Origin of the sequence: Streptomyces europaeiscabiei, assembly GCF_036346855.1 — a bacterium.
Lineage (GTDB): Bacteria > Actinomycetota > Actinomycetes > Streptomycetales > Streptomycetaceae > Streptomyces > Streptomyces europaeiscabiei.
Map to the genome: position 1 here is coordinate 911212 of NZ_CP107841.1, position 56249 is coordinate 967460.

Consider the following 56249-nt stretch of genomic DNA (forward strand, 5'->3'; position numbering starts at 1 on the left):
GGGCTCGCCTGGCTGCTGATGGCGGCGACGTACGTGCCGATGCTCCGCTACTACGGCCGGCCGCTGTGGCTCGCTCCGCTGCTGCCGTTCACCGCGTTCCTGTATCTGCTGATGACGGTCGACTCCGCGGTGCAGCACTACCGGGGGCGCGGTGCGGCCTGGAAGGGCCGCACCTACGCGCGCCCGGACTCGGTCCTGGACGAGGGCTAGCTCCGAGCCGGCCCGAACCACAGCCCCTCTTGTACAGCAGGGGCTTGTCCGGGGGCGGCTATTTCCTGCCCGGGGTCCAGTTCATCCCCCACCCGTAGGCGTAGTCGACCGTACGCTGCGGGCTCACTCCGCGTTCGGGGACGAGGTAGCGGGCCTCGCGCTGGACGATGAGGTCGCCGCCCTGGTTGGTGATGAGGGCGAGCGCGCAGACGGTGGAGGGGACGGTGCACTCGTCGAGTGAGAAGTCGATGGGGGCACCGTGCTGCGGCTGGAGGGTGACCGTCGCGTGCAGGTCGGCGAAGGAGCGGGCGCCCTCGTAGATGGTGACGAAGATGAGGATGCGCCGGAAGTGCTGCTTGTGGTCGAGGTTGACGGTGAGGTTCTCGCCGCTGCTGACGGCGCCGGTGCGGTCGTCGCCGTCGAGATGGATGAAGGGCGGCTGGCGCAGGGATCCGAAGGCGTTGCCGAGCGCCTGGACGACGCCCTTGCTGCCGTCGGACAGTTCGAACAGGGCGCACAGGTCGAGGTCGAGGTCCGCGTGCATGGCGACGGCCCGGCCCAGTTTGCTGCCCCACCCCTTGAACTGCTTGCGCACCTCCCAGTTGAGGTTCACGCGCAGCGCGCCGGAGGTCCCGCCCTGCTTGGACAGGGAGACCGCCGGGGCCTCCTTGGTCAGCGTCACCTTGGAGAGACGGACCGGGGCCGGTGGCGCCACGGGAGGGGCGGGCGGCGGGGGCGGTGCGGGTGTCACCGGGGGCGGCACGGTGACGGGGGGAGCGACGGGCGTGGACGCGGCCGTGGGGGCGGGGGCGGGCGCCGCCGCAGCCGTGTGCTGCGGCTCGTCCACGGTGATACCGAAGTCGGTGGCGAGGCCCTCCAGGCCGCTGCTGTAGCCCTGGCCGACGGCGCGGAACTTCCAGGCGCCCTGCCGCCGGTAGAACTCCCCGAGCACGAAAGCGGTTTCGGCGCCGGCGTCCGCGGGGTCGAAGCGCGCGATCTCGGTGCCGGCCCGCTCGTCGAGCACCCGGATGTGCAGTCCGGGCACCTGCCCGAAGGTTCCGCCGTCCGCCGAGGCGGCCACCACCACGGTCTCGACGGCGGGCTCCACGCGCGCGAGGTCGACGAGGAGCGACTCGGTCACCTGGCCCCCGGCGTCCCGCTTGCCCTCGTGCCGGACCGCGCCTGAGGAGTGCGCGGGCTGGTTGTAGAAGACGAAATCGGCGTCCGAGCGCACCCTTCCGCCGACGAGCAACAGCGCCGAGGCGTCCGTGAGGGGCGCGCCCGGTGTGGAGCGCCGGCCCAGTTCCACGCGCAGCGCGGCCGTCGGCACCGCGGTGTTCGATCCTTTCGGCATTGACATGTCCGCCCCCATCAGAAGGTCATCCAAAGGTCGTCCCCAGGCCGCGTCCCACGCGGACCGTCGGATCCGGCCGGATCCGTTGTCGGCGCCAAACCTATTCCCCCGGGGCCCGGAACCCCCAGAACCCGTACCGAAAGATCCGTGGCCAACCGCCGGTAACCCGCCAGGAACTCGGCCTTTACACGATCAGTACGCACTTCGCTGCCCTTTTTCGCCGAGTTCGCTCGCATTGGGGATCCAGCGTCACTGCCGACACGGAAAACAACCCTCTTATCGGTCTCCCCAACCAGCACATCGTGGGCTTAACTTATGTGCCATGACCTCCCCCCGCTCCACCTACGGCGGCGGTTACTACTCCGCCTCGTCCTTCGCGGACACCCCGATCTACGACTCTCTCGTCGCCGAGCGGGGAACTCCTCAGATCGCCCCGATCCGGGTACCCGCCCAGTACGACACCCCGGGCAGCAACCTGCCCGCGCTCCCGTCGGCGCTCCCCGCGCTGCCGGCCGGCCCCTCCCAACAGTCCCCCGTCTACGGCTATCCGCAGGCCCAGCAGCCCTCGCCGCTGCAGCAGGCACCCAACGCGTACATCCCGCAGCAGGTCGCGGGCCCACGTGGCTACCCGGGCGCCCAGCCGCAACAGCAGCAACGCCCCATGGCCGGTTACGAGGCCATGCGCCCGGCGGCTCCGCGCCCGGCCCAGGCGGCCCCCTACCAGCAGGACCCGTACAACGGACAGCAGTACCGCGGGTACTGACGTACTTGGAATATTTCGTGTGGGGTTGTCACGGTCTGCTGGCAGGATGACCCCATGGGGAATCCGTCGCTGCACTCGATCCACGTCCACCCGCTGAAAGCGGCCCGGGGCTTCGCCCCCGACGAGGCCGTCGTGGAGCCCTGGGGGCTGGCGGGCGACCGTCGTTGGGTGCTGGTCGACGGCTCGGGCAAGGTCATCACTCAACGTCCGCATCCGCGTATGGCGTTGGCCGCCGCCGGGCTGCTGCCCGGCGGCGGTCTCTTGCTGTCCGCGTCCGGCCGCGCACCGCTCTCCGTCCCCGTGCCGGAGCCCACCGGCACGGTCACCGTGGAGATCTGGCGGGACAAGGTGGAGGGGGTCCCCGCCGACGCCGCGGCGCATGCCTGGTTCAGCGACTACCTGGGCATCCCCGTGCGGCTCGTGCACCTCGACGACCCCGCGACCCGCCGCCCGCTCGACCCCGAGTACGCCCGCCCCGGCGAAACCGTCAGCTTCGCCGACGGCTACCCGCTGCTGCTCACCACGCTCGCCTCGCTCGACGCGCTCAACGCGCTGGTCGCACAGGGTGGCCACCCCGAAGAGGGCCCGCTCCCCATGAGCCGCTTCCGGCCGAACGTGGTCGTCGACGGCACGGACTCCTGGGCCGAGGACGACTGGCGGCGCGTCGCGATCGGCGAGGTCACCTTCCGGGTCGCCAAGATGTGCGGCCGGTGCGTGGTGACCACCACCGACCAGGACACCGCCGAGCGTGGCCGCGAGCCACTGCGCACTCTCGCCCGCCACCGCCGTTTCGGCGACAAGTTGGTCTTCGGGCAGAACCTCGTTCCGGAATCCGGGGGCACGGTACGGATCGGCGATCCGGTGCGGGTGCTCGAATAGGGAGTTCGATCTCGACGAGATCTGCGTGGTCCTGAGGGAACCCCCTTCCCCACTTGAAAATTCAATCTCCTACGATTCGGTTCGCGTGCAGGGAACACACGCCTCGGGGCCGACCGTTGGGTCTTTGTGAGAAGTTCATGAGAAGGCCGGTGGGAGGGTGATTTCGCTCTCTCTTGACCGCGACCGCGCGTGGACGGCTCCGCCCCGGGTTATCACGGACGCGGAAGGGGGTGTGGGGCAGTGCGGGCAATCGGTGGGCTACGGGCGTTCGGCGGGCTGTGGCGTTGGCGCCACAATCCACTGCGGCGGACGACCGATCTGGTCGAGGCCTGGCTGGCGTTCGCGGCCCTGCTGCTGATCATCGTCGCCGCGCCCCTGATCGGCGCCGTCGCCGGCACCACCGCCCAAGGGGCCCTGCAGCAGTCCGTGCGCGACCAGCAGCAGGCCCGGCACCGGGTGACGGCCACCGTCGTCAAGAAGGTCGACGGCTCCCCCCTGGACCCGGACCCGGAGACCGCCACGACCCGCGACCGTCAGAGCCGTGTGGTCGCCGACTGGACCGGCCCGGACGGCACCGACCACCACGGCACGGTCATGGCGAACCTCAAGACCCCGCAGCCCGGCGACCACTTCACCCTGTGGACGGACGGCCGGGGCCGCATCGTGGGCCGCCCCCTGGACACCACCACCGCGACGACCCATGCGGTGCTGGCCGGATTCGGCGCCACCGCGCTCGCCGCGGGGCTCGTCGAGGGCGCCAGACGACTGATCGTCTGGCGCATGGTCCGCCGCCGCTACGCCCATTGGGACCAGGCCTGGGACAAGGCGGGGCCGGACTGGGGCAGGACGGGCACGGGCAGCTAGTACCACGCCCCGCGACCGAGGCATGATCCAAAGGGCAGGCCCCAGCCGCCTTCCCACTCCGGTCAACTCCCCCTGCCCGCGCACGCTACGGTGGACCGACCAGCCGAACTGTTCGGCATCGACCCGCGTTCCACGAGGTGGGGGCACAGCAACGCCATGGCACAGGGCACGGTCCAGGTGACGCACACCGGTACATCGCGGTGGCGGCGCCGCACGGGTGAGTACGCATCGCTCGCCGCAGCCCTGGAGGCCGCGAGTGACGGCGATGTCCTCATCGTCGCTCCCGGCACGTACCGGGAGAACCTCGTCGTGCAGCGGGGGGTCACGCTGCGCGGTCCTGAGGGCTCGCCCGGCTCGGTCCGCATCGCGCCCGTGGACGGGGTGCCGCTGACCGTGTCCGCCTCGGCCGTGGTGCAGGACCTGCATGTGGAGGGCCAGGACGCGGCGGCGCCCGCGCTGCTGGTCGAGGACGGCACCCCCGAGCTCCTGGACCTGCGGATCGTGACACGTTCCGCGGCCGGCATCGAGGTGCGCGGCGGCGCCCGCCCGACGGTCCGCCGCTGCACGGTCGACAACCCGGCCGGCATCGGCATCGCCGTGGTCGACGGCGGCGGTGGCGTGTTCGAGGAGTGCGAGGTCGTCTCGGCGGGCCAGGCCGGTGTCGCGGTGCGCGGAGGCGGCCATCCGAGGCTGGAGCGCTGCCGGGTGCACCACACCTCGGGCTCGGGCCTGACGGCGACCGGGGAGAACTCCGCGCTGGAGGCCGTCGGTTGCGAGATCTACGAGGTCCGCGGCAGCGGCGTACAGATCACCGGGCGGGCCACGGCCCATCTCACCGACTGCGATGTGCACCGCACGACGGCCGACGGGGTCACTCTCGACACGGACGCCGTGGTCACCCTCGCGGACTGCCGTATCCACGACATCCCGGAGAACGCGGTGGACCTCCGCTCGCGTTCCGTCCTCACCCTGACCCGCACGTCGGTGCGGCAGTTCGGGCGCAACGGACTGTCGGTGTGGGACCCGGGCACGCGCGTGGACGCCAACCAGTGCGAGATCTTCGACAGCACCGGCGACTACCCGGCCGTCTGGATCAGTGACGGCGCGACAGCGGTCCTGGAGTCCTGCCGGGTGCACGACGTACCGGACGCGCTGTTCGTGCTGGACCGGGGTTCACGCGCGGACGTCGTCGACAGCGACCTCTCACAGGTGCGGAACACCGCTGTGTCGGTGAGCGACGGGGCGACCGCGCAGCTCGACGACTGCCGTATCCGGGACGCCGCCACGGGCGCCTGGTTCCGCGACCACGGCAGCGGCGGCACCCTCAACGGCTGCACCGTCGACGGCACCCAGACCGGCGTGATCGTCACCAAGGGCGCCGACCCCACCATCGAGCGCTGCACGGTGACCTCACCCGCCGAGGCGGGCTTCTACGTCTCGGCCGGGGGGCGCGGCAGCTTCCTCAACTGCCGGGTGACGGGCAGCGGCGGCTACGGCTTCCACATCATCGACGGCTGCCGGGCCACGCTGCGCAAGTGCCGTACGGAGCGCTGCGCGCGCGGTGGTTACGAGTTCGCCGACGGCGGCCCCGGATCCGCGGGCGGCGGTCCGGTGGTCGAGGACTGCACCAGCGACGAGAGCGCGGGGGTCCGGCCCCCGGCCCCGCAGGAGACCGCCACGCAGACCACGGCGCAGTCGCCCGGCCTGCTGGGCTCGATCCCGGGCCAGCGCACCACCGATCAGCCATCGGCCACCGTGCCCGCCGTGGAGCCCGAGACACCGGCGCGGGCCTCGAAGGCCGTCCTCGGTGAACTCGACGCGCTGGTGGGCCTGGACAGCGTCAAGCGCGAGGTCCGCGCCCTCACCGACATGATCGAGGTGGGCCGCCGCCGCCAGCAGGCCGGCCTCAAGGCGGCTTCCGTCAAACGACACTTGGTGTTCACGGGCTCCCCCGGCACCGGCAAGACCACGGTCGCCCGCCTCTACGGCGAGATCCTGGCCTCGCTCGGCGTCCTGGAGAAGGGGCATCTCGTCGAGGTGTCCCGCGTGGACCTGGTGGGCGAGCACATCGGCTCCACGGCGATCCGCACCCAGGAGGCCTTCGAACGGGCCCGTGGCGGTGTGCTGTTCATCGACGAGGCGTACGCGCTGTCACCGGAGGACTCAGGGAGGGACTTCGGCAAGGAGGCCATCGACACCCTGGTGAAGCTGATGGAGGACCACCGGGACGCGGTCGTGGTGATCGTCGCGGGCTACACGGCCGAGATGGAGCGCTTCCTCACCGTCAACCCCGGTGTGGCGTCCCGCTTCTCCCGGACCATCACCTTCGACGACTACGTCCCCGACGAGCTGCTGCGCATCGTGGAACAGCAGGCCGAGGAGCACGAGTACCGGCTGGCACCGGGCGCGGGCGAGGCCCTGATGGACTACTTCACCGCGCTCCCCAAGGGCCCGGCCTTCGGCAACGGCCGTACCGCGCGGCAGACCTTCGAGGCGATGGTGGAGCGGCACGCGAGCCGGGTGGCCCAGGTCGCCGAACCTGACACCGACGACCTGACGTTGCTCTACGCGGAGGACCTGCCGAAGCTGTCGTGACGGACGTGCCGGGGGGGGTACCCCCCGGGGGAGAACCCCACCACAGGTGGGCTGTCGGCCGGATGGGGCCGGAGCGATCCGGCCGACAGCATGATTCCCATGACGATTCGCACCCGACGAGCCCTGGTCCTGGCCCTCGCCGTCTCGGCCACCGCCACCGCGCTGACCACCGTCACCGGCCCGGCGGCCGCCGAGGCGACCCCCTCCTCCCCCACCCTCACCTGGCGTCCGTGCGCCTCACCCACAGGTTCCGCCGGTCAGGAGTGCGCGGAGCTGCCCGTACCGCTCGACCACCGCAACCCGGACGGCCCGCAGCTCACCCTCGCCGTCTCCCGGCTGCGCAGCGAGAACTCCGAGGCGCGGCGCGGCACACTGCTGGTCATCCCTGGCGGACCGGGCGGCTCCGGCGTGAAGCAGCTGACCCAGCAGGGCAACGCGCTGCGGCGGGAACTCGGCGACGCGTACGACATCGTCAGCCTCGACCCGCGCGGCACGGGCGGCAGTACGCGGGCGAGCTGTGGGCTGCCCGCCGCCGACCGGCATCTGGTGACGCTACGGTCCTGGCCCTCGCCCGACGGTGACATCACCGAGAACGCGGCACGGTCCCGGCGTACCGCACAGGCCTGCGCGAGGAACGGTGGTGCGGTGCTGCGCAGCCTCACCACCGCCAACGAGGTGCGGGACATCGACCGCTTCCGGCAGGCCCTGGGCGAGGAGCGGCTGTCGGCGTACGGGGTGTCGTACGGGACCTATGTGGGAGCCGTCTACGCGCAGAAGTACCCGGAGCGGACCGACCGTTGGGTGCTGGACAGCAATGACGACCCGAACCCCCGGCTGGTCGCGCGCGGCTGGCTGGCGAACATGGCGCGGGGCGCGGAGGAGCGATTCCCGGACTTCGCGGCCTGGGCCGCGGACCCGGCACAGGAGACGAGGGGTCTGCGTCTGGCCGAACGGCCGCAGGACGTACGGCCGTTGTTCCTGTCCCTGGCGGCCGAACTGGACCGTGCGCCGCGGGCGACGACCACCGGAGGGGTCCCCCTGACCGGGAACCGACTGCGGCAGTCGATGCAGAACGCCCTGTACGACGACGACTCGTTCGACGAACTGGCTCTGTTGATGAGGCAGGCCATGGACCCGAAGGCGACACCGGTCCTGACCCCCGACGTGGCCGGACCGATGAGCGACACGGAGGCGGCATCGGTCATGGCGGTGGTCTGCAACGACGTGCGCTGGCCCGCGTCGGTCGGCGCGCACGAGCGGGCCGTGGCCGACAGCCGGGGGCGGTATCCGCTCACGGCCGGGATGCCGGTGAACATCACGCCGTGTTCCTTCTGGAAGAACGAGCAGGCGGAGAAGCCGACCCGGATCACCGACGACGGTCCGTCCAACATCCTCATGATCCAGAATCGGCGGGACCCGGCCACCCCGTACTCCGGCGCGCTGAACCTCCGGGCCGCGCTGGGCGACCGGGCCCGGCTCGTCACGCTGGAGAGCGGCGGGCACGGCGCGTATCTCGGGACGGGGAACGCGTGCGGCGACCGTACGGTGACGAACTTCCTCCTCACAGGACAGCGGCCGGAGCGGGACACCACCTGCCCGGACGCGTGACCGGGGTGCCGGCGGCCATGGTCTAGGGCTGCCGGGGGCCCGGCAGCTCCGGGCCGATGCGCGCCAGCAGTTGTTGTCGCTCATGGGCGAAGGCCGGGTCCGCCTGGTAGTCGGAATGGCCGAGGATCGGGGAGGGCAGCGGGTGGGCGCCGGTGCGGCCGTAGGCGAGCGGGTCCGTGAAGGGCTCGGCGTCGACCTGCGGCCCGCACCGGCTCGTCACACGCACGGGGCCGCCTATGGGGTCGGTGAGGCGGTAGAGGTTGCGCCAACAGTCGACCTCACGGTGCAGGGAGGCGAGCGCCTCGGGGCCGAAGTGGGCGGGGAACCAGCGTCCGTACAGCCGCTCCAGCGGGGAGCCGTAGGTGAGCAGCGCGACCCGTTTGCGGACCGACGGGGGCAGTTGCCAGGCGGCGGCAGCCGCGAGAACGCTGCCCTGGGAGTGTCCGGAGATGACGAGCCGGCCGCCCGTGGCGCGGGTCCAGGTCGCCATGCGCCAGGTCAGATCCGGTACGGCCCGCTCGGCATAACAGGGCGGTGCGAACGGGTGCGCGGCGCGCGGCCAGAACGTGCCCACGTCCCAGAGGATGCCGATCGTGCGGCGCGCGGAGGCGTCCTTGTAGGCCCGGCGCCCCCAGGTGACGAACAGCAGGAAACCAACGCCGATCAGCCAGGATCCCAGCGCCTGCGCGGTCTGGGCGGCGCCCGCGAGGAAGTCGTACGAGCCGCGCGCCGCCCGCGCCGGAGTCTCGCGTGTCGCCAGGGCGCCGGACAGGGCTCCGGCGCCGAGCAGCAGGGTCACGGTGGAGGTGACGGCGATGATGCGGGGCGCACGGTCGGTGAGGGCCGCCATGGCCCGGGTGCGGGCGATGCGGCGGGTGCGGCCGGCGTCCTGGGACTCGTGCTCCTCGTTCGGTCGCTCCCGAGCCAGGTCGTACTCACTTTCCACGGCCGCCGTCTCCGCTCGCCGCAGGACCCAGGTGCGGCGGGCCAGCCAGCCGAGCAGGCCGAGGGTCACCAGGAGGAGGGGCGGGATGACGGAGGCCTGCCAGGTGAGGAGGACGGGTGGTCCAGGCAGGGCGTCGTCGGTGCCGCCCAGCCAGTCGGCGACGCGCTGGGCGACGCCGGCGGACATCACTCCGCCGAGGGCGCAGGCGAGCATGGCGACGGCGGGGCCGGCGAGACCGTACATGGCGGTGCGCGGGTCGGGGCGGGAGCGGTACAGCGTGTGGGCGACCACGCCGAGCGCGATCACGAGCAGGCCCTGGACCAGGGTGATCCCACCGAAGGTCATGTCGCCCGGCAGCCGCCCCGCCGACCGCCAGCCGGGGCGTGACCACCCGGCGTACACCATGGCGAGGACGAGCAGGACGATCGAGCAGACCGGCAGGCGGCGTACCAGGTGCTCGTCCAGGTGCTTGTCGAGGCGCCGCTCGCTGCGGCCCCGGCGGCACACCACCCACACCACGGCGACGGCGAGCACGACGAGTGCCGCGTTCAGCAGCCAGCCCAGGAGCTCCGGCAGGACGGGGCCGCCCGGCCGGCGGTCGTGGCGGGCCGCGGACGTGCCCACGGCCGCCGCGACGGTCAGAAAGCCGGCCGCGGTGTGCGCGGCCCGCAGCCTGGCCACGAGGCGGCGCCCGTACCAGAAGCCCGGCCGGCCGAGAGCGACGCCTGCCGTGTCCTCGACGTCGGGTGCGATGCGTGGAGCCTTCCCGTCATCGGGACGGGCGTCGTCGCCGTCCATGGGGCGCTGGGACTCGTACTCGCTCCAGGTGCGGTGGGAGAGGTACCACAGGAGGCCGGTCAACGCGGTGGGCACCACGGCCGCCAGGGCGAGACGGCGGCCGGGCAGACTCCACCAGCCGTTGCCGGAGACGGCCGGGGAGAGGAAGCCGAGCCAGGTGTGCGCCCGCGCGCACGCGCGTGCGCCCGCGCACTGCCAGGCGGTCAGGTCGAGGGCGACCTCGCAGGCCGCCGCGACGAGCAACACGGTCAGGGTCAGGCCGGTCAGCCGGACGAGGAGGCCGTAGAGGCGTACCGTCCGACGGCGGTCGTGGGTGCCGGGGCGCATCCAGTGGGCGAGGTTGACGACCATGAACGGCAGCAGCAACAGCCACAGGGCGCGGGAGCCGTTGCCGGAGGTGAGGTTGCACCAGACGTAGGCCTCGGGGACGGGCTTGCCGCTGTGGTCGGCGGGCCGGCTCTCCGCGTCGGCGTCCTCGGTGCGCCGGAAGACGGCGGCCGTGTCGTCGCCGGTGATCCGGACCGTGCGCGGATCGTCCAGCATGCGTTCGGGGCTGGTTCCGCCGACGCCGTGGACGAGGAGTTCGAGGGCGACACCGTCCGTCGTGGACCGGCCGGATTCCGGGTGCTCATCCGCCTCGACGGGCACTGGATGTTCCCTGGGTTCCGTATGTGTCGTATGTTCCCTCGCACGATCCACTGTTCCGCTTCCCCCGTGATGCGCCGCAAGTCAGGTGTGAGGTACAGGCACTGATGATCGCCGCTGAGGGGGCCTCGTACACCTGTGGTCACCGAATCTCCCCGATCCGTGTGATAGTGGCGGGCGCGAGGAACGGAGCGTGACGTGTACGTGACGGTGCAGGTAGTGGCGTCGCCCGTCGTGGGGCGTGCGAATATGGGACGTCCTCGGGACCGGGGACGGGGAAATGTCCTCGTCGGAGGGGGTAGGGAAGGCGTGTCGGGCGTGATGGGGCGAAAGGACCGGAGCGGGCGTGAGTGAGAACCAGAACCTCCTCGCGGAGCAGCGCCGAGCCCTGATCCTCGACGAGGTACGACGGCGAGGCGGGGTCCGGGTCAACGAACTGACCCGCAGACTGGGCGTTTCGGACATGACGGTGCGCCGCGATCTGGACGCGCTCGCCCGCCAGGGCGCGGTGGAGAAGGTGCACGGCGGCGCGGTGCCGGTGGCCGAGGCGAGCACGCACGAGCCGGGTTTCGAGGCGAAGTCCGGGCTGGAGCTGAGTGCCAAGGAGGACATCGCGCGGGCCGCCGCGGAGCTGGTCGCTCCCGGTTCGGCGATCGCGTTGTCGGGCGGTACGACGACGTACGCGCTGGCGCACCGGCTCGTGGACGTGCCGGACCTGACCGTGGTCACCAACTCGGTGCGGGTCGCCGATGTCTTCCATGCCGCCCAGCGCACCACGGGCCCCCGGCAGGGGGCGGCGACCGTGGTGCTCACCGGTGGCGTGCGGACGCCGTCCGACTCCCTGGTGGGGCCGGTGGCCGACCAGGCGATCGCGGCGCTCCACTTCGACGTGCTGTTCCTCGGGGTGCACGGGATATCGGTCGAGGCGGGTCTGTCCACACCGAATCTGGCGGAGGCCGAGACCAACCGTCGGCTCGTGCAGTCGGCGCGGCGGGTCGTGGTGGTGGCGGACCACACCAAGTGGGGGACGGTGGGGTTGAGTTCGTTCGCGGCGTTGGAGCAGGTCGACACCTTGGTGACCGATGCGGGGTTGCCCGCGCAGGCTCGGGCCGAGATCGCGGAGCACCTGCGGCGTCTGGTGGTGGCCGGGGAGGACTCCGACGACGGCGGCGAGATCTGAGCGCTGTCGCACCGAAGGTGGTCCGCGAGCCGCGGGCCGGTCGTGGCTGGTCGCGCCCACGCGGCGCAGCCGCATGGGGATACGGCCCCGCGCCCCTAACTGGGATCTGCCCACACCCCTGTGCGCAGCAGTGACTCGATGACCGCCGCGTACGGCGCGATGTCCAGGCCTTGGCTTCCGAGCCACTCGTCCGAGTAGTACTTGTCGAGGTAGCGGTCGCCCGGGTCGCACAGGAGGGTCACCACGCTGCCGTGGCGGCCCTCCGAGACCATCTCGGCGATGATCTTGAGGGCGCTCCAGAGGCCGGTGCCCGTGGAGCCGCCGGCCTTGCGGCCGATGGCGTGTTCCAGGGCGCGTACGGCTGCGACGCTGGCGGCGTCGGGGACCTTCATCATGCGGTCGACCGCACCGGGGACGAAGCTGGGCTCCATGCGGGGGCGGCCGATGCCCTCGATGCGGGAGCCGCAGTCGCAGGTGACGTCGGGGTCGCCGGTGGTCCAGCCCTCGAAGAAGCAGGAGTTCTCGGGGTCCGCGACACAGATACGGGTGTCGTACTGCATGTAGTGGACGTAGCGGGCGATGGTCGCGGAGGTGCCGCCGGTACCGGCGGTGGCGACGATCCAGGCGGGCTCGGGGAAGCGCTCCAACTGGAGCTGACGGAAGACGGATTCGGCGATGTTGTTGTTGCCTCGCCAGTCCGTGGCCCGCTCGGCGTAGGTGAACTGGTCCATGTAGTGGCCGCCGGTCTCCACAGCGAGGCGAGCCGACTCCTCGTACATCTTCCGGGAGTCGTCCACGAAGTGACAGCGGCCCCCGTGGAACTCGATCAGACGGATCTTCTCGGCGCTGGTCGTGCGGGGCATGACGGCGATGAAGGGGACGCCGATCAGCTTGGCGAAGTACGCCTCGGAGACGGCAGTGGAGCCGCTGGAGGCCTCGATGACGGGGCGGTACGGCCGGATCCAGCCGTTGCACAGGCCGTAGAGGAAGAGGGAGCGGGCGAGACGGTGTTTGAGGCTGCCGGTGGGGTGGGTCGACTCGTCCTTGAGGTACAGGTCGATGCCCCATCTCTCGGGCAGCGGGAAGCGCAGCAGATGGGTGTCGGCGGAGCGGTTGGCGTCGGCCTGGACCTTGCGCACGGCTTCTTTGAGCCAGGTGCGGTACTCGCTGTCACTGTGATCGACGTCGAGGGTCGCGCCAGGACGGGTGGGGCGGGGGGTGTTCACGGCGTGCTCCTCACGCATTGCGCCGACGGCGGATCGCGGCGTCGGACACCCCGATGATAAGCACCTTCCACACGCTTCTCACCTGCATAAACATGCCTTTGAGCACCTCAAAGACACTCCTGTGGCGGGGATGCGCGGGGCGCATGGGGGGCGCATGCCGCGCATGCGCCGGAACCCCGCCCCCGGTCCACCGTGCGCACTGGTGCTCGACGCGGGGGACGTGCAGACTTCACCGCACGGGCCGGGTGGACATCGCCTGGGCCGCCCGGGCGGAGCGGCCTCGGGCACACTGGATCAGGGTCCGCGACGGATCACACGACACAGGACAGCCGAGGCGCACTAGGGGGCGGGGCACATGGCCGAGCCGGAGTTCACGGCCACGGGCGTGCGGATCGGAAAGAGGCTGCGGCAACTCACCCGGGCGGGGCAGGTCCGGATCGAGGACGGCCGGCTGCAGTTGCTGACCAGCTACGGCAGCGAGATCGACAGCGCGCCGGTGCAGGCGGTGCGCGCCTCGAAGCCCTGGTTCGCGAACGAGGACCGGGCGTTGGCCGACGTCAACGGCACCCGCTACACGCTCACGCTGAACGAGCACGACCCGGCTCCGGGGAAGCCCGGTCCGCCCTCGGCGCGCCGGTTCATAGAGGCGGTACGCAGGGCCGCGGGGCGCGGCTGACGGACCGCGAGTTGCGGGACCGGACCCCCTGGGTCACTCTGGTCTCACGTCACTCTGGGTTTACCGGCGATAACGCTGCGAACCAGTTCGCCGGCCACGTCAGCGGGCGGCGGCCGTACGCAGCCACCCCCACGAGCAGGCGGCAGCCCCGGCTTCCGCCACCAGGCGGCCAGTCGTAGGCGGCCGCACCACAGCAGGCGGCGTTTTTCGCCCAGCCACCTCGCTGGATCCGTACTCCGATCTTCTTCCGGACTCAATTCGGGGAGTCGCAGCCGTGATCAGCCAGCAAAGCAGGCACTGCACGGTGGAGCTCCAAGCCCTGCCGTCGCGGATCGGCCAGGTCCGCAGAATCGTATCTGCGCAATTGCGCTACTGGCATCTGGATCCCTTGATAGAGCGGGCCGCACTCGGGGTGACCGAGCTGCTGTCCAACGTCCACCGGCACGCGGAGCCGGACAAGCTGTGCACCGTGGAGATGGAGTTGCTCCTCGGCCGGCTCACGGTCTCGGTGCACGACAACGACCCCCGCCTCCCGGTCGCCCAGGACGCGGAACCCTTCGCCACCTGCGGCCGCGGTCTCGCCATGGTCGCCGCGGTGAGCGAGAGCTGGGGTGTGCGGCCGCACGGCGAGTCGGGGAAGGTCGTGTGGTTCACGCTGCCCGCGTCCTCGGCCGCGGTGCCGAAGATCTCGCCGTACGACACCGGGCTGACGGTCGACGCCGGACTGACGGTCGACACCGGACTGACGGTCGACGCCGGGCAGCCGTACGACACCGGACGCAGGCCCGCCGCGCGTGGGCGCAGGTCCGAACACGCTCCCGCCCGGTCGGCCGTCGCAGGCTGACCGGGCGGTGACCCGCCCCGTCACAGGCTGACCCGGCGGTGACCCGCTCGTCGTCCATCGGCGGCGGTCGTACACAGCCAGGTGTTCGTCCATCGGCACCGGTCAGGCATCGCCATTTGTTTCGTACGTCGGTCGCGGTGGTCATGTCGCACCGCCCTTCGAGTCCGGGCCGAACTGCTCGTCCAGGACGGACAGGCGGCGCCGGCACTCGTCCTCGTCGATCTCCCCGGAGGCGAAGCGGCGGCCGAGCACCGCGATCGGGGAGTCACCCAAGCGGTGAGGGCCGTCGTACGGACGGGAGTCCGCGCACCCCGGTCCACGACGGTCCCGGCGGACGGTCGGCGCAGGAGATTGGCCGCGCCGACGAAGACCGCCGCCCAGATCAGCGGGAGAAACAGGATCCAGGGGCCGGGGCCCGCGTCCCGGTTCGCGAGGGTCTGCATCTCGAACTCATTCTTGGTCGCGTCCGTCCTTCCGAGATGCTTCGAGGCTCTCGCGGGGAGGGGTGCAGGTCGTCGTACGACCTACGGCAGCGGGAGTACCTCCTCCGAACTACGCCGAGTGCCCAGATTCTGTAACTACCAGTATGTACAGTCGGGGTATGAGCACCCCGGAGCGTCTGATCGAGTCCACCCGCGAGTTGCTGTGGGAGCGCGGCTATGTGGGCACCAGCCCCAAGGCCATCCTGGAGCGCTCGGGTACGGGGCAGGGCAGCATGTACCACCACTTCAGGGGGAAACCGGATCTCGCCCTGGCCGCGATCCGCCGGACGGCCGAGGAGTTGCGGGCTGCCGCCCAGGGAGTGCTCGACGGGCCGGGCTCGCCGTACGAGCGCGTCGAGGCGTATCTGCGGCGCGAGCGGGACGTCCTGCGCGGCTGCCCTGTCGGGCGGCTCACGATGGATCCGGATGTGATCGCGAGCGAGAAGCTGCGGGCTCCGGTGGACGAGACGCTCGACTGGCTGCGTGAACGCCTCGCCGGGCTCGTCGAGGAGGGCAGGGAGAAGGGGCAGTTCGCGCCGGAGCTGGATGCGGAGGAGATCGCCGCGACGATCGTCGCGACCGTGCAGGGCGGCTACGTCCTGGCCCGCGCGTCGGGCTCGCCGGCCGCCTTCGACGCCGGGGTCCGGGGGCTGCTCGCCCTGCTCCGGCCGGCTCGCCCCGCTCGCTAGATCCGCACGACTCGACAGCCGGCCGGAGGCACGTCATGCACGCCATGCAGTACGAGATCACCCTGCCCGCCGACTATGACATGGAGGTCGTCCGACGACGCGTGGCGAGTCGCGGGCACGCGCTCGACGCCTGGGAGGGCCTCGGCCTCAAGGCGTATCTGATACGTGAGCGGGGTGTGCACGGCTCGCCCGTGAACCAGTACGCGCCCTTCTACCTGTGGAACAGCGTGGAGGGCATGAACTCCTTCTTCTGGGGTGGCGGTTTCCAGGGCATCGTCGACGACTTCGGGCGTCCGTCGGCTCACCAGTGGACGGGCCTGGCGTACGAGGCGGGCGGCGGCGCCGGCTCCCCCGCGCGGGTGGCGGTGCGGGCGCGGCGGCCGGTGCCGGGCGGGGTGCCGTTGGGCGAGGTCGTCGAGGACGCGGTGCGCGGGACGGAGCGGCTCGCCTCGTTGGACGGGGCGGTGCTCGCGGCGGCGGCCGTGGACACCTCCCGTTGGGAGATCGTCCACTTCTCGGTCTGGGACCACGACGCACCGAAGGCCGAGGGCGAGACCTTCCAGGTACTGCACATGAGCACTCCCGAACGCGACCGACTGCCACGGGGCCGGCAGTGGTGACACGTCCGTGGCCCGATCGTGCTGATCTCTGACCCGCGGGCGGCTTTCGGCCACGCGCGGGGTGCCGAGGATGGGAGGTGACAGGTCACGGCACCCGATCCGAGAAAGGCCCCGCACATGGCACTGGAGATGCGCGACCGCTGCGAGCGCTGTGCGACGACGGCCCTGCCCGCCGACGCCCCGGCCCGCATCTGCTCGTACGAGTGCACGTTCTGTGTGCCCTGCGGCGAGGCTATGCATGAGATCTGCCCCAATTGCGGCGGGGAGTTGGTGGCAAGACCTCGCCGCCGGACAGCCGCGTAGGCGGGCAGACGTCGGGCGTCAGGCGTCAGGCGTCAGGCGTCAGGCGTCAGGCATCAGGCATCAGGCATCAGGCATCAGGCATCAGGCATCAGGCATCAGGCATCAGGCATCAGGCATCAGGCATCAGGCATCAGGCATCAGGCATCAGGCATCAGGCTACGGAGATGTTCACCGACGGCCGGAGCTTCGCCGCCGCGGCCAGGGCCTCGTGGACGGGATGTCCGTCGAAGGACGCCACCAGGGCTCGGTCTGCGGGGTGATGGGCTGCCGGGTAGGCGATCTGTTCGTAGGCGGTCTGGAAGCGGGGGCCCCAGCGGCGGGCACCGAGGCGGGCCGTGCGGGAGCAGTTGTCGACCATGTACGCGACGTCGCGGGCGTGCATGTAGGGCAGGAGGGAGTCGACGGCCTCGATGACGGACTCGTTGACGATCTCCGACCAGGGGTGGCCGCGCTCGGCGAACTCGTCGATCTGCGCGGTCATGGTGGCGACGAAGACACCGGCGGTGAACGGCTCCACGGGCAGGTCGCGTTCGCCCCGGCGGGCGTGTGCCCGGTCGCTCACGGACCACATCGGTGAGCCGCCGATCCCGCTCATCGGGCGGGTACCGAGGCGGCGTTCGGCCAGGACGACGCTGCGCAGTTCGGTGCCGTCGGCGACCTCGTCGTAGATCTCCGCGACGATCTCACGGGCGGGCCCGTACGTGGCCGTGTAGGCGCGGTCGAAGACGTCCCGGCCGGCCGTGTCGAGGCCCTCGCGCACCGCGCGGAGCCCGCCGTGGGAGATGGTGCGGGCGATCGGGCCGGTGATGTTCTCGCAGGAGCGCTCGTACGCGGTCAGCTCGTCGTCCCCGGCGAGCCGGTGGCGGGTGTACAGGCTCTCGACGATGCCGTGGACGGCGCCGAGCAGGATGGCGCGCTCGCCGACGATGTCGGAGAGGTACTCGCTCTCCAGGGTGGTCCGGAAGGTGTACGGGGAGCCCAGGGCCACCGACCAGGCGAGGGCACGGTCAGTCGCCTTGCCGTCGGGGTCGGCGTGGACGGCGTAACTGCTGTTGATCCCGGCGCCGTTGGTCTCGGCGCCCTGCTCGTACAGACGGCGCACCGAGTCGCCCATGCCCTTCGGGCAGACCGCGATGACGCCGTGTCCGGGCGGGAAGTCGCCGCCGGTCTCGCGGAGATGGCCGAGGAGGAAGCCGTGGGAGAGGCCGATGGTGGCGCCGGGCTTCAGGGCGGTGAAGATCTCCCGGTGGTGGGCGGCGAGGGCCGCGTCCGCGATCAGCAGGATGACGAGGTCGCTCTCGGCGGTGACGGCGAGCCAGTCGCCAAGAGTTCCGTCCGTCTCGGTGAAGCCGTGGGCGCGGGCGTCGGCGGCCGAGGCCGAGCCCGGGCGCAGTCCGACGGCGACGGTGATGTCGGTGCCGGAGAGGGAGTCGCGCAGGTTGCGGGCCTGGGCCCGGCCCTGCGGGCCCCAGCCGATGACTCCGACGCGGCGCACCCCGGCGAGGGCCTGCGGCAGCAGCGGGAAGAGGTGGCGGCCGCCGCGCAGGACGGTCTCGGTGCCGCCGGGCACGTCCATGGTTTCGAGAACGAAGACGGTGGAGGTGGTCATGGTTGAGTTGTAGGGTCCGGGCGAGTGTTGCGGCAAGCGCAACCTTTGCAGCGGGGCGTTGCAGAAGACGGAAGAGCCAGGTGGGCGGGTATGCGGGACGATCATCGCGAGCTGCGGCTGTTCCTTCATCTGGCCCGGACACTGAACTTCGGCCGGAGCAGCATGGACTGCCATGTCAGCCCGGCGACGCTGACCCGTACCGTGCAGCGGTTGGAGTCCGGCCTCGGGCACCGGCTCTTCGACCGGGGTCCGAGGGGCGTCTCACTGACGGCCGAGGGGCATCGCTTCCGTGAATACGCCGTGCGGGCCCTGGAGTTGTGGCGCGCGTACCGCGAGGAGCATCCGGACCCGGCCGAACTGACCGGGCGGCTGGCCGTGTTCGCGACGGTGACCGCGTGTCAGGCACTGCTGCCGGACCTGTTGACGCCGTTCCGTACGGCCCATCCGCAGGTCCGCCTCGATCTGCGTACGGGGGACGCGGCGCCAGCGCTGGCCCGGCTGGACGAGGGCGAGGTGGACGTGGCGGTCGCGGGCATCCCGGCACGGCTGCCGGAGCCGCTGGTGAGCCGGACCGTGGCGACGACGGACCTGGTGTTCGTCACCGCGCGCGACCGCCCGGACCCCGGCATCGGCGGCCCCTTCGTCCTCCCCCACCGCGGTCTGGTCCGTGACGCCGCCGACCGCTGGTTCCGCTCCCGCGGCACCGCCCCCGACCTGGCGGCCGAACCGGAGGGCCACGAGGCGCTGTTGACCCTCGTCGCACTGGGCTGCGGCACCGGTGTGGTCCCCCGGCTGGTGCTCGACCACAGCGCCGTACGCGACCGGCTCACGACCATCCCCACCGACACACCGCCCGAACCGTTCCCGATCGGGCTGTGTGTGCGACGGGCGGATCTGCGGCGGCCGCAGGTGGCGGCGTTGTGGAGCCTCACGGCGGAGTTCACCTCCTGATCACTTTTGGAGGCAACTCCCGTACCCGCGAAGCAATTGCCCACCTCCCGTCTCCCACCGTATTCAGAGTCTCGGAGTCACTGCATTCACTGTGCCGTTCCACGCGCACCTGTGGGCCCTGCCGCACGGCAGGGCCCACGGCGGACTGCTCGTCAACCGGCAGTCCGGGTTCGGCGCCACCTTCCTGCCCGACCCCGGTACGTACGTCAGCAGCCCGTTCGCTCTGCTCGTGGCGGTGTTCCAGGGACGAGATCGACCTCGCGGTGTACGTGGTCACCGTGCTGAAGGTGGCGTCGGCCGCCGCCGCGACGGCTTGGCTGCCGCTCGCCCTGCGCCCCGGCCGATGGTGGGCAGCGGGACTGGTGCCTCTTCTCCTTCGTCGGCTTCCCCGGCACGGCCTTCGAGTACGAGAACGCCGTGCGCGAACACAAGGTGGATCGTGGGCGCCGCGCTCGTCAACGGCGTGGAGGCACCGGGCCATGTCACCATCGTCATGGCCGTCACCGCCCTCACCGGCGTACAGATGATCATGTGATCATGCTCGGGGTGATCGGGGAGTACACCGGCCGGATCCACTACGAGGTCAAGGGGCGCCCGCACTTCCTGGTGAAGGCGACCAATATGGAGCACATGGAGGGGCACGCGGCGTGCGGCACGACGATGGACTTCATTCGCTGATGCGGACGGCCACGCGCACGGAGAAGTTCCCCTACCATGTCGCCGCTGGTGAGCGCGTCGTCAGCGAAGGAGGAACCCGCCTTGTCGGGTGCGCTGAAGAAGCTCCAGTGTCCGGTTGCAGCGTCCGGGCATGATATGCCTCCCAACATCGCACCGTTCAGGCTTTGCCCTGTCATGCCGTGGTCCGCCCGCAAGCGAAGAAGGGCGCCACCCGGGCTGCTCCACTCGCCCGCAAGCTCCGACTGATCAATGCGAGCTGCGCCTCCACCTGCATCAGCGCAGGCAGCGCAGGCCCATGCCAACGCGGCGACCAGAGCCGACCACCGTCTCGCTGAAGCGCTCATTCTCATCCCACCCCACTCAAGGGGGCCCGCAACCACACATGGCGACGCGGTGCGGGACCCCCTTGCAGGCAGCAAGCCGTTGCTCAGCTGCAGGCCGTGGCCGACGGCGGGGGGCCGAACTGCTTCTTCTCGCCCGGTTTCGCGGCCTTCAGCTCCGCAATCCGGGCTTCGCTACTCTGACCGGCCGTCTTGTCTTCCAGGCTGAAGTTGGGGCTGCCGGGGTCGGCTTCCTTGCGAGCCTCCGAAGCGGAGCGCGACCTGCCTTCCAGCTCGTCTTCCCTGATCACCTTGTTGTCGAAGGGAATGTTGGAGTCGATGCCGAGGCCGCGCCACTTTGCGGGAATCGGTGGGTCGCCGGGGCTGCAGCGAGCCTCCTCCCACACGATGGACATGATGTAGCTGTGGCCCACCTCAAGGCGGGGGGCGTCGTGCCCGGCCATCTTCACCTTGTTTGACATGTCCGCGCCGGTGAAGTGCCAGCCGAAGGCCGAGTACGAGAACGACTGCGGTGCCGGTTTGTCGCTGTCGGCGCTGGACCACAGGACCTTGTCGACTGTGAGCGTCACATACCGTGGGATCAGTCCCTCGCCGCGCTCGGCCGCCGCCCGGCCGGGGGCGTTCTCCTTCTCCGAGGCAACGGTGACTGCCACTACGTGATCGGCGTAGGTAACCCAGTCCGACGCCGTCTGGTTGGGCAAATGGTCGCTGCCGTGGGCCAGCGTTATCGGTTCCTCCGTCGCCGAGTTCTGCGCGATGAAGGCGGCGGAAGTCGTGATGGTTGCTGCGGCGACTGCACCGAGAGCAGCAATGCGCATGGCGTGTTTCACGTGATTGTCCTCTCGGCTCTGTCAGTTGGGCTTGATGTAGTGGGCGTTGATGTTGTCCGCTTGGTTGTCACCAAGCGGTTCGCAGTAGTCGACGGGCGTCTGCATGCAGCCGAGGGCACTGTTGGTCTTCAACAACTGGGGCGAAGCGTCGTCTCCGTGCAGGAGGCCGACTGCGTGCCCGGTCTCATGGCAACTGAGGCCGGGAGTGTAGGAGCCGGCTCCCCTGATGCGGATGTACTGCTGGTCGCATTCGTACTCAGCTGCGGGGCTGTCGTCGTTGCACCAGGTAAACCCATCAGCGTCATCCGGGATATCGGTGCTGCCTTCCTGGTAGATGATGTCCGTCTCCGCATCCCCGGAGAACGTCGGATTTGAGTCGTAGTAAATGGCGAGGTCGGTCGACGAGTACTGGGAAGCCAGCATGTCTCTGACGATGTCCTTGTCGCCCGCTTCGAGTTCGTACTCGCCGCTGCTGTCCATGTTGTAGTACACGGATCCGTTGTTCGTCTGGCAGACGGTTACGCTGCTGAAGATGCCGGGCTCACTGCAACTCGGGTTGTGGTTGCCTGTCGGGACGAGGTTGTCGGTGACAGCGGCCCACGCGACGCCGGCGCCGAGCAGCACCCCGGCCACCGCGATCGTGAGCACGTTCCTGGCCCGGCGCCAGGAGGGTTTCGATCCGGTTTGCTGCGCAGTCTCCCCTTACGCGTCTCATGGGTTGGCCCTTACTGAAGGTCGAAGCCCGACCACCGGATGCGCGAGCGTCCGCATGTGCTAAACACTTCGAGAGTTATGTCCGGCTCCTCCAGCAGCCACATAATATGAACGCACATTCGCCTACCTGTCGACAGAATGCAGCTTTATGAGCACACCTCATGCCACAAGGCCGCGCTCGACCCAGGGCACGCCGCGAACAGGCCCATGCCACCGCAAACGGGTCCATGCCACCGTGAACGTTTCCCAGGGCTGCCTCCGTCATAGATGAAACGAAGAAGGGCTGCAAATGACAGGAAGGCGCGGAGCGAAGCGAGCCGACAGCATGCACTCGCTGGCCGACGTGGCGGTGGACACTGGCAGGATACGGGCGGTGCTCGCCTTGGGCGGGGTGCCTCTGGACGCACTGGACGACGGGATGCAGCAGGTCAGGCTGAAGCCGCTCGAAGAGCAGGCCAACCCCGCCGCCGCCAAGATCCGTAATCCGTCGGCATGGGTTGCCGTGGTCGCCTCCCGGGTTGCCGCGGACTGGCACCGGGCCCGGAAGCGGGACGCGGGTCTCCGCGAACGGCCGGCCGAGCGGTGGTCGCGGCGTCCCCCGACGGATCACCCCGAGGAGGACCGGGTGCTCGCCCTGACCGTGTCGGAGGGCCTGGAGGCTCTGCCCACGGCGCAGCGACAGGTGCTTGCCCTGCGCTATTGCGCCGACCTGACTGTCCGGGACATCGCGCTGCAGCTGGACATCCCGGAGGGCACGGTCAAGAGCCGGCTGCACGCGGCCATCTCCGCCATGCGAACGCGGCTCAATGAGATGGAGGTGATCTGAGGTGACGCATGTGACCAAGACCGAAGAGGAGAAGCTGCGGCGCGCCCTCGCCATGATCGGTGAGGAGGCGGGCCGGGATGAGGTGGTCCCGGAGCCACGCGCCCGTACCACCCCTTGGTGGCGGCACTGGGGGACGGTCACCGGGGGACTGGTCACTGCGGCGGCGCTCTGTGCCGGCGTCCTGGTGCTGGCGCTCGGCGACGACAAGCCGACTGGACCCTCCGGTGGCAACCAGAGCGGAAAGGGGCAGACGCTCGAGGAATGGATCGCCTGCGCCCGAGTGATCGCCGAGGGCGACGTAGCGGCGGTACGCGACAGCGAGGAACCCGGCAGGGTCATCGTCACCTTCGATGTGGACGACTGGATCAAACCTGCACAGGGCACCAAGCGAGTTGATCTCGACCTCGTCGACCCCACGGAGGCAGGCGTCCACCCGAGCTGGAAGGCGGGCACGCATGCTCTGATCGTGGTGCCCGAACGCCACGACCTGCCGGCCGATACGTTCGAGGGCGCCCAGTTGGACAGGTACCGCGATCAGATCGAGCGCGCACTGCCCAAGGCCCCGGAAGCCGGATGCCCGGCGTACTGGCAGGACCCACAGGGCCGTTGATGGCTTCGGAGACAGCGGAATTGCGCCCGACGAGATCGACTTGGAGTCCCGCCGCCCGCTCGATGTCCTGCCCGGCCGGGACGCCGATCCGCTGGCCGACTGGCTACGCGGCCATCCCGAGGTGCAGATCATCTGCCGCGACAGGGCCGGCGCCTACGCCGAGGGCGCGCGTTCCGGCGCTCCCCAGGCCCAGCAGGTCGCGGACGTCTGGCACTTGTGGCGCAACCTCGCCGAGGCCGTCGATAAGACGGTCGGCACTCACCATCCGTGCATCCGGGCGGTGTTCGCCACGCCCCCGGTCGCCGATGATCCGGCCTCAAAGCCCCTGGCCACCTTGGTGCCGCCGGTTGAATCCGAGCCGTTCGACCCGCCCGACGGCACGCTCGATGTCCTGGGGCAGCCGCGGCGGCTGGTCGCGCGCACGACGGAGCGATTCGAAGCGGTGCAAGAACGGCTGGCTGCAGGGATGTCGCTGGCCGCGATCCGCCGCGAGTTACGGCTGGACCACTCGACGGTGCGGCGCTTCGCCCGTGCCCAGAGCCTGGACGAGCTCCTGGTCAAGGCCGTCAACCGAACCTCGATCCTGGACCCGCACAAGCCCTACCTGCACCAGCGGTGGAACCAGGGCTGCCACGACATTCCCCAGCTCCACCGCGAACTGCGCGAGCAGGCCTTCACCGGCGACGTCCAGGGCGTGCGCCGCTATTTCCGCCCCTTCAAGAAACCCCGTAGTCCCAGGCCAGAGCACCCTCCAGCGCCGCGGCCGGAACCGCGGCCGGCGCCCAAGCCCCGCCGAGTTGTGCGCTGGATCATGACCAACCCCGGACGCCTCACGGACCGTGATACGGCAGAGCTCAAGGAGATCAGGGCTGCTTGCCCGCACCTCGACGCTGCTGCACGCCACGTCCGCGACTTCGCCGACATGATGCGCGACCTCCGCGGCGATCAACTCCCCGACTGGATGGACCGGGTCACGCGAGACGAACTCCCCGCCTTGCACTCCCTGGTCAACGGCCTGCGCCGTGACTTCGACGCCGTCACCACCGGCCTCAGCAGCCCATGGAGCTCCGGCCAGGTCGAAGGGCATGTCTGCAGAGTCAAGTTCCTCAAGCGCATGGGTTTCGGCCGGGCCAAACTCGACCTGCTCCGCAGACGCATCCTGCACAGCCCGTGATCGGCACCGTCACAAGATCCCCGACAGAGCCCAATTTCCTGATCACGACGGCTGGTGTGTATGTGCTCGTGGATGTCCTGCACGCGGGCAACCGGTTCGCCCCCTGCTCGCGTCGGGGGCGGCGATTCCGGTGACGTTCATGGTGTCCCGCACGATCATGCTGCGAGGTCCACGGCCCTGGTGAAGGCGGTCAGACCAGCGCGCCCAGCGGGTCGTCGAGTACCGGCTGCCACGCCAGCTCGGCCGCCCCGACCAGGCTGTTGTGGTCCAGCGTGCAGGCCAGGATCGGGGGGACCCCGCTCTGCCTCCCCCACAGGCTGCGGTCCGCGACGACGGCGCGCAGCCGGTCGGGGTCGGCGTCGAGGAGGGCGCGGTGCATGCCGCCGAGGATGATGCGGTCGGGGTTGAGGATGTTGACCAGGCCCGCGAGCCCGAGGCCGAGGCGGTCGATGATGGCCTCGGCGGCCGTGCGGACGCCCGGGTCGGCGTACTGGGTGCGGATGAGCTCGTTGGCCTGCTGGAGGAGTGAGCCCTCGGGACCCGGGTCGCGGCCGACGGCGGTGAGAAAGGCCCGCGGGTCGGCCTCGACGTCGAGGCAGCCTCGGCTGCCGCAGTGACAGGGGCGGCCCTCGGGGTTGACGGTGAGGTGGCCGACTTCGAGGGCGAGGCCCGAACTGCCCGTGTGCAGACGGCCGTCGAGGACCAGCGCACCGCCGACGCCCCGGTGTCCGGTCGCCACGCACAGCAGATCACGGGAGCCCCGCCCGGCGCCGTGCCGGTGTTCGGCGAGAGCGGCGAGGTTGACGTCGTTCGCCGCGAACGCGGGCCCCTCGATCCCGGCCGCGCGCACCCGTTCGGCGAAGATCTCCCGGACGGGCGCCCCGGCGGGCCAGGCCAGGTGCAGCGGGTTCAGCGCCAGCCCCGCCGGTTCGGCGACCGCGGACGGCACGGCGAGCCCCGCGCCCACACACCGCCGGCCGGTCTCGCGCAGGAGTGCGGCGGCCGCGTCGACGACCGAGCCGAGCACCTTGGCCGGGTCGGCGTCCACGATCTCGCAGGCGGGCGCGGTGGCGACGATCCGCCCGCCGAGGCCGACCAGCGCTGCCCGCCAGCCGTCGGCGTGCACCTGGGCGGCAAGCGCTACGGGTCCCCCCTCGGCGACTTCGAGGCGGTGGGAGGGCCGGCCCTGCGAACCGGCGGCGGCGCCCGGATGCGCGTCGACCCGGATCAGCCCCAGCGCCTCCAGCTCGGCGGCGACGGCACCCGCCGTGGCCCGGGTGACGCCCAGCTCGGCGGTGAGCACGGCCCTCGTCGGCGCCCGTCCGGTGTGCACCAGCTCCAGCGCCGGACCGAGCGCACCCCTGCCCCGGTCCAGCCGAGTCCGTGTCGTCGCCCCTTCGCCCGCCGCCTTGGGGGCCGCCTTCCCGTCCATGAGGGGGAGTCTCCCATGATCCGCTCGGCATCGAACCCCCGCCCGGCGAGCCTCAGCCGTCGCCGAGGCCGCTGACCCGCAGGGTGACGTTCAGCCGACCGGTCAGCCCCAGTCCGGTCGGCGCGGTCCCCCCGTACACCCGGGGCACTCCGTGGTACGCCTGCCGTGACGCCCCGCCGAACACGAAGAGATCACCGCTGCGCAGCTCCACGTCCGTGTACGGCCGTGTCCGTGTCTCCGTGTTACCGAAGCGGAAGACGCAGGTGTCGCCGAGGCTCAGCGACACCACCGGCGCGTCCGAATCCTCGTCGCTGTCCCGGTGCATGCCCATGCGGGCGTCGGCGTCGTAGAAGTTGATCAGGGCGATGTCGTACGGGGCCGTCGCCTCCGCCGCGCCCAGCGCGTCCGCGACCGCGCGCCGGCCCAGCTCGCCCAACCAACCGGGGAACGGTTTCACGGGCGTCCCGTCGCCGTCGACGACCGTGCGGGCGTAGGCGTACGGGTACCGGTGCCGTCCGGGGCATCCGGGATTGTCCCGGACGGCCCGCCCGCAGTTCGGGCACCTTTGTACGGGAGCCCAGTGCCGACCGAGGCAGACCTGCCGGGCGGTCATCGTGCCGCCGCCCGGGGTGCGGACCGTACGGAGCCCGGCTGGCGGTCTGGCCCAGTCGCGGCAGGCGTCCAGGAGCCGCCCCTGCTGTTCCGCGTCCAGCCAGTCCGGGACGTGGACCGCGCCGGGCGCGATCTCCGTGCGGCCGCGGGGGAACAGCTCGGCGTCCATGGGGGCCATCATCCCGCACGGCCACTCGGGGAAGAGGCCTGAGCCGTGGCTCGGTTAGCCTGGGCACACGATGAGCGACCGTATGACCGCGCCCTGGGGCGAGTACACCCTGGCCCGCTTCCCCGAGAACCCCCGTGACCAGCTGCGCGCCTGGGACGCGTCCGACGCGTATCTGCTGCGCCACCTCGCGGAGAGCGGGACGCCGTTGGACGGCACGGTCGTGGTCGTCGGGGACCGCTGGGGTGCGCTGACCACCGCGCTGGCCGCGTACGGGCCGACGCAGATCACCGACTCGCTCCTGAGCCGGGAGGCGACGCGGGCGAACCTGGAGCGGATTGGCGTCGCGGCCGACACGGTACGGCTGCTCACCACCCGGGACACGCCCCCGGACCGCGTCGACGTGCTGCTCGTCCGGGTCCCCAAGAGCCTCGCGCTCCTGGAGGACCAGCTGCACCGGCTCGCGCCCGCCGTGCACGAGGGCACGGTCGTGATCGGCACCGGGATGGTCAAGGAGATCCACACCTCCACGCTCAAGCTCTTCGAGCGGATCCTCGGCCCCACCCGCACCTCGTTCGCCCAGCAGAAGGCGCGGCTGATCCTCTGCACCCCGGATACGAGGATCCTTGCGGCGCGGGGCAGGGATCCATGGCCTTACAGCTATCAACTGCCTGGCGACATCGGCCTGTTGGCGGGGCGGACCGTCATCAACCACGCGGGCGTGTTCTGCGCCGACCGACTGGACATCGGCACCCGCTTCTTCCTGCGGCATCTGCCGAAGAACCCTGGTGGCGGACGCGTCGTCGATCTGGGATGCGGCAACGGTGTGGTCGGTACGGCGGTCGCACTGGCCGATCCGGACGCCGAGGTGGTGTTCGTCGACGAGTCCTACCAGGCGGTGGCCTCGGCGGAGGCGACGTACCGGGCGAACCGGCCGGACTCCGACGGCAGAGCCGAGTTCCTGGTCGGCGACGGGCTGGAGACGTTCCCGCCGGGGAGTGTCGATCTCGTCCTCAACAACCCGCCGTTCCACTCCCACCAGGCGACGACCGACGCCACGGCCCGGCGGATGTTCACCGGGGCGCGGCGGGCGCTGCGGCCGGGCGGTGAACTGTGGGTGGTCGGCAACCGCCATCTGGCCTATCACGTGACGCTGCGACGGATCTTCGGCAACAGTGAAGTCGTCGCGAGTGACGCCAAGTTCGTGGTGCTGAAGGCGGTCAGGCGGGGTTAGCGGCTCCTGCCGGGAACGTGGCCCCTCTCAGGGCGCGCGGCGAGGCGCCCAGCTCCCGGCGGCAGGCCTTGTTGAAGGCCTGGAGGTCGGGGATGCCGACGGAGGCGGCCACGGCTGGGATGGACAGGGTCGTGGCCCGGAGCAGATGGTGGGCGCGTTCGAGTCTGCGGCGGCGGACGTAGGCAACGACCGTGCCGCCCGTCTCGGCGTGGAACAGCCGGGTCAGGTGGTTGTGGGAGACACCGGCCACGCGGGCCACCTCCGGGATGGTGAGCGGGGCGGCCAGGTGAGCCTCGATGTGGGCGATGGCGGTGGTGACCGCCGGGTGCGGACCGGTGCCCGCGGTGGCGGGCGGGGTCAGATGGGCGACGCGCCACAGGGTGGTCCAGATCTCGGCCCGGGTACGGTCGGGCTCGCTCGGGGCGGCGGCCACGGCCTGGAGCAACAGCCCGGTGAGGCCGGGGAGTTCGGGTCCGGCGTCCTGTACGACCGGAACCGTGCGGGAGGGTCCGGCCGGGGCGATGCGCAGATGGGCGAAGAGGTGTTCGGAGCGGCCCCGGTAGCGGTAGCGGACCGTGGTGCCGGGCGGTACGAGGCTGACCCGCCCGGGGCGGATGGGGTGGGCCGTGCCGTCGACGGTCAGTTCGGCCTCGTACTGATAGAGGTGCAGCTGCCACAGTTCCGGCAGCCGGAACACGTCCGTGCTGCTCGCCACGCCGTGCACGCCGACACCGATGAGGGCGACGACCGGCGGCTCACCGAGGTGGATCTCCGTCTCCCGCATGACCGGAAAAATAGCAGTGACGGGCGTCACACTCCGACCCCGGAGGTCGCACCTCGCAAGACGGTCACATTCCCACGCGGCACGAACCCGTACAGACTGCCGCACAGGCTCGTACGGGCTGCCACGCAGACTCGGGCACCCGGCTCGCACCGGCCGCCACGCAGACTCGCGCACCCGGCTCGCACCGGCCGCCACGCAGACTCGCGCACCCGGCTCGCACCGGCCGCCACGCAGACTCGCGCACCCGGCTCGCACCGGCCGCCACGCAGACTCGCGCACCCGGCTCGCACCGGCCTCCTACGCGGGTGGGGCGGCCTCTTCCGTCCGCAGGACGCCGATGAGGCGGGCCACCGTGTCCGCCATCGCCGCCCGGCCCGCCGTGAGGTACTTGCGCGGGTCCACCACCTCGGGGCGGGCGGTGAGGTACTCCCGGATCGCGCCGGTCAGCGCGATGTTGAGCGCGGTGCCGATGTTGACCTTCGCGATGCCGCCCGCGACGGCCGTGCGCAGTTCGTCGTCCGGGACGCCGGAGGAGCCGTGCAGGACGAGAGGGACGTCCAGGGCACCGGCCAGCCGTTTCAGGAGGACGTGGTCGAGGGCCGCGGTGCGGGTGGTCATCGCGTGCGAGCTGCCGATGGCGACGGCGAGCGCGTCCACGCCCGAGTCGGCCACGAAGGCCCGCGCCTCGTCGGGGTCGGTGCGGGCGCCGGGGGCGTGCGCGTCGAGCGGCGGTGCGCCGTTGTCGCCTCCCACCTGCACTGCGTCCTTCCCGCCCACCCGGCCCAGCTCTGCCTCGATCCACAGTCCTTGGCCGTGCGCCCACTGCACGGCGGCGTGCGTCGCGGCCAGGTTGTCCAGGTAGGGCAGGCGCGAGGCGTCGTACATCACGGAGCTGAACCCGGCGTCGGCTGCCCGGCGCAGCAGGTCGTCGCTCCGGACGTGGTCGAGGTGGAGGGCGACGGGCACGGCCGCCCGCTCGGCGGCGGCGGACGCGGCGCGGGCCAGCGGGAGCAGGTCCCCGTCGTGGAACCTGACCGCGTTCTCGCTGACCTGGAGGACGACCGGCGCGGCGGCGGCCTCGGCGCCCGCGACGACCGCCTCGACGTGCTCCAGGGTGATGACGTTGAACGCGGCCACCGCACAGTGCGCGGCGGCGGCCCCGGTGATCAGTTCACGGGTCGTCGTGAGCGGCACAACTCCTCCTGGTTCAGCCTGGTTCAGCGGTCGTTCGAATCGAGGATCACCGAACGCGTGAGGTGGCGCGGTCGGTCGGGGTCGAGTCCGCGGGCGGCGGCGACGGCGACGGCGAGGCGCTGGGCGCGGACCAGTTCGGCGAGCGGATCGAGCCCGCCGGCCACCCACACCCCGCCGGTCGCCCGTACCTGCTCGGCCAGCCCCTCGGGCGCCTCGCCCAGCATCCAGGTCACCGTCCCCTCGGTGGTGACGCTGATCGGGCCGTGCCGGTACTCCATCGCCGGGTAGGCCTCGCTCCACGCCAGCGCCGCCTCGCGCAACTTCAGCGCGGCCTCGTTGGCGAGGCCCACGGTCCAGCCCCGGCCGAGAAAGGTGAACTGGCTGCTGCCGACGAGGCCTTCGGGCAGGGGCTCCTCCAGCGCGGTGCGCGCGTCGGCGACGGCCGCCTCGGTGTGTCGGCCCAGGTTGGCACGCAGGAGAGTGAAGGCGGTCGTGGCGAAGCGGGTCTGCACGACGGACTTCTCGTCGGCGAAGCCCAGGACAATGACATCGTCCGCGGCCGCCATCACGGGGGTGCCCGGATCGGCGGTGATCGCCGTCGTACGGGTGCGGCCCCGCAGCGCGCCCAGCAGTTCCAGCACCTCGGTGGTGGTGCCGGAGCGGGTGAGGGCGACGACGCGGTCGTAGGCCCGCCCCAGGGGGAACTCCGAGGCCGCGAAGGCGTCCGTCTGCCCCAGACCGGTCCGTTCACGCAGCACGGCGGCGGCCTGCGCCATGAAGTACGACGTCCCACAGCCGACGAGCGCCACCCGCTCTCCCGGCGCCGGCAGGACCCCGGCGTGTTCCACCGCCTCGGCGGCCACCCGGGCCCAGCACTCGGGCTGGCTGTTCAGCTCGTCCTCGACGTGGGTCATGCGGCCACCCTCCCCAGGAGACACGGACTGATGCTCTTTTCTGCAAGATATAGTCACCTTTCGAGCATCTTCAAGCAAGAGGATCGGCACGAGGAGGGCCCATGTCCCGCGACACCCGTTGGCAGACGCTGCTCGAACTGCTCGTCGAGCGGGAGCGGCTGGACGTCGAGGAGATCGCCGTCGAGCTGGGTGTGTCCGCCGCGACGATCCGGCGCGACTTCGACCGGCTCGCGGAGCAGCAGATGCTCGTCCGTACCCGGGGCGGAGCGGTCGTGCACGGCGTCTCGTACGAGCTGCCGCTCCGCTACAGGACGGCGCGGCGGGCCACCGAGAAGCAACGCATCGCGAAGGCCGTGGCGGATCTCGTCGCCCCCGGCGAGGCGGTCGGCCTGACCGGTGGCACGACCACCACCGAGGTCGCGCGGGCGCTGGCCGTACGGGGTGATCTGGCGTCCGGCGCGCCCGCGCTGACCGTCGTCACGAACGCGCTCAACATCGCGAGCGAGCTGGCCGTGCGGCCCCAGTTCAAGATCGTGGTGACGGGCGGGGTGGCCCGCGCCCGGTCGTACGAACTCGTCGGCCCGCTCGCCGACGGCGTGCTCGACCGGATCACCCTGGACGTGGCCGTCCTCGGCGTGGTCGCCCTGGACGTGGTCCACGGCGCCGCCGCCCACGACGAGGCGGAGGCCGCCGTCAACCGGCTGCTGTGCGAGCGCGCCGGACGGGTCGTGGTCGCGGCCGACTCCAGCAAGCTGGGGAGGCGGGCCTTCGCCTGGATCTGCGCGGCCGAGTCGGTGGACACGCTGGTCACGGACTCGGCCGCGACGCCGGAGAGCGTGCGGCGCTTCGAGGAGGCCGGGGTGCGGGTCGTCGCCGTCTGAGGGCGGGCGCCTGCGGCCCGGGAGTGTCATGTCCGTCCTGGAACCCGGGAGGGGTCGGGTCGGTCCCGTGGCACGGGAGCGTCGTGTCGCACCTGGAGCCCGGCAGGGCCTCGGGTCAGTCCTGGAGCCAAGGGGCCAGCAGGCCGCCCCGCTTCAGGGTGGTGAGGACGAGGGCGACGTCGATCGACGCCACCTCGCGGAGCCAGGGGGAGCGGGTGACGAAGTCGTGGAGGGCGGATTCGTCGGGAAACGCGGTGAGGATGAGCAGTTGGCGTTCGCCGGTGACGACGCTGGCGTAGCGGACATGGGCGGAATCGGCGAGGGCCGTCGTCACGGAGTCCACCTCGGCCGGGAGTGTGCGGGCCCGGAGGACGGCCTCGACCGGCAGTCCGAGCACGGCGGGTTCGATCACGGCGCGGATGCGGACCTTGCCCTCGCGCCGTAACGCGCCGAGGCGGCGTCTCGCGGTGGCCTCCGACACGCCCGAGATGCGCGCGAGTTCGTCGTAGGTGCGGCGCCCGTCCTCCCCGAGGGCATGCAGCAACAGCCGGTCGACGCGGGAGAGTTCGGGTGAGGCTCCGCCGGTCGGCAGGGGATCGGTGACCGGCGGCGACGCGGTGTCGGAGGGGTCCTCGCACTTCAGCGCGGCCATCTCGGCCTCGGTGAGGAGGCCCGCGTGCCACTCCCGGATCGTGCGGACGTGGCGCAACACCGGCAGGGTACGGGTCTCCACCACGCCCGGCAGCCCGGCGAGTTCGTCCAGTACCAGGCCCGCCAGCCGTTCGCGCGGCCAGCGCAGTTCCGCGAGGCAGTCCGGGGTGCCGGTGAGGACGTGGGCGAAGACGCAGTCGGGGCGGCGGGCCAGCGCGGTGGCGGTGACCCGGGCCCGGCCGGGGGCGCACCGGACACCGACCACCACACTGCGGCCGCGCATCGCCATCGCCCCGATCCGCACCAGGCCGGCCTCCAGCAGCCGGGTGCCCCGGCGGGCGACGGTCCGTTCGGGCTCGCCGAGGGCCGCCGCGATGCGGTGCCAGGCGGCCCGGCCGTCGATCTGCAGCGCGCTGATGATGCGCCGGTCCAGCGAATCCGTCACGGGACCGGTCTGCGGTGCGTCCATCGGCCCCAGCCTATGGCGGATTCCGTCAACTCCGCAGGGGTTCTTGTTCCCTTCCGTCGCCGTGGCCCAGCCTGCCGTGAAGTGGAATCGCATGGTCCCGCACGGTCTCCCCGCCGTGCGGGCGCGTCCACCGTCCCTCTCGACCCCGTCCCTCTCGGCCCTCTGCCCACCGTCCCCCATGGCCCGTACGAGCCGCACGAACCCATGACTCCCGTAACTCCCCGATGTACGGAGATGGTTGACGTGACCGTGACTCCCGGCAGTCCCCCACGTTCCGCCGCCACCGGCTCCACCGCGCCGACGCCCCTCCGGTCCTCCGGCACCCGGCGCGGCCGATGGGCCCTCCTGGGTCCCGGGCTGGTGCTGGCCGCCGCGAGCGTGGGCGCGGGCGACATGGTGACGTCCCTCGCGGGCGCCGCCGGATACGGGATGGCGCTGATGTGGGCCATCGTCATCGGTGTCGTCCTCAAGTACGCGCTCACCGAGGCGGTGGGCCGCCTGTACCTGGCCACCGGACAGACCGTGATCGCGAGCCTGAAGTCGGCCGCCCGCTGGCTCCCGGCGGCGTTCATGCTGTTCGTCCTGGTGATCGGCCTGCTGTACGGGGCGGCGCTCAGCTCGGTGGCGTCCCTGGCGCTGTCCACGCTGTTCCCCGTGCTGCCGGTCAGGCCCGTCGGCGTGGTGATCGCGCTGGCGGCGGCCGCGGTCGTGTACGTCGGGCGGTACACGGTGTTCGAGCGGGTGATGAGCGTCTTCATGCTCGCCAAGTTCCTCGGCATGGCCGTCCTGGCGGTGGCCACGCTCGCCACCGCGGACGACCTTCCCGGTCTCCTCGGCACGCTGCGCCCCAGGCTGCCGGAGGGTGACGTGGTGACGGTGCTCGCGTTGGTCGGCGGGGTGGGCGGGACGGCCGGGATCGCTTCGTACAGCTACTGGGTGCGGGAGAAGGGCTGGGCGGGCCGGAGCCGTCTGCGGATCATGCGGGCGGACTCGGCGGTGAGTTACGGCGTCACCCTGCTGTTCGTGCTGTGCACCACGGTGGTGGGGACGGGCCTGCTCCATGGCACGGGCGGGAGCATCACCGGCAGCGACGGGCTGGCGGCGCTCGCGGATCCACTCGGCGCCGATCTGGGGTCGGTGGCGCGGGTGCTGTTCCTGGGGACGTTCTTCCTGGTGACCCTGAGCGCGCTCGTCGGCGGTTTCAACGGCCTGTGCTACCTGCTCGCCGACTCGCTGCGGGCGCTGCGCGGCATCCCCGACGCCGAGGCGGAGCCCCACATCGCACAGCGCGGCCGCCCGTTCCGCCTGTTCGTTCTCTACTGCGCCGTCACCGCGGTCGCCGTCACCTTCCTGGGCCGGCCGGTCCCGCTCGTCCTCACCTACGCCGCCGTCGGCTCGCTGATCCTGCCGCTGCTCGCGGGCGCGCTGCTGGTGCTGCTCAACCGCCGGAGCGTGGAGCCCGCGCTTCGCAACAACATCACCTCGAACGTGCTGCTGGGCGGATCCTTCGTGCTCTTCGGAGTCCTCGCGGTCGTCCAGCTCAAGAACTCCCTGGGAGGGGCGTGAACCACCCCGTGAACCATCTCGTCGACCACCCCGCGCGCTACCCCGTGAACCCGACGGGCGACGCGGACCCGACGGACGATCTGTGCTTCCGGACGGCGTACGAACTCTCCGTCGCGCTGGCGCGCGGCGAGGTGTCCGCGCGGGAGGTCGTGACCGCCCACCTGGAGCGGATCGAGCGGGTCAATCCGGCGGTGAACGCGATCGTGACGCTGGTGGCCGACCGGGCGCTGGAGCAGGCGGCCGAGGCGGACGACCGGATGGCCGCCGGGGAGCCGGTGGGCCCGTTGCACGGGCTGCCCGTCGCGCACAAGGACCTGCACGACACGGCGGGCATCCGGACGACGTCCGGTTCGCCGATCTTCGCAGACCGGGTGCCCGACCACGACCATCTGGTCGTCGAGCGGCTGCGGAAGGCGGGGGCGATCACCCTGGGCAAGACCAACGTCCCCGAACTGGGCCTGGGTTCACACACCGTCAACCCCGTCTTCGGGGCCACTCGCAACCCCTACGACCTCTCCCGCAGTGCCGGTGGCAGCAGCGGAGGGGCTGGGGCGGCCCTCGCCTGCGGGATGCAGCCCATCGCCGACGGCAGCGACACCGGCGGCTCCCTGCGCAATCCCGCCTCCTTCAACAACGTCGTCGGTCTGCGCCCCTCCCCTGGCCGGGTGCCGTCCTGGCCCGACAAGGCACCGTGGGGCCAGCTGTCGGTGAAGGGGCCGATGGCCCGGACCGTGGCGGACGTCGCCCTGACCCTGTCCGTGATGGCCGGACCCGACCCCCGCGACCCGCGCTCCCTGCAGACGCCCGGTTCCACCTTCGCCTGGCAACTCGACGGCGGGCTGAAGGGGTTGCGGGTCGCCTGGTCCCCCGATCTCGGCGGGCAGGTGCCCGTCGACCCGGAGGTACGGGACGCGCTGCGCCCGGCGGCCGAGACGTTCGCCGCGCTGGGCTGCGACGTCGAGGAGGCCTGCCCGGATTTCTCCGGTGCGGACGAGGTGTTCCTCGCCCAGCGTGCCTGGCAGCTGGAGCTCTCCTACGGATTGCTGCTGGACGAGCACCGCGACCGGCTGGCCCCGGACGTGATCTGGAACATCGAGGAGGGCCGAAGGCTCGGCGGACCCGACCTCGGGCGCGCGCAGGCGCTGCACGGCGCCCTCTTCCACCGGGTCCGCGAGTTCTTCGGGCGGTACGACCTGCTGCTGCTGCCGGTCAGCCAGGTCGCGCCCTTCGACATCGGCCTGGCGTACCCGACGGTGGTCGACGGCACCCCCATGGAGACCTATCTCGACTGGATGCGCTCGGCGTACCTGATCTCCGTCACGGGCTGCCCCGCCCTGTCCGTCCCGGCCGGGTTCACCCCGCAGGGCCTGCCGGTCGGGCTGCAGATCGTGGGCCCGCACCGGAGGGACTGGTCGGTCCTGAAGGCCGGCCACGCCTTCGAACGGGCGACGCGCGTCGGCGAGCGGCGACCGCCGGTGGTGATGGCCGAGGACGTGTAGGTCCCAGCGGGTGCGGGACGGCGCGTCGCCGCTCGTCAGTGGGAGTGGCCGGTCGACGTCTCGTGCGGCTCCTCCGGTGCGGCCGCCGCGCCCGTGCGGACCGTGAACGCCGCCGTGTGGACCTTGCCCTCGTGCTTGAAGTCGAGGAACAGGCGGTAGGCGCCGTCGCTGGGCGCGGTGGCCGCGAAGGAGATGTCCGGCCCGGGTGCGGTCCTGCCGTCGCCGGGCTCGCCGTTGGGATGCACATGCAGGTAGGCGAGGTCGCCGGAGCGCAGGGCGACCAGGTGGCCGTACGCGCCGAGGTAGGGCTGGAGGTCGGTGACGGGCCTGCCGTCCCGGGAGACCTTCAGCTTGAGTTCGCTCGCGGCGCCCGGGCGCAGGCCGCCGGTCAGCTCGACCTCGTAGCCGTTGACCTCGGCGGTGCCGCTCGGTGCCGGGAGCTTCTCCGGCTTGTAGGTGCCCCCGGCCGCGAGGTCGGCGCCGAGCGTGAGGTTCTCGGCGTCCTTCCCGGCGGGGGTGAAGTCGGCGAAGACGCGGTAGTCGCCCGCCCCGGGCAGGTCGACGGGGGTGCTCCAGGTGCCGTCGGCGGTGCGGGTGGGGTGCAGGTGGCGGTAGGTGACCAGGTCGCGTGAGGCGACGATGAGGTGGAGTTCCTTGTCGTGCTCGCGTTGGAACGCGGTGACGGCGCGGCCGTCCTCGTCCCGGATGACGAAGCGCAGGTCGGTGCGCTGCCCGGCGGTGACGCCCGGGGTCCGCAGGTCGAGGGTGTAGCCACCCTCGGAGATCTGCAGCCCGCCGGCCGGGGCCGGTGCCTGCCCGCCCTCGCCCTCGCCGTCTCCGGGATCCGGTGACTCCTCGGTGTGGTCGTCGTGGCGCGCGGGCGTGCCCTCCGTGCTCTCCGTGGAGTCCGAGAGGACGGGCTCGACGCCCTTGCCCACGCCGTAGGCGGTGCCGAACGTCGCGGCCAGCGCGGCGGCGAAGGCGGTGACTCTCAGTCCGGTGTTCATGGCCGTCTCCTTCGGGGTCCGTGGTCCCCACACAGCCCACCATACCCCTGGGGGGTATTGCGTCAAGCAGCATGAGCAACTTGCGCCTGATACCCTCCAGGGGTATCAGGGTCCTGCGTGAGGATACCCCCACCCCGTATCTGCTCAACAACCCGCCCACGGGCGGGGGTGCGGATCGTGCGGCGTGCCGGCTCTTGTGGTCGCGCACAACGGGCGGGGAGCGCCAGCGAGCGGGGGCGCGCACGACGGGCGCCAGGAGCCGGATGTGGGCGCCTCAACCCTCCGCGAGAGGCTGGTCCACGATCACCGAGGTGTCTGCCGCTGACCGGATTCCGGTACCGGGTGCTGGTGCTGGCGCCCGACCGTGGAGCGGGAGTCGCGGCCGGTGGTGACCTTCCGGTGGATGGCGACCGCGGGCGAAAAACCTTGATCACGTCCGCATCGGGCTTGTTCCATTGGCCAAGGAATGGACGGGCGCGGGAGGAGGGCGATTCGAGACGACGCCGCCCCCATCGGCGAAGAATCAGGTTTGGCATTCGACACCATTCACCGGGCCGGCGGGCGCTTTTGACAACGAGACAGGCCTTCCTCACGTCCGGAACCCAACCCTCGTATTCACATGGGGTTGCCGAGTCGATATCGACGCCTTTCCGTTGCTCGGACCGCGAGAAATCCCGTCAAGGGCGGTCACGAGAACACGACGACCTGCCCCCGCGGGGGACGCGGCACGATCGCGGGGCCCTTCACCGTGAACGTGTCGCCGGTGAAGTCGATGGGGTGGAGCCGGTCGCGGTCGAGATACCGGCTGGTGGCCACGGAACGGATGACCGCGTCGTCCTCCCACGAGTCCCACAGCGCGCGTACCGCCTCGACACCGTCTCGGGACTCGCGCGCCCGGCGGCGGCCCCTTCGACGAGGGGGCGTCCCCAGGCACGTGCCGCTTCGGGCCGTGTCTCCTCGCCGACCACCCACCCGGCGCGCCCGACCGAGATGTGGTCGAGGGACGCCAACTGGCTGGAGACATGGAACGGTTCGGCGTACGTGAGGGGGACGACCGGTGCGACACCGACGACGCTCGTCGACGCGGCGATGAACGCGGCCCGCTCCACCGCGCCGATCCGGCCGACCGTGTCGGGCGCGGGACCGGGCGGCAGCGCGCCGTCGTCCAGGGTGAGCAGCGTGAACCCGGCGCTCTCCGCGGCGGCGGCGACACGCGCCACCCGGCGCGGGGTCAGCAGATGGTCGGGAGCGTGGGCGGCACGGCGCCAGGCCGCGGGATGGGCGCCGTCACCGTCGAGTTCGACGGCGAGACGCAGGGCGGGGCCGGACATGAGGTTCCTTCCGAGGGCACGACGAGACGGCCGGCCCACGGGGCCGACGGGGGTCAGGCGCGTGCGGAAGGACAGACGGCGGAGGCGGTACGGCAGTAGTCCACATGCCGCCGGGTGATCAGCCGCGTACCCGCGTCGGCACCGTGCGGTGCCGCGTCACGTACGCGCATCAGGGCCTCCACCCGTCCAGCACCTGTCGCTTCAACCTACGTCGCCCGCCCGGGAAAGCGTCAAACACATTAGTTGTACGCGCATGTGAAACAGGCGCCCGCTACCGCCGGCACGGCACGCTCGCCTCACGGACATCCCTCACGTCGCCACCCTCGCCGCGACCCGGTACGCGGCGGCCTCGCCCCCACCTGGAGGCCCTTGCCCCGGCCACCTGCTCCCACCTAGCCTGATTTTGTGCCGCGAATAAACAAAACCCGAACGCACAACGACGTGCCGGGCCACGACAGCGACCCCGGCCACCTCCGAGCCCGCCTCCGCACCCTCCGCATCGCCATCACCGCCTTCTTCGCCCTCGACGGCTTCGTCTTCGCCGGCTGGGTGGTCAGGATCCCCGCGATCAAGGAGCAGACCGGTGCGTCGCCCGGCGCGCTGGGCCTCGCGCTGCTGGGCGTGTCCGCCGGAGCGGTGATCACGATGATGCTCACCGGCCGGCTCTGCCGCCGCTTCGGCAGCCACCCGGTGACGGTCGCCTGCGCCGTCCTGCTGTCGCTCGGCGTGGCCCTGCCCCCGCTCACCCACTCGGCGCTCGCGCTGGGCGCGGTACTACTGGTCTTCGGCGCGGCCTTCGGCGGGATCAATGTCGCCTTCAACAGCGCCGCCGTGGACCTGGTGGCCGCGCTGGGGCGGCCCGTCATGCCCAGCTTCCACGCCGCGTTCAGCCTCGGCGGCATGCTCGGGGCGGGTCTCGGCAGCCTGGTCGCGGGCTCCCTGTCCCCCACACGCCATCTGCTCGGCATCACCGCGATCGGCCTGCTGGTGACCGTCGTCGCCGCACCCGCCCTGCTGCGCCACGGGCCCCCGGAGCCCCCGGAGCCCCCGGACCGTACCTCCGAGCAGGACGCGCGCGAGACCGGCCCCCGCCGCCTCGACGGCCGTACGCGTGGCCTGGTGGTCGTCCTCGGGCTGATCGCCGGGTGCACGGCCTACGGCGAGGGGGCGCTGGCCGACTGGGGCGCCCTGCACCTGGAGGCGGACCTGGACACCTCGCCCGGCGTCGCGGCCATCGGTTACTCGTGTTTCGCGCTCGCCATGACGATCGGCCGGCTGACCGGGACGACCCTCCTCGAACGCCTGGGCAGGACCACGGTGCTCGTGGCCGGTGGCGCGACCGCGGCGGTCGGCATGCTGCTCGGCTCGCTCGCCCCCTCCGTGTGGGCGACACTGCTCGGCTTCGCGGTCACCGGCCTGGGCCTCGCCAACATCTTCCCCGTCGCCATCGAACGAGCCGGCGCGCTGGCCGGTCCCGGCGGTGTGGCCACCGCCTCCACCCTCGGCTATCTCGGCATGCTCCTCGGCCCGCCCGCGATCGGTTTCATGGCCGAATGGATCTCCCTGCCCGCCGCGCTCACGAGCGTCGCGGTACTCGCCGCGTTCGCCTCCGGCATCGCGTTCGCCACCCGTCACTCGGCCGCCAAATGACCACTCACGGTTGCCTCGTGACACCTCGCGGTGCATGAAGTCAGCCCTCCGAGAACATGAGGCAACCATTCAGTCGTTCGATTCGTATAACTCCGTGGAGGCACTGCGACCCGGCCGGACAGAGGGCGGCCGGAGCGTCACCATCCGCTTTTCCGGATGGTCCCGAACAAGGAGAAACGATGCGACTGTTCGTGCTCAACTACGCTCGCGCCGCTGAGCAGTTGGAGTTCAGCGCTCCGTACACCTACGACTCCGGGCTGCAGTTGAACGTGCTCGCCGACGGGCGGATAGCCGCGCATGACCAGGGTCTTATGCGGGAATTGGGGGCGACGACGTCCACTGCGGGATCGAAGACCCATTTCGACGACTGAACGCGGACCCGCGACGATGACGGTGTTGATCCTCACCTGCGAACAGGATGTGACGGCGGACCTGGTGGTGGCACAACTCCACAGGACCGGCGTACCGGTGGTCCGGCTCGACCCCGCCGACCTGCCCGGCGCGGTGTCACTCTCCGGGGAGTACGTGCACGGCTCCTTCCGCGGGCATCTGTCCGCCGGCGGGCGCCTGGTGAGCATGGGCGGGCTGCGGTCCGTCTGGCTGCGCCGGCCCGGCGTTCCCGCCACCCGGGTCGCCGAGCCGTCCCCCTGGCTCACCGAGGAGTCCTCGCAGGCCCTGTACGGCATGTTGCGGGGCACGGACGCCCGGTGGATGAACGACCCGGACGCTGCCCGCAGGGCCCGGCACAAGCCGTGGCAGCTCCGGCACGCCCAGCGCTGCGGGCTCCCCGTACCGGCCACGCTGATCACCACGTTCCCACAGGCCGCCCGTGACTTCGCCGAGCGCTTCCCGGACCTGGTGGTGAAGCCGGTCTCCGGCACCCACCCGCAGGAACCCGCCCGGACGGTCCCCACCAGTCGTATCGCGCCCGGCACCGACTTCACCGCCGTCGCGTTCGGCCCGACGCTGTTGCAGCGCCGGATCGCCAAGACCGCCGACATCCGGCTCACCGTCGTCGGCGACCGCATGCTGGCCGCCCGCAAGGCGGTCGCCCCGGACGCGCACCCCGACGAGGTGGACGTCCGCTTCGCCCCCTCCACCGCGCCCTGGGAGCCTGTGGACGTCCCGCCACGCACGGGCACGGCCGTGCGCGCCTACCTCCGCGACGCCGAACTCTCCTACGGGGCCTTCGACTTCGCGGAGGACGCGGGCGGGATCTGGTGGTTTCTGGAGTGCAACCAGTCCGGCCAGTTCGGGTTCGTGGAGATGGACACCGGTCAGCCGATCGCCCACAGCGTCGCCGAGTGGCTGGCGCACGAGGAACCGGAGGCGGGCGCGCGCCGCACCGGCCGGATCCGGGCGACGCCCTGACGCCCCGGACCGTCCACCGGTGAACCGAAGCGCCCGCCCCGGCTCGGCTCGGACGGGTGCTTCGAGCGCTCTTCATCAGGCAGACTCGCCCCATGGAGACCGCCGAGCACATCAGAGCGCTGGACGAGGAGGGCCGACGGCTCGCCACGGCCGCCCGGAAGGCCGGTACGGACACCGCGGTGCCGACGTGCCCCGAGTGGCGGGTGCGGGACCTGGTCCGGCACACGGGGGCCGTGCACCGCTGGGCCACGGCTTTCCTCGCCGAGGGCCGTTCCACTCCCCGTCCCCCCGAGAGCGGCCCGGAGCTGGACGGTGACCCCCTGCTGACCTGGTTCGAGGACGGGCACCGGCGCCTCGTCGACACCTTGCGCGCCGCCCCCGCCGACGTGGACTGCTGGAGCTTCCTTCCCGCCCCCTCCCCGCTGGCCTTCTGGGCGCGCCGCCAGGCCCACGAGACGGCGGTGCACCGTGCCGACGCGGAGTCCGCGCTCGGCGGCGAACTCGGCGAACCCTCCGTGGACTTCGCCGTCGACGGCATCGACGAACTGCTGCTCGGCTTCCACGCCCGCGGCAGGAGCCGGGCGCGGACCGGGACACCGCGTGTCCTCCAGGTGCGGGCGACCGACACCGGCGCCGTCTGGACCGTACGGCTGTCGTCCGAACCTCCCGTGGCAGAACGCGTGGAGGCGTCGAAGGCGCGGGACGCCGACTGCGAGATCGCGGGCCCGGCGCCCCGGCTGTACCTGTCCCTGTGGAACCGGCTGCCCCTCCCTGCCGTCATGGGCGACGCCTCACTCGCGGAACTGTGGCGGGAGACCTCGGGCATCGACTGAACCGGGCCCGACGGGCACGCCAACTGCCTTGTCGGGTGAGCCCGCCGCCCCCACACTCGGCCCATGGGGAGACGAACGCAGGCCGAACGGGACGCGATGACCACGGAGATCGGTTTCGCGCTCTTCGCGGGGACGGTGCTGGCGGGCGCGGCCTACTTCGGTGTGACCGAGTTCCTGCCGAACCTGTTCGGTTCCCTGCGCGGCCGGTGGAGCCTGCTCGGCCCCCTCGCGTTCACCGTGACCGTGGTGGTGTTCGTCGCGGTCGTCACGATCGTGCTGACCCGCTTCCGACGCGCCGCGCGCTCTTCGGGACGGGCTCCCGCGGAACCCGGCTGGCCGGGCCCGGCCCAGCCCGGCCGCACCAACCCCGACTCGTAGGCCGGCACGACGAGTCGGGCGCGGTCACGGGCGCCCGGCTTCACCATCGTGCGGCTCACATGCGTCTTGGCGGTCAACGGGCTGACGACGAGACGGCGGGCGATCTCGTCGGTGGTCAGTCCGATGCCGACAAGGGCCATCACCTCCCGCTCCCACATCGGGGGGCCGCCCGCCTCCGCGCCCTGTTCCGCCATGCCTGCCACGCCAGACGCCGCCCACCGGGCACGACGTCACCCGAGCGAGGTGATCACGTGTACTCCCGGCGAAGTACGCCCTGCCCGTCCCGGGGAACGTCAGCGCTCCGCCGCCCCGGACTGCGGGAACACCAGACCGACATGGTGGGCGAGCTGGCCCGCCGCGTGCCGGAAGAACACATCCCGGTCCTCGACCACCCGGTTGAACTGCCCGAACACCTCGAAGCTGATCAGCCCGAACAGCTGCGCCCACGCGCCGACCAGCACCGTGATCACCTCCGGCGGGAGGTCGGGCGCGAACTCCTCGGCGATCCGCCGCGCCTCGGGTCGGAGCTCGGCGGGCAGCTTCCACTGGGCCACACCCTTCGCCTGATAGGCGTCGCGCACGATCCGGATCAGCACCTGCCCGCCCCGGGCCGCGGCCGGCAGGGTCGTGGCGGGCGCGCTGTACCCGGGCACGGGCGAACCGTAGATCAACGCGTACTCGTGCGGTCGCGCCAACGCCCACTCCCGCACCCCTTCGCACACCGCGACCCACTGCCCCGCCGGGCTCTCCCCGACGGCCTTCGCGTGCGCGGCCTCGGTGGCCTCGCCCAGGGAGTCGTAGGCGTCGATGATCAGCGCGGTCAGCAGCTCGTCGCGGCTCGGGAAATAGCGGTACAGCGCGGAGGAGACCATGCCGAGCTCGCGCGCCACTGCTCGCAGCGACAGCTTGGCGGCGCCCTCGGCGGCGAGCTGTCTGCGCGCCTCGTCCTTGATGGCTGCGGTGACCTCGATCCGGGCGCGGGCGCGGGCTCCTCGTGCTGTGCTCATGTGCAGCAGTGTGCCATAGAGGCAGAGCACTGCACACGTTTCGGAGCAGCGATCTCAGATGGGAGCACCGTCCTCGAATTAGAGCGCCGGTTACAAATGTGAGCACTGCTCTTGCTTTGGAGCGTCAGTCTCGTACACACTGCTCTCAAGCGAGAGCAGTGCTCTCGGAAGAGTTCGCCCCGCCTCTGAACCCCACGGCGAGCCGCTCCACCACTACGGGAGGACCCCCATGTCGTCGTCGCCCCACTACATCAAGGCCAACCCCTTCGACCGGGCGCTCAACGGCTTCATCGGCTGGCTCGCCCGCCGCGGCGTCAGTCTCCTCGGCACGGCCGAACTCTCGGTGCGCGGCCGCAAGAGCGGCGAGTGGCGTCGGCTGCCGGTCAACCCGTTGCCGTACGAAGGCGGCCCCTACCTCGTCTCGGCGCGCGGCCACTCCGAGTGGGTGCGCAACATGCGGGCGGCGGGCGGCGGGCGGCTCCAGGTCGGCCGCCGGGTGCAGGAGTTCACGGCGGTCGAGCTGTCCGACGAGGAGAAGCCCGTCGTCCTGCGCACCTACCTCAAGAAGTGGGGCTGGGAGGTGGGCCGGTTCTTCGGCGACGTCAGCGCCGACTCCACCGACGAGGAGCTGCTCGCCGCCGCGCCCAAGCACCCCGTCTTCCGGATCACCGTCGAGCGGTGACCGGCCGGGGTGCCGGCGGCTGTACGGGGCCGGGGGCCGGCGGTTCCGGGCCCAGCCCACTCGTCGAACCGCTCCCCCGGCCCTACTTGTCGAACGCGGTCAGCGCGCGCTGGGCGATCGGGTGGCTGCGGACGATCTCGCCCAGGGAGGTCGACCCGCGCGTGATGTCGACGAAGGCCCGCCAGGCGGGCCGGAACCCGGTGAGCGCCGCGTGGAAGAGCCCCGGCCGCCGCTCGAAGGCGACCAGCAGCCGCTTGCCGACGCTCATCTCGACGCCGAGCCCCGCCTTCACGGCGAACGCGTAGTTGAGGGCCTGGCGGCGGGTGTCCACCGCGTCGTGCGCCTCGGCGATCCGAACCGCCCACTCCCCTGCGAGACGCCCCGACCGCAGCGCGAAGGAGATACCCTCCCGCGTCCACGGCTCCAGCAGCCCCGCCGCGTCCCCGCAGACCAGCACCCGCCCCCGGGAGAGCGGCGAGTCGTCGGCACGGCAACGCGTCAAGTGCCCGGAGGAGACGCTCGGTTCGAAGCCGGCGAGGCCGAGCCGCCCGATGAAGTCCTCCAGGTACCGCTTGGTGGCGGCGCCCTCACCGCGCGCGGAGATCACGCCGACGGTCAGGGTGTCGCCCTTGGGGAAGACCCACCCGTAACTGCCGGGCATCGGGCCCCAGTCGATGAGGACACGCCCCTTCCAGTCCTCGGCGACGGTCTCCGGAACGGGGATCTCCGCCTCCAGGCCGAGGTCGACCTGTTCGAGCTTCACCCCGACATGTGCCCCTATGCGGCTGGCGCTGCCGTCCGCCCCGACGACGGCCCGCGCGAGCAGTGTCTCGCCGCCCTGCAGGACGACGGCGACCGTCCGCCGGTCCGGCACGGCCGAGCCGTGCTGCTCGACCCGGGTGACCGTGACCCCCGTACGCAGTTCGGCGCCCGCCTTCTGGGCGTGCTCGACGAGCTGCTGGTCGAACTCGGGCCGGTTGATCAGGCCGAACAGCATCTGCTTGGACTTGCGCGTCCGGGCGTAACGGCCGTCGAGGGAGAAGGTGACCGCATGCACCCGGTCCTTGAGGGGCAGTTCGAAGCCGGGCGGCAGCGAGTCGCGCGAGGGGCCGATGATGCCACCGCCGCACGTCTTGTACCGCGGCAGTTCCGCCTTCTCCAGCATCAGGACGCTGCGTCCCGCGACCGCCGCCGCGTAGGCGGCCGAAGCCCCTGCGGGGCCCGCGCCCACCACGACGACGTCCCACACCCGCTGTACGTCGTCCGCCGAAGAGTTCTCGCTGCTCACGATGGTCTACTGCTCCCGATCCAGCCGCCTGCCGCACCTGTCCCACGCATCCTACGGCGGGTGACGCCGAGGACCGCTGTGGGAGGATCGGCAGCGCGTGCGCCCTACACCGACACTCCGGGTAAGCGCGTCCGCAGCCGCATACCCACAAGGACAACGTCGCACCCACGAGGAGCGTGCCCATGCCGTCGAACCCGGTCGCCGAGACCGTCGCCTCCCTGATTCCCCGGGCGAAGGAGGAGCTCACCGAACTGGTGGCCTTCAAGTCGGTGGCGGACTTCGACCAGTACCCGAGGAGCGAGAGCGAGGGCGCCGCGCGCTGGGTCGCCGACGCGCTGCGCGCCGAGGGCTTCCAGGACGTGGCCCTGCTCGACACCCCCGACGGCACCCAGTCCGTGTACGGCTACCTCCCGGGGCCCGAGGGCGCGAAGACCGTCCTGCTCTACGCGCACTACGACGTGCAGCCGCCGCTGGACGAGGCCGCCTGGGTGTCGCCGCCGTTCGAGCTGACCGAGCGCGACGGCCGCTGGTACGGGCGCGGCGCCGCCGACTGCAAGGGCGGCGTGCTCATGCACCTGCTGGCGCTGCGGGCCCTGAAGGCGAACGGCGGGGTGCCCGTCCACATCAAGGTGATCGCCGAGGGCTCCGAGGAGATGGGCACGGGCGGCCTCCAGCAGTACGCCGAGGCGCACCCGGAGCTGCTCGCCGCCGACACCGTCGTCATCGGCGACGCGGGCAACTTCCGCGCCGGCCTGCCGACGGTCACCGCCTCCCTGCGCGGCATGATCCTCATGCGCGTGCGGATCGACGCACTCCAAGGCAACCTGCACTCGGGCCAGTTCGGCGGCGCGGCCCCCGACGCGCTGGCCGCGCTGATCCGCGTCCTCGACTCGCTGCGCGCCGCGGACGGCACGACGACCGTCGACGGACTCGCGAGCGACGGGACGTGGGACGGCCTGCAGTACGCCGACGCGCAGTTCCGCAAGGATGCCAAGGTGCTGGACGGCGTGGAGCTGGTCGGCGCGGACACGGTCGCCGACCGCATCTGGGCGCGCCCGGCCGCCACCGTGCTCGGCATCGACGCCCCGCCCGTGGTCGGCGCGACCCCCTCGATCCAGGCGAGCGCCCGCGCCCTGATCGGCCTGCGCGTCCCGCCGGGCGTCGATGTCGGGCACGCGGCCAAGCTGCTCGAAGCACACCTGGTGGCGCACACTCCGTGGGGTGCCCGGGTGAGCTGCGAACTGATCGGCCGCGGCCAGGCGTTCCGCGCCGACACCACCAGCCCGGCGTACGAGGCGATGGCCTCGGCCATGGCCGTCGCCTACCCGGGCCAGGAGATGAGTTACGCGGGCCACGGCGGCTCCATCCCGCTCTGCAACGCCCTCGCCGCCCTCTACCCGGACGCCGAGATCCTTCTCATCGGCCTCAGCGAACCCGAGGCCCAGATCCACGCGGTGAGCGAGAGCGTGTCCCCGGAGGAACTGGAGCGCATGTCGGTGACGGAGGCCCTGTTCCTGCGCAACTACGCGGCGAACTGAGCGCGTCGGTCAAAGCGGTGCGGTGTCCCGCGCCCCCTCAGGGCGCGGGAACCGCGCGACCAGCCACGGACGACCCGCAGCCGCCCCACGGCCTCCCCGGGACGACGGTGTGGCGAACCGGAACCGTCACACCGGCACCCCCGCCTCCAAGTACAGAGCAGCGCCCCGCTCCCGCGCCCGCAGAGCCCACCGCAGCCGCTCGAACCGCACCGGCGGCAGCAGATCGGCGGCCTCCTCCTCGGTCACGAACCGCCAGTCACGCAACTCGGGCCCGGGCAGCACGGGCCGCTGCGCCCCGCTGACGTCGAGTCGGCCCCCGTCGAAGAGCAGGCGCAGTCCGCCGTACCGGGGCGGCGCGGGCGCCTCCCAGTCCACCACCAGCAGCCGGGGCACATCGTCCAGCCGTATCCCGGTCTCCTCCTGAACCTCACGCACACCCGCCCGTGCCGGCGCCTCCCCGGCCTCCACGACCCCGCCGGGGAACTCCCAGCCGGCCTTGTAGGTCGGATCGACCAGCAGGACCCGGTCGTCCTCATCGAACAGGAGAACCCCCGCTGCGACCGTCTCGGCGGTCGGCTCGGGGGTCTGCACGATGTCGCACACGGGTACGTCGTCGGCGGCCACGGCGTCGGCGATGCACCGCGCGGTCTCGTACGGGGTGAGGGCGCTGGTGTCGACGAGATGGGCATCGGCGGTGAGCCAGCCGCCCAGGGCGGCGCGGTACGGAGTGATGTGGTCGTACGCCCATTGACGCATCCGCATCTCACCGTCGGGGAGGTCGGGCGGTATCTCCCGCCCGGCTATTCGCTCCCGCAGTATCGTTTCGGCCGGGGCCAGGAGCAGATGCCGTACGGGTATGCGGCGGGAGGCGAGGCCGCCGAAGATCTCGTCGCGGTACTCCTGGCGGAGCAGGGTCATGGGGACCACGAGGGTGCCGCCCAGCTCGGCCAGCAGGGCGGCGGCGGTGTCGACCACGAGCCGTCGCCAGCTCGGCAGGTCCTGGAAGTCGCCGACCTCGGCGAGGCGTTTGGCCGGCAGCATGTGTGTCAGTGTGCCGCCGATGACCTCGGGGTCGAAGAGCGTGCTGTTCGGGATCAGTTCGATCAGTTCCCGTGCGGTGGTGGTCTTCCCCGCACCGAACGCACCGTTGATCCAGACGATCACGGTTCCCCCTCTTCTGTTGGCCCCCTGAGGCTTGCCCTCCACTCCGCCACGGAAACCAGCCGCTGATGAGGAGCCGAAATACGCGGGCGAGGGGAGTCTGACGGAGAATCCGCTGTCCCCCGCAGGGCTGTCAGCCTTCCTTCACAGGCTGTCAGCCTTTCTTGCCGCCCTTGCCCTCCTGGTCCGCATGGCCCCCCAGGGCGGCCTCGTCGACCGCGGCCAGACTGTCGCTGGAGACCGTCTTGCCGACCTTGCCGAGGGTGCCCTCGACGTCCAGTTTGCTCAGGCCGTCCGTCTTCCCGAGCGCGTCCGCGGCGTCGAGACCGTGCGACGGCGTGATGGCCGCGACGACGAATCCGGTGGCGAGGGAGGCGATGGCGAGCATGCTGCGCTTCTTCATGCCCCGCTCAACTGCGGAACGCCCCGAGGGGTCACGGCCGGTTGCCGGCGTTTCGCCCCGGCCTCCTCTCGCCATGCGATGAACGCCCGGCACGCCCGCGGGGCCGGACGCGGCCGCGACCACCCGGACGGACGCCGCACCGCACGGGGCGGAGAGCAGCACGAACACGGCAGACCGCCCGGACGCCACCACCTCACACACGCCGCACAGGACGACGCGGGACCGCGCCCCAGCCTCCGGACGGGCAGCGCCCGCTTCCCGCAACCGGCCACCCGGCACCGCGGTGAGCGCATCCGCCCCACCCGTCACAGCCCCGAGGTCACCCCTGCTCAGGCCGCCCGCGTGCTCGGCCGGCCCGCCAGCGCCGCCGCGGCGGCGCCCACCAGGCCCGCGTCCGTGCCCATCACGGCGGGGGCGATGGTGAGGTGCTGGACGAAGGACAGGGTGGCGTAGTCCTTGAGGGCGGTGCGCAGGGGGGCGAAGAGAACGTCGCCGGCGTTCGCGACGCCGCCGCCGATGACGGCGATGTCGATCTCGACGAGGGTGGCGGTGGCGGCGATACCGGCGGCGAGGGCCTGGGCGGCGCGTTCGAAGGCGGCCACGGCGATCGGGTCACCGGCCTTCGCGGCGGCGGCGACCGCCGCGGCCGAGGTGTCCCCGTCGGGGCCGGGCCGCCAGCCGCTCTCCAGGGCGCGTCGGGCGATGTTGGGGCCGCTCGCGATGCGCTCGACACAGCCGCGGGCGCCGCACGGGCAGGCGTCGCCGTCGAGGTCGACGATGATGTGACCGATGTGGCCGGCGTTCCCGGTGGGGCCCGCGTGCAGTTTTCCGCCGAGGACGAGACCGCCGCCGACGCCGGTCGAGACGACCATGCACAGCGCGTTGTCGTGGCCGCGCGCGGCGCCCTGCCAGTGCTCGGCGGCCGTGATGGCCACACCGTCGCCGATCAGCTCGACCGGCAGCCCACCGGTCACCGCCCGGACCCGCTCGACGAGGGGGAAGCCGCGCCAGCCGGGCACGTTCACCGGGCTCACCGTGCCGGCCGAGGCGTCCACCGGGCCAGCGCTGCCGATCCCGACGGCCGTGGCCCTGCCCCACAGCGGGTCGGCGGTCAGCTCGCCGAGCACCCCTTCCACGGCCCGCATGACGGTGTCGCCGTCCTCCTGCGCGGGCGTCGGGCGCTGCGCGCGCACCAGGATCCGGCCGTGGTCGTCCACCAGCGCCCCGGCGATCTTGGTGCCGCCGATGTCGAGCGCGGCCACGAGGTCGGTCTGCATCAGTGTCAGTTCTCCCGCTGCGAGTCTCCTACCGGGCGCCCGAACAGAGCGGCGCCCGGATCTCCGGCCGGAAACTGGCAGCACGACGCTCGCCTGGTGGGGGGCGCCGGCCAGAGAATGCGATAGACAGTCTCCCCCGGCCGTGACAACGTTGTCCAGGCTCTATGCTCGACGCCACATCCTCAACAGCCACACAATTCCGACACGGCACCACCGACCACGCCCGTGGACGACAGGACAGGACAGCGCATAGTGCCCGAGACCGCAGGCGGCATCGCCCGCCGCCCCGAGAGCCGCTACGGAAACCGTCCCACGATGAAGGACGTCGCGGCCCGGGCCGGGGTGGGTCTGAAGACGGTCTCCCGGGTGGTGAACGGCGAGCCGGGCGTCACCCCGGACACCGAGCGCCGCGTCCAGGAGGCGATCGAGGCACTCGGCTTCCGGCGCAACGACAGCGCACGGGTGCTGCGCAAGGGCAGTACGGCCACGATCGGCCTGGTCCTGGAGGACCTCGCCGACCCGTTCTACGGCCCCCTCAGCCGGGCGGTGGAGGAGGTGTCCCGCGCCCACGGCTCGCTGCTGATCAACGGGTCCAGCGCGGAGGACCCGGACCGCGAGCAGGAGCTGGCGCTCGCGCTGTGCGCCCGCCGCGTCGACGGACTCGTGATCATTCCGGCCGGTGACGACCACCGGTATCTGGAGCCCGAGATCAGGGCGGGCGTGGCCACGGTGTTCGTGGACCGCCCGGCCGGGCGGATCGACGCCGACGTCGTGCTGTCGGACAGCTTCGGCGGGGCCCGCGACGGCGTCGCCCATCTCATCGCCCACGGCCACCGCCGCATCGGCTTCATCGGCGACATGCCCCGTATCCACACCGCCGCCGAGCGGCTGCGCGGCTACCGGGCGGCCATGGAGGACGCCGGCATACACGTCGAGGACGCGTGGATGTCCCTGGGCGTCACCGATCCCGAGCGGGTCCGCAGGGCGGCCGAGGACATGCTGTCCGGTCCGTCGCCCGTCACGGCGGTCTTCGCGGGCAACAACCGGGTGACGGTGACGGTCGTGCGGGTCCTCGCCGGACACACCCGTCCGGTCGCCCTCGTCGGCTTCGACGACTTCGAGCTGGCCGATCTGCTCCGGCCGGGCATCACCGTGGTCGCCCAGGACCCCGCCCGGCTGGGCCGCACCGCCGCCGAGCGCCTCTTCCGGCAGCTGGACGGCTCCCTCGTCGCCCCCGAGCGCATCGAGCTGCCCACCAGGCTGATCGCCCGCGGCTCGGGCGAACTCCCGCCCGCGGACTGAGTCTTGGACGCCCCCGACCTCCGTACGCTCGAAGCGCTCGGCCTCGCCGTGGCGCCGCGCGAGGACCCACTGAGCTATCCGGGCGCGTGGCCCGTCGAGTCGGCGCTCCTGGACGGCAACCGGATGCTGCCGCTGGACACACTCGTCTTCGAGGACCGGGTGCCCGTCCTCTCGGTCGGCTCCAACGCCTGCCCCGCGCAGCTCGTCCACAAGATGGCCGAGCGCGGTGTGGAGTGCCGGATCCCCATGGTCAAGGCGAGGGTCACGGGCATCGGCATCGGCGTCTCCGCCCACGTCAGCCTGCTCGGCTACCTGTCCGCGTCGCCGTTCCACTCCCCCGGCTCCACCGCCGAACTGTTCATCACCTGGCTCGACGAGGCGCAGCTCGCCGTGGTCGACGCGAGCGAGGGCGTCGACTCACCGACCGGCAACTTCCAGCGGGCCGCCCTGCCCGCCGCCGACTTCCGTGTCGAGCTGGAGTCGGGTGAACTCCTCGACCACGCCTGGATCTACGTCAACCGGTGGGGTGTCCTGCGCGACGGCGGCCCGGGCCCGCGCTCCCACCCGGGCCGGCAGCGCCCGCTCATCACCGAACTCCTCGCCTCGTCGGCCAAGTTGCGCGACCTGTTCGGCACCACCCCCGACGAGTTCTGCGCCCGGGCGCGCGGCGACCGGGGGCTGTGCCTGCGGGGCAGGGAGCTGTTCGCCGAGCACAGGTGGACGACGGTGTCGGGTCTGGAGCAGTACGTGCGGCCCCACCCGCGGGCGTAGGGCTGTGGGCCCGGCCTCAGCAGACGGGGAGGCCGGGCACCGGGGCGTCGTTGTCACCGCCCTGGATGTAGACGTCGCTGACCCAGACGTTCGTGTTGCCGCTGTCGTCGTCGGTCTTCGCCCACCAGACGTTGGTCCACTCGCCCGAGGTCTCGCGGCGGCCCAGGTTCTGCTGGCAGTAGAAGTAGTTGGTGCCCTGCTTGAGGATGCCGACCTCGGTGCCGGCGGCGGTATAGGACTTCGCGGTGGTCCAGACCGTGCAGTTGTACTTTCCGCCGCCGATCGAGTGACAGACCGGTGCCTCCTCGGTCGCCCCTCCGGTCGTGTCCCCGCTGGTGGAGCCGCCGGAGGCGTCCGAACCCCCTGAGCCGCCACCGGTGGTGCCGCCGCTCCCGTTCTTCGACGGGGAGGCGGACGCCTCGGTCCCCTTCTCGTCCTCCTTCACCTTTTCGCTCGGGCTCGGGGACTTCTTGTCGTCCTTCCCGCCCTCGCCGACGTCGGAGTCGGAGTCGGAGTCGTCGGAGAGGTCGACCGTGCCCCGGCTGCGGCCCGGGGAGGGGGTGCCGCTGATCGATTCGTCGGCCGAGGGCTGAGCGCCCGTCTTCGCGTCGTCGTCCCCGGTGAGCAGCGCGACCGTGACGCCCGAGGCGGCGAGCACGACGGCGACGGCGACGGCGGCGAGGAGTGCGCGGCCCTTGCGGGGCCGACTGCCGTTCGAGGACACGGTGGTGGCGGCTCCGGAAGCAGGTACCGGCACCCGCGGCGCGCCCGCACCGGGCCCGTCGACCGCCGTGGACGCCCCCGTGCCGGGTCCCGGGACCGGCTGCGGCGGCCCGAAGCCGGGGGTCGGGCCCGGCGGGCCGGACCCGGCACCCGCACCCGTGCCGCCGAGCCCCGAGCCCGCCGTCGGCGGTCCGAACCCCTGCGGCACCGACGGAACGCTCCGTTCGGTCTCCGCCCTCGGCCGAGGTGCCGGGCCGCCGCCCTGCCCCGCCGTCGGGGAGGCGAGCGTGCCCCCGGCGGCCACGGCCTCCAGCAGTTCACAGGCCCGGGCGGCGTCCGGGCGGTGCTCCGGGCGCTTGTCCATCAGCTGTCGCAGGACGGGCCCGAGCGGTCCGGCCCGCTGGGGTTCGGGCAGCGGGTCGGCCACGATCGCGGTGAGCGTCGACCAGGTGGACGTACGCCGGAACGGGGAGGCGCCCTCCACGGCCGCGTACAGGGTGGCGCCGAGTGCCCACACGTCGGAGGCGGGGCCGGGGTCGTTGCCCTGGGCGCGTTCGGGGGCCAGGTAGTCGAGGGAGCCGACGAGTTCGCCGCTGCGGGTGAGGTGGGTGGCGGAGCCGTCGCCCGGATCCTCCATGGTGGCGATACCGAAGTCGGTGAGGACGACGCGGCCCGAGCGGTCCAGGAGGATGTTGCCGGGCTTGACGTCGCGGTGCAGTACGCCGACCCGGTGGGCGGCGCCGAGGGCGTCCATGACCTTGGCGCCGATGGCGGCCGCCTCACGCGGGTCGAGCAGGCCCCGGTCGCGCAGGACGTCGTCGAGGGACAGCCCGTCGACCAGTTCCATGACGATCAGCGGGCGCCCGTCGACCTCGGCCACGTCGTGCACGGCGACGACCCCGGGGTGCCGGACTCGGGCGGCGGCCCGTGCCTCGCGCTGCATCCGCACGCCCAGGTCGGCCAGTTCGGGCGCGCCCGCGTCCGTGTAGGTGCGCAGTTCCTTGAGGGCGACCTCACGGTGGAGCACCTCGTCCACGGCCCGCCAGACGACGCCCATGCCGCCGCGTCCGAGCTGCTCCACGACCCGGTACCGTCCGGCGAGAACCCGCCCGGCACCGTCCGCCTGTTCGTTCGCCCCCGAAGACACCCGCGCCTCGTTCCTGTGACACACCGACGAATGGCGTACAGCCTAAGCCGTGGGTGGGGGCACCCCGAACCGGCGGCAACTGCTGTCACAGGACCGCTACTTGCCCGCCGTCCGGCCCACCCGCCTACTGGCCGGACGAGATCGTCAGATCCGCGCGGCGGGGTGCCGCGAAGCCCTCCAGATCGGCGCGGGCCAGGCCGGTCGCCCCGGACACCTCCTCGATGTCGAGGGCGCCGCAGTCCAGACCCCGCAGCAGATAGCCGCTGAGGGCCTTGGCCGTCGCGGGCTCGTCCATCACGTCGCCGCCGGCACGGTTGGCGTAGCGGGAGAGGCGGGCGGCGGCCTGCTCGTAGCCCTCGCGGTAGAAGGCGAAGACGGCCGCGTAGCGGGTGGGGATGTGGCCGGGGTGCATGTCCCAGCCCTGGTAGTAGGCGCGGGCCAGGGCGCGGCGGGTGAGGCCGTAGTGCAGTCGCCAGGCGTCGTGGACGTTCTCCGTCGGGCCGACCGGCAGGACGTTGGTGGAGCCGTCCGAGAGGCGTACGCCGGTGCCGGCCGCCGCGACCTGCATGATCGCCTTGGCGTGGTCGGCAGCCGGGTGGTCGCTGGCCTGGTGGGCGGCGGAGACGCCGAGGCAGGCGCTGTAGTCGAAGGTGCCGTAGTGCAGGCCGGTGGCGCGGCCCTGCGCGGCGTCGATCATGCGGGCGACGGTGGCGGTGCCGTCGGCGGCGAGGATGGCCTGGCTGGTCTCGATCTGGATCTCGAAGCCGATCCGGCCGGCCTCCAGGCCGCGCGCCCTCTCGAAGGCCTCGAGGAGCCGGACCATGGCGGTGACCTGCTCGGCGTACGTCACCTTGGGCAGGGTCAGGACGAGCCCGTCGGGCAGGCCGCCGGCCTCCAGCAGGCCGGTGAGGAAGATGTCGAGGGTGCGGATGCCCCGGTCGCGCACCGGCGCCTCCATGCACTTCATGCGGATGCCCATGTACGGGGCCGCTGTGCCCTTGGCGTACGCCTCCGCGACCAGCCGGGCGGCGCGGGCGGCGGCCTCGTCCTCCTCGGCGTCCGGGCGCGGCCCGTAGCCGTCCTCGAAGTCGACGCGCAGGTCTTCGATCGGCTCGCGCTCCAGCTTGGCGCGGACGCGGTCGTACACGGGCCCGGCGAGGTCGTCGCCGAGGCCGAGGACGGCGGCGAAGGAGGTGGCGTCGGGGGCGTGCTCGTCGAGGGCGGCGAGGGCCCGGTCGCCCCAGGTGCGGAGGGTGTCGGAGGCGAAGACGTCACCGGGCACGTACACGGTGTGCACGGGCTGACGGGTGCCCGGGTCGCCCGGGTAGCGGCGCTCCAGCTCCGCGTCGACGGGGGCGAGGGAGGCGCTGATCTCCTCGCTGACGGCGCCCGCGAGACTCGTCGCCACGTTCTCCTGCCGGCCCTGCCCCATTCCACACCCTCCATTTTCCGCACTGCGGAATCAAGAATCCGTATAACGAAGCTAACTGGCGATCTTCACCCTGGTCAACACCGTCTCGCAGTGGGATTCCCCATGCTCTCCCCCTGGTCACCGCCGACCCGCTCTCTTCTTCCGTATTCATCGGGCAAGATTCATTCTGACTCCCAGAGGGAGGAGATCGCGTTGCCGAAAGAGGTCGGAGTGACGCGCCGCCAAGGACTCAGGTCCGCGGCCGCCGCCGCCATCGCCGTGCCGCTGCTGACCACGGCGGGCTCGTCGCAGCCGGCGACCGCCGGTGAGCACGCGGGCGCCCTGAACGTCATGACGTTCAACGTGCGCTTCGCGACCGTCGTCGACGAGACACCGCGCTGGTCCGCGCGCCGCCCGGTGATGCGGGAGCTGCTGCGCCGCGAGCGACCGCACGTCATCGGGACCCAGGAGGGGCTGTACCAGCAGCTGCGCATGATCGAGAGGGATCTGGGCGGGCACTACGACTGGATCGGCACCGGCCGAGGGGGCGGTAGCAAGGACGAGTTCATGGCGATCTTCTACGACACCCGCAGACTCGACCCGATCGAGTTCGATCACTTCTGGCTGTCCGACACCCCGTACGCGATCGCCTCCAACACCTGGGACGCGGACTGGCTGCGCATGGTGACCTGGGTCAAGTTCGCCGATCTCGCCGACGGCGGGCGGGAGTTCTACGTGCTCAACACCCATCTGGACAGCGTCAGCCAGTACGCGCGGGAGCGCTCCGCGAGGCTCATCGGCGAGACGATCGCGGGGTGGGACCGGTCGTCGCCGGTCATCGTCACCGGCGACTTCAACGCGGCCGCCCACGACAACCGGGTGTACGACCTGATGCTGGACAGCGGGCTCGTGGACGCCTGGGACGCGGCGGCTTCGCGCAGCCCGGCGTACGGGACCTACCACGGCTACCGGGCGCTCAAGCCCGACGGCCGGCGCATCGACTGGATCCTCACCTCGCCCGGGGTGACCACGCACTGGGCGGCGATGAACACCTTCTCCGTCGACGGGCTGCACCCGAGCGACCATCTGCCGGTGCAGGCCTCGGTGACCCTGGGATGAGCCGAGGCCCCCGTGACCGTTCGTGCGGTCGCG

The 56249-nt window shown here is 71.8% G+C and carries 50 protein-coding genes and 6 pseudogenes (1 of these 56 running past the window's edge); 33 read left to right on the top strand and 23 right to left on the bottom strand.

Annotated features, from left to right (window positions below; all coding sequences use genetic code 11):
* Positions 1-210, top strand: partial view of a glycosyltransferase gene (locus OG858_RS04230; protein ID WP_179201458.1) — the 3' end only. It extends 966 nt beyond the left edge of the window; the window shows 210 of its 1176 coding nt (coding positions 967-1176); its start codon lies beyond the left edge, outside the window; the stop codon is at positions 208-210.
* A 58-nt stretch (positions 211-268) separates the two neighbouring features.
* Here the strand turns inward: OG858_RS04230 and OG858_RS04235 are convergent, their stop codons facing one another.
* On the bottom strand, positions 269-1570 hold the full coding sequence (locus tag OG858_RS04235; protein WP_319065214.1) for a TerD family protein: 1302 nt from the start codon (positions 1568-1570) through the stop codon (positions 269-271).
* Positions 1571-1886: 316 nt separating this feature from the next.
* On the opposite strand from OG858_RS04235, the gene OG858_RS04240 reads away from it, so the two are divergent.
* From OG858_RS04240 to OG858_RS04260, 5 genes are all read left to right on the top strand, one after another.
* On the top strand, positions 1887-2327 hold the full coding sequence (locus OG858_RS04240) for a DUF6643 family protein (RefSeq protein WP_086751432.1): 441 nt from the start codon (positions 1887-1889) through the stop codon (positions 2325-2327).
* Between the two features lie 54 nt (positions 2328-2381).
* The gene (locus tag OG858_RS04245; RefSeq protein ID WP_086751434.1) at positions 2382-3206 is read left to right on the top strand and encodes an MOSC domain-containing protein; all 825 of its coding nucleotides are present in this window, start codon (positions 2382-2384) and stop codon (positions 3204-3206) included.
* 240 nt (positions 3207-3446) lie between these two features.
* Positions 3447-4070: an Rv1733c family protein gene (locus OG858_RS04250; RefSeq protein ID WP_086751436.1), complete on the top strand. Its 624-nt coding sequence runs from the start codon at positions 3447-3449 to the stop codon at positions 4068-4070.
* A gap of 156 nt (positions 4071-4226) precedes the next feature.
* On the top strand, positions 4227-6665 hold the full coding sequence (locus tag OG858_RS04255) for a right-handed parallel beta-helix repeat-containing protein (RefSeq protein ID WP_319065213.1): 2439 nt from the start codon (positions 4227-4229) through the stop codon (positions 6663-6665).
* A gap of 99 nt (positions 6666-6764) precedes the next feature.
* Entirely contained in the window at positions 6765-8273 is a 1509-nt protein-coding gene (locus OG858_RS04260) for an alpha/beta hydrolase (protein WP_406194732.1), read from the top strand.
* A gap of 22 nt (positions 8274-8295) precedes the next feature.
* Here the strand turns inward: OG858_RS04260 and OG858_RS04265 are convergent, their stop codons facing one another.
* Positions 8296-10716, bottom strand: coding sequence for a hypothetical protein (locus OG858_RS04265; protein WP_408059375.1), 2421 nt, complete (start codon positions 10714-10716; stop codon positions 8296-8298).
* A 292-nt stretch (positions 10717-11008) separates the two neighbouring features.
* Between OG858_RS04265 and OG858_RS04270 the strand changes: the two genes are divergently transcribed.
* Positions 11009-11842, top strand: coding sequence for a DeoR/GlpR family DNA-binding transcription regulator (locus tag OG858_RS04270; RefSeq protein WP_086749787.1), 834 nt, complete (start codon positions 11009-11011; stop codon positions 11840-11842).
* Between the two features lie 95 nt (positions 11843-11937).
* Here OG858_RS04270 and cds1 read toward each other — a convergent pair whose 3' ends face one another.
* On the bottom strand, positions 11938-13086 hold the full coding sequence (gene cds1 / locus OG858_RS04275) for an L-cysteine desulfhydrase Cds1 (RefSeq protein WP_373420836.1): 1149 nt from the start codon (positions 13084-13086) through the stop codon (positions 11938-11940).
* A gap of 337 nt (positions 13087-13423) precedes the next feature.
* Here cds1 and OG858_RS04280 point away from each other — a divergent pair, with 337 nt between their 5' ends.
* Together OG858_RS04280 and OG858_RS04285 are read left to right on the top strand one after the other, a co-directional pair.
* A complete protein-coding gene (locus OG858_RS04280; RefSeq protein WP_046705218.1) occupies positions 13424-13744 on the top strand; it encodes a hypothetical protein in 321 nt (106 codons plus the stop codon).
* 274 nt (positions 13745-14018) lie between these two features.
* Positions 14019-14588: an ATP-binding protein gene (locus tag OG858_RS04285; RefSeq protein ID WP_327743108.1), complete on the top strand. Its 570-nt coding sequence runs from the start codon at positions 14019-14021 to the stop codon at positions 14586-14588.
* Positions 14589-14729: 141 nt separating this feature from the next.
* Here OG858_RS04285 and OG858_RS04290 read toward each other — a convergent pair.
* Positions 14730-15031: pseudogene (locus tag OG858_RS04290) on the bottom strand (SHOCT domain-containing protein).
* A 158-nt stretch (positions 15032-15189) separates the two neighbouring features.
* On the opposite strand from OG858_RS04290, the gene OG858_RS04295 reads away from it, so the two are divergent.
* The 3 genes from OG858_RS04295 to OG858_RS04305 all read left to right on the top strand — a co-directional run bounded on the left by OG858_RS04295 (position 15190) and on the right by OG858_RS04305 (position 16682).
* Positions 15190-15759, top strand: coding sequence for a TetR/AcrR family transcriptional regulator (locus OG858_RS04295; protein WP_319065209.1), 570 nt, complete (start codon positions 15190-15192; stop codon positions 15757-15759).
* A 35-nt stretch (positions 15760-15794) separates the two neighbouring features.
* Positions 15795-16379: a DUF4865 family protein gene (locus tag OG858_RS04300; RefSeq protein ID WP_086751910.1), complete on the top strand. Its 585-nt coding sequence runs from the start codon at positions 15795-15797 to the stop codon at positions 16377-16379.
* Positions 16380-16496: 117 nt separating this feature from the next.
* Positions 16497-16682 carry a DUF1272 domain-containing protein gene (locus OG858_RS04305; RefSeq protein WP_086751906.1) on the top strand — a complete coding sequence of 62 codons (186 nt, stop codon included), beginning with the start codon at positions 16497-16499 and terminating at the stop codon, positions 16680-16682.
* Positions 16683-16833: 151 nt separating this feature from the next.
* Here the strand turns inward: OG858_RS04305 and OG858_RS04310 are convergent, their stop codons facing one another.
* On the bottom strand, positions 16834-18291 hold the full coding sequence (locus tag OG858_RS04310) for a ketol-acid reductoisomerase (protein WP_086751908.1): 1458 nt from the start codon (positions 18289-18291) through the stop codon (positions 16834-16836).
* Between the two features lie 90 nt (positions 18292-18381).
* Here OG858_RS04310 and ilvY point away from each other — a divergent pair, with 90 nt between their 5' ends.
* The 3 genes and pseudogenes from ilvY to OG858_RS04325 all read left to right on the top strand — a co-directional run.
* Positions 18382-19242, top strand: a complete 861-nt coding sequence (ilvY, locus tag OG858_RS04315) for an HTH-type transcriptional activator IlvY (RefSeq protein ID WP_319261923.1) — start codon at positions 18382-18384, stop codon at positions 19240-19242.
* 91 nt (positions 19243-19333) lie between these two features.
* Positions 19334-19607 (top strand): annotated as a pseudogene (locus tag OG858_RS04320) (YfhO family protein); the annotation flags it as partial.
* 1 nt (position 19608) lies between these two features.
* Positions 19609-19920, top strand: a pseudogene (locus tag OG858_RS04325) (glycosyltransferase); the annotation flags it as partial.
* Between the two features lie 427 nt (positions 19921-20347).
* On the opposite strand, the gene OG858_RS04330 reads toward OG858_RS04325, so the two are convergent.
* Positions 20348-21091, bottom strand: a complete 744-nt coding sequence (locus OG858_RS04330) for a hypothetical protein (protein ID WP_328545126.1) — start codon at positions 21089-21091, stop codon at positions 20348-20350.
* Between the two features lie 21 nt (positions 21092-21112).
* The gene (locus OG858_RS04335; protein WP_179201116.1) at positions 21113-21739 is read right to left on the bottom strand and encodes a hypothetical protein; all 627 of its coding nucleotides are present in this window, start codon (positions 21737-21739) and stop codon (positions 21113-21115) included.
* Positions 21740-22094: 355 nt separating this feature from the next.
* Here OG858_RS04335 and OG858_RS04340 point away from each other — a divergent pair, with 355 nt between their 5' ends.
* From OG858_RS04340 to OG858_RS04355, 4 genes and pseudogenes are all read left to right on the top strand, one after another.
* Positions 22095-22631 (top strand): RNA polymerase sigma factor, encoded by a 537-nt coding sequence (locus OG858_RS04340; protein WP_408059376.1) that lies wholly within the window; start codon positions 22095-22097, stop codon positions 22629-22631.
* Between the two features lie 10 nt (positions 22632-22641).
* Complete coding sequence (locus OG858_RS04345) at positions 22642-23241, top strand: hypothetical protein (protein WP_327743112.1); 600 nt, start codon at positions 22642-22644, stop codon at positions 23239-23241.
* A gap of 40 nt (positions 23242-23281) precedes the next feature.
* Positions 23282-24415 carry a transposase gene (locus OG858_RS04350; protein ID WP_319261930.1) on the top strand — a complete coding sequence of 378 codons (1134 nt, stop codon included), beginning with the start codon at positions 23282-23284 and terminating at the stop codon, positions 24413-24415.
* Between the two features lie 32 nt (positions 24416-24447).
* Positions 24448-24599 (top strand): annotated as a pseudogene (locus OG858_RS04355) (GtrA family protein); the annotation flags it as partial.
* 6 nt (positions 24600-24605) lie between these two features.
* On the opposite strand, the gene OG858_RS04360 reads toward OG858_RS04355, so the two are convergent.
* Entirely contained in the window at positions 24606-25847 is a 1242-nt protein-coding gene (locus tag OG858_RS04360) for an ROK family protein (protein WP_319065202.1), read from the bottom strand.
* 52 nt (positions 25848-25899) lie between these two features.
* Positions 25900-26628 carry an alpha-ketoglutarate-dependent dioxygenase AlkB family protein gene (locus OG858_RS04365; RefSeq protein ID WP_086752178.1) on the bottom strand — a complete coding sequence of 243 codons (729 nt, stop codon included), beginning with the start codon at positions 26626-26628 and terminating at the stop codon, positions 25900-25902.
* A 70-nt stretch (positions 26629-26698) separates the two neighbouring features.
* Here OG858_RS04365 and OG858_RS04370 point away from each other — a divergent pair, with 70 nt between their 5' ends.
* Positions 26699-27859: a methyltransferase gene (locus tag OG858_RS04370; RefSeq protein WP_319065200.1), complete on the top strand. Its 1161-nt coding sequence runs from the start codon at positions 26699-26701 to the stop codon at positions 27857-27859.
* Here OG858_RS04370 and OG858_RS04375 read toward each other — a convergent pair.
* The 3 genes from OG858_RS04375 to OG858_RS04385 all read right to left on the bottom strand — a co-directional run bounded on the left by OG858_RS04375 (position 27846) and on the right by OG858_RS04385 (position 30751).
* The gene (locus tag OG858_RS04375) at positions 27846-28643 is read right to left on the bottom strand and encodes an AraC family transcriptional regulator (protein WP_086752174.1); all 798 of its coding nucleotides are present in this window, start codon (positions 28641-28643) and stop codon (positions 27846-27848) included. The two genes, OG858_RS04370 and OG858_RS04375, sit on opposite strands and share 14 nt — an antisense overlap.
* Before the next feature lie 297 nt (positions 28644-28940).
* Positions 28941-29837 (bottom strand): class II fructose-bisphosphate aldolase, encoded by an 897-nt coding sequence (locus tag OG858_RS04380; RefSeq protein ID WP_319065198.1) that lies wholly within the window; start codon positions 29835-29837, stop codon positions 28941-28943.
* Between the two features lie 23 nt (positions 29838-29860).
* Entirely contained in the window at positions 29861-30751 is an 891-nt protein-coding gene (locus OG858_RS04385; protein ID WP_086753413.1) for an SIS domain-containing protein, read from the bottom strand.
* Between the two features lie 101 nt (positions 30752-30852).
* On the opposite strand from OG858_RS04385, the gene OG858_RS04390 reads away from it, so the two are divergent.
* Positions 30853-31632 carry a DeoR/GlpR family DNA-binding transcription regulator gene (locus tag OG858_RS04390; RefSeq protein ID WP_037690693.1) on the top strand — a complete coding sequence of 260 codons (780 nt, stop codon included), beginning with the start codon at positions 30853-30855 and terminating at the stop codon, positions 31630-31632.
* A gap of 115 nt (positions 31633-31747) precedes the next feature.
* Here OG858_RS04390 and OG858_RS04395 read toward each other — a convergent pair whose 3' ends face one another.
* Positions 31748-32752 (bottom strand): Lrp/AsnC family transcriptional regulator, encoded by a 1005-nt coding sequence (locus tag OG858_RS04395; RefSeq protein ID WP_086753411.1) that lies wholly within the window; start codon positions 32750-32752, stop codon positions 31748-31750.
* Between the two features lie 234 nt (positions 32753-32986).
* Between OG858_RS04395 and OG858_RS04400 the strand changes: the two genes are divergently transcribed.
* Together OG858_RS04400 and OG858_RS04405 are read left to right on the top strand one after the other, a co-directional pair.
* Positions 32987-34318, top strand: a complete 1332-nt coding sequence (locus OG858_RS04400) for an Nramp family divalent metal transporter (RefSeq protein WP_319065196.1) — start codon at positions 32987-32989, stop codon at positions 34316-34318.
* On the top strand, positions 34315-35817 hold the full coding sequence (locus tag OG858_RS04405) for an amidase (RefSeq protein ID WP_086754038.1): 1503 nt from the start codon (positions 34315-34317) through the stop codon (positions 35815-35817). Before OG858_RS04400 ends, OG858_RS04405 begins: the two co-directional genes overlap by 4 nt.
* A gap of 35 nt (positions 35818-35852) precedes the next feature.
* Here OG858_RS04405 and OG858_RS04410 read toward each other — a convergent pair whose 3' ends face one another.
* Together OG858_RS04410 and OG858_RS04415 are read right to left on the bottom strand one after the other, a co-directional pair.
* Positions 35853-36824, bottom strand: a complete 972-nt coding sequence (locus OG858_RS04410; RefSeq protein WP_328545125.1) for a hypothetical protein — start codon at positions 36822-36824, stop codon at positions 35853-35855.
* Between the two features lie 696 nt (positions 36825-37520).
* Positions 37521-38155: pseudogene (locus OG858_RS04415) on the bottom strand (LLM class flavin-dependent oxidoreductase); the annotation flags it as partial.
* A gap of 441 nt (positions 38156-38596) precedes the next feature.
* Here OG858_RS04415 and OG858_RS04420 point away from each other — a divergent pair.
* From OG858_RS04420 to OG858_RS04440, 5 genes are all read left to right on the top strand, one after another.
* The gene (locus OG858_RS04420; protein ID WP_319320982.1) at positions 38597-39805 is read left to right on the top strand and encodes an MFS transporter; all 1209 of its coding nucleotides are present in this window, start codon (positions 38597-38599) and stop codon (positions 39803-39805) included.
* 179 nt (positions 39806-39984) lie between these two features.
* Positions 39985-40176 carry a putative ATP-grasp-modified RiPP gene (tgmA, locus tag OG858_RS04425; RefSeq protein WP_013005676.1) on the top strand — a complete coding sequence of 64 codons (192 nt, stop codon included), beginning with the start codon at positions 39985-39987 and terminating at the stop codon, positions 40174-40176.
* Between the two features lie 16 nt (positions 40177-40192).
* Entirely contained in the window at positions 40193-41176 is a 984-nt protein-coding gene (gene tgmB / locus OG858_RS04430; RefSeq protein ID WP_319320979.1) for an ATP-grasp ribosomal peptide maturase, read from the top strand.
* Positions 41177-41268: 92 nt separating this feature from the next.
* Positions 41269-42009: a maleylpyruvate isomerase family mycothiol-dependent enzyme gene (locus OG858_RS04435; RefSeq protein ID WP_319065190.1), complete on the top strand. Its 741-nt coding sequence runs from the start codon at positions 41269-41271 to the stop codon at positions 42007-42009.
* A gap of 63 nt (positions 42010-42072) precedes the next feature.
* Positions 42073-42387: a DUF6332 family protein gene (locus OG858_RS04440; RefSeq protein WP_319315941.1), complete on the top strand. Its 315-nt coding sequence runs from the start codon at positions 42073-42075 to the stop codon at positions 42385-42387.
* On the opposite strand, the pseudogene OG858_RS04445 reads toward OG858_RS04440, so the two are convergent.
* Both OG858_RS04445 and OG858_RS04450 read right to left on the bottom strand, forming a co-directional pair.
* Positions 42351-42539, bottom strand: a pseudogene (locus OG858_RS04445) (LuxR C-terminal-related transcriptional regulator); the annotation flags it as partial. The gene OG858_RS04440 and the pseudogene OG858_RS04445 sit on opposite strands and share 37 nt — an antisense overlap.
* A 141-nt stretch (positions 42540-42680) precedes the next feature.
* Positions 42681-43394 carry a TetR/AcrR family transcriptional regulator gene (locus OG858_RS04450; protein ID WP_086750921.1) on the bottom strand — a complete coding sequence of 238 codons (714 nt, stop codon included), beginning with the start codon at positions 43392-43394 and terminating at the stop codon, positions 42681-42683.
* 229 nt (positions 43395-43623) lie between these two features.
* On the opposite strand from OG858_RS04450, the gene OG858_RS04455 reads away from it, so the two are divergent.
* The gene (locus tag OG858_RS04455) at positions 43624-44076 is read left to right on the top strand and encodes a nitroreductase family deazaflavin-dependent oxidoreductase (RefSeq protein WP_046703247.1); all 453 of its coding nucleotides are present in this window, start codon (positions 43624-43626) and stop codon (positions 44074-44076) included.
* A gap of 82 nt (positions 44077-44158) precedes the next feature.
* Here OG858_RS04455 and OG858_RS04460 read toward each other — a convergent pair whose 3' ends face one another.
* The gene (locus OG858_RS04460) at positions 44159-45364 is read right to left on the bottom strand and encodes a geranylgeranyl reductase family protein (protein WP_037690721.1); all 1206 of its coding nucleotides are present in this window, start codon (positions 45362-45364) and stop codon (positions 44159-44161) included.
* A gap of 182 nt (positions 45365-45546) precedes the next feature.
* On the opposite strand from OG858_RS04460, the gene OG858_RS04465 reads away from it, so the two are divergent.
* Positions 45547-46902 (top strand): dipeptidase, encoded by a 1356-nt coding sequence (locus tag OG858_RS04465; protein WP_319261955.1) that lies wholly within the window; start codon positions 45547-45549, stop codon positions 46900-46902.
* Positions 46903-47028: 126 nt separating this feature from the next.
* Here OG858_RS04465 and OG858_RS04470 read toward each other — a convergent pair whose 3' ends face one another.
* The 3 genes from OG858_RS04470 to OG858_RS04480 form a co-directional block, all read right to left on the bottom strand.
* The gene (locus tag OG858_RS04470; RefSeq protein WP_086751690.1) at positions 47029-48066 is read right to left on the bottom strand and encodes an NUDIX hydrolase; all 1038 of its coding nucleotides are present in this window, start codon (positions 48064-48066) and stop codon (positions 47029-47031) included.
* A 151-nt stretch (positions 48067-48217) separates the two neighbouring features.
* Entirely contained in the window at positions 48218-48466 is a 249-nt protein-coding gene (locus OG858_RS04475; RefSeq protein ID WP_086751692.1) for a hypothetical protein, read from the bottom strand.
* 329 nt (positions 48467-48795) lie between these two features.
* Positions 48796-49743: an ROK family protein gene (locus OG858_RS04480; RefSeq protein ID WP_328545124.1), complete on the bottom strand. Its 948-nt coding sequence runs from the start codon at positions 49741-49743 to the stop codon at positions 48796-48798.
* A gap of 252 nt (positions 49744-49995) precedes the next feature.
* Here OG858_RS04480 and OG858_RS04485 point away from each other — a divergent pair, with 252 nt between their 5' ends.
* The gene (locus OG858_RS04485; RefSeq protein ID WP_086751696.1) at positions 49996-51045 is read left to right on the top strand and encodes a LacI family DNA-binding transcriptional regulator; all 1050 of its coding nucleotides are present in this window, start codon (positions 49996-49998) and stop codon (positions 51043-51045) included.
* Between the two features lie 3 nt (positions 51046-51048).
* On the top strand, positions 51049-51816 hold the full coding sequence (locus tag OG858_RS04490) for a hypothetical protein (protein ID WP_319065186.1): 768 nt from the start codon (positions 51049-51051) through the stop codon (positions 51814-51816).
* Positions 51817-51832: 16 nt separating this feature from the next.
* On the opposite strand, the gene OG858_RS04495 is transcribed toward OG858_RS04490, so the two are convergent.
* Both OG858_RS04495 and OG858_RS04500 read right to left on the bottom strand, forming a co-directional pair.
* Positions 51833-53686 (bottom strand): serine/threonine-protein kinase, encoded by a 1854-nt coding sequence (locus OG858_RS04495; RefSeq protein ID WP_330346560.1) that lies wholly within the window; start codon positions 53684-53686, stop codon positions 51833-51835.
* A gap of 124 nt (positions 53687-53810) precedes the next feature.
* Positions 53811-55118, bottom strand: a complete 1308-nt coding sequence (locus tag OG858_RS04500) for a DUF6986 family protein (RefSeq protein ID WP_328545123.1) — start codon at positions 55116-55118, stop codon at positions 53811-53813.
* A 192-nt stretch (positions 55119-55310) separates the two neighbouring features.
* Between OG858_RS04500 and OG858_RS04505 the strand changes: the two genes are divergently transcribed.
* Positions 55311-56216, top strand: coding sequence for an endonuclease/exonuclease/phosphatase family protein (locus OG858_RS04505; protein WP_319065183.1), 906 nt, complete (start codon positions 55311-55313; stop codon positions 56214-56216).
* The last annotated feature ends 33 nt before the right edge of the window (positions 56217-56249 follow it).

Excerpts from the sequence above, each read along its gene's own strand:
- OG858_RS04235 (WP_319065214.1), bottom strand. The coding sequence starts at position 1,570 with ATGTCAATGCCGAAAGGATCGAACACCGCGGTGCCGACGGCCGCGCTG.
- OG858_RS04240 (WP_086751432.1), top strand. The coding sequence starts at position 1,887 with ATGACCTCCCCCCGCTCCACCTACGGCGGCGGTTACTACTCCGCCTCG.
- OG858_RS04245 (WP_086751434.1), top strand. The coding sequence starts at position 2,382 with ATGGGGAATCCGTCGCTGCACTCGATCCACGTCCACCCGCTGAAAGCG.
- OG858_RS04255 (WP_319065213.1), top strand. The coding sequence starts at position 4,227 with ATGGCACAGGGCACGGTCCAGGTGACGCACACCGGTACATCGCGGTGG.
- OG858_RS04260 (WP_406194732.1), top strand. The coding sequence starts at position 6,765 with ATGACGATTCGCACCCGACGAGCCCTGGTCCTGGCCCTCGCCGTCTCG.
- cds1 (WP_373420836.1), bottom strand. The coding sequence starts at position 13,086 with ATGCGTGAGGAGCACGCCGTGAACACCCCCCGCCCCACCCGTCCTGGC.
- OG858_RS04280 (WP_046705218.1), top strand. The coding sequence starts at position 13,424 with ATGGCCGAGCCGGAGTTCACGGCCACGGGCGTGCGGATCGGAAAGAGG.
- OG858_RS04295 (WP_319065209.1), top strand. The coding sequence starts at position 15,190 with ATGAGCACCCCGGAGCGTCTGATCGAGTCCACCCGCGAGTTGCTGTGG.
- OG858_RS04300 (WP_086751910.1), top strand. The coding sequence starts at position 15,795 with ATGCACGCCATGCAGTACGAGATCACCCTGCCCGCCGACTATGACATG.
- OG858_RS04305 (WP_086751906.1), top strand. The coding sequence starts at position 16,497 with ATGGCACTGGAGATGCGCGACCGCTGCGAGCGCTGTGCGACGACGGCC.
- OG858_RS04310 (WP_086751908.1), bottom strand. The coding sequence starts at position 18,291 with ATGACCACCTCCACCGTCTTCGTTCTCGAAACCATGGACGTGCCCGGC.
- ilvY (WP_319261923.1), top strand. The coding sequence starts at position 18,382 with ATGCGGGACGATCATCGCGAGCTGCGGCTGTTCCTTCATCTGGCCCGG.
- OG858_RS04340 (WP_408059376.1), top strand. The coding sequence starts at position 22,095 with ATGACAGGAAGGCGCGGAGCGAAGCGAGCCGACAGCATGCACTCGCTG.
- OG858_RS04360 (WP_319065202.1), bottom strand. The coding sequence starts at position 25,847 with ATGGACGGGAAGGCGGCCCCCAAGGCGGCGGGCGAAGGGGCGACGACA.
- OG858_RS04365 (WP_086752178.1), bottom strand. The coding sequence starts at position 26,628 with ATGGACGCCGAGCTGTTCCCCCGCGGCCGCACGGAGATCGCGCCCGGC.
- OG858_RS04370 (WP_319065200.1), top strand. The coding sequence starts at position 26,699 with ATGAGCGACCGTATGACCGCGCCCTGGGGCGAGTACACCCTGGCCCGC.
- OG858_RS04375 (WP_086752174.1), bottom strand. The coding sequence starts at position 28,643 with ATGCGGGAGACGGAGATCCACCTCGGTGAGCCGCCGGTCGTCGCCCTC.
- OG858_RS04385 (WP_086753413.1), bottom strand. The coding sequence starts at position 30,751 with ATGACCCACGTCGAGGACGAGCTGAACAGCCAGCCCGAGTGCTGGGCC.
- OG858_RS04390 (WP_037690693.1), top strand. The coding sequence starts at position 30,853 with ATGTCCCGCGACACCCGTTGGCAGACGCTGCTCGAACTGCTCGTCGAG.
- OG858_RS04395 (WP_086753411.1), bottom strand. The coding sequence starts at position 32,752 with ATGGACGCACCGCAGACCGGTCCCGTGACGGATTCGCTGGACCGGCGC.
- OG858_RS04400 (WP_319065196.1), top strand. The coding sequence starts at position 32,987 with ATGGTTGACGTGACCGTGACTCCCGGCAGTCCCCCACGTTCCGCCGCC.
- OG858_RS04410 (WP_328545125.1), bottom strand. The coding sequence starts at position 36,824 with ATGAACACCGGACTGAGAGTCACCGCCTTCGCCGCCGCGCTGGCCGCG.
- tgmA (WP_013005676.1), top strand. The coding sequence starts at position 39,985 with ATGCGACTGTTCGTGCTCAACTACGCTCGCGCCGCTGAGCAGTTGGAG.
- tgmB (WP_319320979.1), top strand. The coding sequence starts at position 40,193 with ATGACGGTGTTGATCCTCACCTGCGAACAGGATGTGACGGCGGACCTG.
- OG858_RS04435 (WP_319065190.1), top strand. The coding sequence starts at position 41,269 with ATGGAGACCGCCGAGCACATCAGAGCGCTGGACGAGGAGGGCCGACGG.
- OG858_RS04440 (WP_319315941.1), top strand. The coding sequence starts at position 42,073 with ATGGGGAGACGAACGCAGGCCGAACGGGACGCGATGACCACGGAGATC.
- OG858_RS04450 (WP_086750921.1), bottom strand. The coding sequence starts at position 43,394 with ATGAGCACAGCACGAGGAGCCCGCGCCCGCGCCCGGATCGAGGTCACC.
- OG858_RS04455 (WP_046703247.1), top strand. The coding sequence starts at position 43,624 with ATGTCGTCGTCGCCCCACTACATCAAGGCCAACCCCTTCGACCGGGCG.
- OG858_RS04465 (WP_319261955.1), top strand. The coding sequence starts at position 45,547 with ATGCCGTCGAACCCGGTCGCCGAGACCGTCGCCTCCCTGATTCCCCGG.
- OG858_RS04475 (WP_086751692.1), bottom strand. The coding sequence starts at position 48,466 with ATGAAGAAGCGCAGCATGCTCGCCATCGCCTCCCTCGCCACCGGATTC.
- OG858_RS04480 (WP_328545124.1), bottom strand. The coding sequence starts at position 49,743 with ATGCAGACCGACCTCGTGGCCGCGCTCGACATCGGCGGCACCAAGATC.
- OG858_RS04500 (WP_328545123.1), bottom strand. The coding sequence starts at position 55,118 with ATGGGGCAGGGCCGGCAGGAGAACGTGGCGACGAGTCTCGCGGGCGCC.